We start from the raw sequence: 56,170 nt of genomic DNA, 5'->3' as shown, positions 1-56,170 counted from the left end.
CCGCACGCCCCACCGGGAGCGTATCCGGGCACGTGCCGCGACCTCTCCGAGGAGCAGCGCACCGAGCGGCGGACCGCCCTGGCCGCCGCGGGCCGGAGTCCGGCTCTGCGGCTGCGCTCGGAGAACCGGGAGGTCACCGTGGCCGACGCTCTGCTCGGCACGATCACGGCACCGGTCGACGACGTCGTGCTCCGGCGCGGTGACGGCGTGTTCGCCTACAACCTCACCGTCGTCGTCGACGATGCGGCCAGTGGGATCACCGAGGTGGTCCGCGGGGACGACCTCGCCTCCTCGGCCCCGCGGCAGGCCCGTCTTGCCGAACTCCTCGACCTGCCCGAGCAGGCGTGGCTGCACGTTCCGCTCGTGCTCAACGAGTCGGGGTCCCGGCTGGCCAAGCGCGACGGCGCCGTGACGTACGAGCAGCTGCGGGCCCGCGGCTGGACGGTCGCCGATGTCTACGGATGGATCTGGGAGTCCCTCGGCGGGCCTGAGCCGACGAGTGCCACCGGAGGCAGTGCCCGGTGGCGGTCGATCGAGGACGTCATCGCCGGGCTCGACGTCGCGCGGCTGAGGTCGGAGCCGACGGTGTTCGTCCCGCCGGCCGACGACGCGGCCTGAGGGGCAGACCGTCTCTCGCGGCGTGAGTCGAGGCGCCGCGCTGCAGAAGCTGCGGCCTGAGCGGCGGGCCGTTTCAGGCGGTCGGTCTCAGGCCGCGGTGTCGACGTATCCGGCGATGACGTCGGCGTAGATCGACTCGAACGTGTCGAGCGTGTACTCGATGTCGTGGGTGGCGACGACGTCGAGGGAGGCCCGGGACATCGCCTCGTACTGCGCGGGCGTCTGCGTGCAGATGCGGGTGAAGCGATCGGCGAGGGCCTCGATGTCGCGCGGCGGGAACAGGTAGCCGTTGACGCCGTCGCGGACGAGGTGGGGCAGGGCGACGGCGTCGGCGAGGACGACGGGTTTGCGCGAGGCCAGGGCCTCGAGTGTGGCGATCGACTGGAGTTCGGCCGTCGAGGGCATGCAGAAGAACGTGCACCGGGCGTAGGCGTCCATGAGCGCGGAGTCGCTGATCTTGCCGAGCACGTGGATGCGCTCGGCGATGCCGAGTTCGGCGGCGAGCGCCTTGAGCGGCTCCTCCTGATCGCCGCCCCCGACGATGTCGGCCTCGAGGCCGCGTGCCGGGTCGGTGAGTGCGACGGCGCGGACGATGTCCTCGGCGTGCTTCTCCGCCGAGAGCCGACCGACGAAGAGCACCCGCGGGGCAGCCGCCTCGGTGGCCGACGAGGAGCCCTTCCCACCGGTGGCCGGCTGCTTGAGGTGGGAGAACCGGTCGAGGTCGATGCCGCAGGAGACGGCGCGGATGGGGGAGCTGAAGCCGTTCTGCGTGAGCAGGTCCGCGGCGAGCTGGGTGGGGACGGTGATGAACTCGGCGGACTGGAACTTACGGCGCAGATCCCACCAGGCGAGCGCGGTGCCGCCGTCGACGAGCGGCTTGGGCACCCGGAGGTAGGGGCGGACGTTCTCGGGCATGAAGTGGTTCGTCGCGACGACGGGGATGCCGCGCTTGTGCGATTCGGAGAACGCGTAGCGGCCGATGACGAAGTGCGCCTGCGTGTGGACGACGTCGGGCTTGAGGGTGTCGAGGAGGCGGGCGATCTCCGGCTTCGTCTCCCACGGCATGCAGATCGTCCACGTGGGGTGGAGCATCCAGCGGTGGGAGGTGAGGCGGTGGACGGTGACGCCGTTCTCCACGCTCACCGAGGGGGTGCCGGTCGCCGAGGGGCAGGCGACGTGGACGTCATGTCCGCGGGCGGCGAGTCCCGCTGCCAGGCGTTCGGCGAACTTCGCCGCTCCGTTGACCTCGGGGGCGTAGGTCTCGGTGGGGATGAGGATGCGACGGGTCGATTGTGCGGACAGAGCTCAACTCTCCTCGGTGTCGGTCAACTGATCGTTCTGGCGGGCGTCGCGGCGTTCGTCCTCGCGATCCTTGACATCGGGATGATACCGAGACAATACAACGACCCCGAGACACGCGACCAATCCTGTGATCGTGATGACAACGACGAGCCATGGGGGAGCGGCGTGGGCCTCACCGAGGACGACGGAGCCGAGGATGACCGCGGCGATGGGATCGACGACGGTGAGCCCGGCGATGACCATCTCCGGGGGGCCGGCGGCGTACGAGTTCTGCACGAACCAGGAGCCCAGCGCTGCGGCGACGATGAGGGCTGCGACGTTGAGCCACGTGACGTTCTCGATGCCGGCGCGCAGGAACTGGACGCTGACGAGATGGGCGTTCGTCGCCACGCACGCGAAGAGCAGGCCCGCCGCGGTGATGAGGACGAGCTGCGGGGCGTGGCGGAAGAAGAGCATGACGATGAGCCCGGCGGCGACGATGACGCCGGTGATCCACACGAGCGGCAGGGCGTCGGCGCCGAGGTGGACCGACGTGCGCGCGGTCGTGGCTGACAGGGCGACGAAGACGGTGACGCCGACGGTGCACCACACGACGGCCTGGACGAGGCGGCGGTTGACCTTGAGCCCGCGGTACCTCACGCCGAGGAGGACGGAGACGATGAGAGAGAACGCCCCGATCGGCTGGACGACCATGACGGGGGCGAGGGCGAGGGCGAGGAAGTTCCCCAGGGTGCCGAGGCCGAGGATGAAGAGCCCGAGCAGCCATTTCCGGTTCCCCAGCAGCTCCTTGAAGTGCGCCCAGCTCAGACCGTCGTGGGAGTTGTCCTGATCGGCGACGGCGTCGTGCTGGTAGAGGGCCCCGAACGCGAGGGCCACAGCTGCCAGAACGGCTAAGGCGATGGCCACAATGGTCACGTGTTCTGCTTCCGTCGGGGATGGCTCGCAAGGGTCACCCCCGATGTTACAGTGCAGTACGCGCGAGCGTCGTGCGCGCGGGGCGATTGTCCGGTTCCCCGTCTCCCCGAGGTGGGGGAAACCGGAGGTGCCCATGTCGGGCACCGCTGGCCCAGGGCGAGCGGGGCAGGTGTGACCTAACGCACTGGGCGCCGCTTTGGCGAGGTCGGCTCACCTTTGCTATGCTGATTTCTCGTGCGCAGGTCACTGCCACATTCCTCCGTAGCTCAGTTGGCAGAGCATTCGACTGTTAATCGAAGGGTCGCTGGTTCGAGCCCAGCCGGGGGAGCAGAGCAAGGCCCCGTCGTTCGCGACGGGGCCTTCGTCGTTCCCCGAATGCCCGCACGCACACCCACATGGGTATGCGGGGGCCCGTGCAGCCAGCAGGAAGCAGCGCACCGCCTGCGACGAGCCGGAATAATTGAAACCTCAACCAGGTTGGCATGGATATGAAGGCATTCGGATTCTTGAGTTTCGGCCATTACGGACCCGGCGCGGCCCCAGGGGAGTACGGCGCGAAGGAAGCCCTGAAGCAGGCCGTCGAGATCGGCGTCGGCGCCGACGAGATCGGCGTCAACGGAGCGTACTTCCGCGTCCACCACTTCGCCAGGCAGGCGGCGTCGCCGATTCCCGTCCTCAGCGCGATCGCCGCGAAGACGAAGCACATCGAGGTCGGCACCGGCGTCATCGACATGCGGTAGCGCACGTCTGGGTTGTAACACTGGACCTATCGTTCGCCTCCGCCGCCTCGCCTGCGGCCGCGAAGCGCCTCATCGATCTGTGCCGCAGCCGGGGCTCCGGCATACCCGGTCTCCGTCGCATAGACCCGGCACGCGAGGGAGCGAACCGGTGTCGTCGGGAACAGGTCGACGCCGTCGACGAGGATCGTGGGCGAGCCTCCGAACCTGGTGTTCGCCGCCTCGGCCTCGCTGTGGATCGTGACCAGCTCGACGGGCACGTCCGTGAGCCCCAGCGAGTCCAGAGCGGCGCGTGCGTGCTCCTCGGCGACGGCGGTGTTCGGGCAGTCGACGATGTGCAGCAGTTCGACCTTCATGAAGCGGGATCCGTTCGGTCGGTTTCGGCTGTCGTGCGAGGAGTCGGTAGGAGCAGGTTCACGCAGACCAGCCCGACGCCGGCGACGATGAAGACGTCGGCGACGTTCCCGACGAACAGGTTTCCGTAGGCAAGGAAGTCGGTGACGTGCCCCTGCCCGAACGAGGGCGGATTCACGAGCCGGTCGACGAGGTTGCCGACCGCGCCACCGAGGACCAGGCCCAACGCGACGCCCCACCTCGCCCCGCGCAGCCGCACGGCGAAAACGACCACCATCACGGCAGCGAGGAGCCCGACAATCGTGAAGATCCAGGTGGCTCCGGAGCCGAGCGAGAACGCGGCCCCGGGGTTGTAGACCAGCGACAATCCGAACAGGTCGCCGAGCAGTGGCATCCGCTCGCCCGGCGTCAACTGCGCAACGGCGAGGGCCTTCGACCCTTGGTCCACGGCCAGGGCAAGCACGGCCACGATGAGCGCAAGGCGGAGGGCACGCTTGCCCCCTGCCGTTGGGCCGTGCTCCTGCGTGCTCGTCCCTTCGACGGCGGCGTCCTGCGCGGTCACGCGCCGACCCTCCGCGTCCGGGCGGCTCGCAGGCCGTTGAGGATCACGACGACCTCGGCGATCTCGTGTACGAGCACCACCGCGGCCAGCCCCAGGACGCCGAACAGGGCGAGCGGAAGCAGGGCGGCGATGATCAGCAGCGACAGGATGATGTTCTGGTTGATGATGTGACGTCCGCGGCGGGCGTGGTCGAACGCACGCGGCAGCAGGCGCAGGTCGTGGCCAGTGAAGGCGACGTCGGCGGACTCGATCGCGGCATCGGAGCCGGTCGCACCCATCGCGATGCCGATGTCCGCGGCGGCGAGGGCGGGGGCGTCGTTGATGCCGTCGCCGATCATCGCCACCGACCCGTTCTTGCCGAGTTCGCCGATCGCGGCGGCCTTGTCCTCGGGGCGCAGCTCGGCGCGGACGTCCTCGATCCCTGCCTGCGCGGCCAGGGCACGTGCGGTGCGGGCGTTGTCGCCAGTGAGCATGGTCATGCCCACGCCCTGGGACTCGAGGGTGCGGACGACCTCGGGGACCTCGGGGCGCAGCTCGTCGCGGACGCCGATCGCGGCGACCGGGATCTCGTGGCGGTGGACGATGACGACCGTCATGCCCTGCTCCTCCATGCCTGCCACCTGGTCGCCGAGCGGCCCGGCGTCCAACCAGCGGGGACTGCCGACCGTGACCCGCGCGCCGTCGAGCTTGCCTTCGATGCCGTGCCCGGCCTGCTCGGTCACGCCCTCGGCAGCAGGGGCCCCGGGGGCTGCAGCGGTGATCGCGGCCGCGAGGGGGTGGGTGCTGTGCTGCTCCAGCGCTGCGGCCCAGGCCAGCGCCTGTTCCTCGGTCACACCGTCAGTGGTGAGGACTGCGGTGACGGCGGGCTCGTTGCGGGTCAGGGTGCCGGTCTTGTCGACGGACACGTGGCGGATCACGCCGAAGCGCTCGAACACGGACCCGGACTTGATGATCACGCCGAACTTGCTCGCCGAGCCGATCGCAGCGACCACGGTCAGCGGCACCGAGATCGCCAGCGCGCACGGCGACGCCGCCACGAGCACCACGAGGGCGCGGGTGATCCACAGCTCCGGGTCGCCGAGCAGCGAACCGATGACGGCGACCAGGACTGCGAGGATGAGCACGCCGGGCACGAGTGGTCGGGCGATGCGATCGGCGAGGCGGGCGCGGTCGCCCTTCTCTGCCTGCGCCTTCTCAACCAGGTCGACGATGGTGGTCAGCGAGTTGTCGGTGCCCGCCGCGGTCGTCTCCACTTCCAGCGCTCCCGCGGTGTTGATCGCACCGGCCGACACGGCATCGCCGGGCTCGACCTCGACGGGGATCGACTCCCCGGTGATCGCGGAGGTGTCCAGGCTGGAGCGGCCGGTGCGGACGACGCCGTCGGTCGCGATCCGCTCGCCCGGCCGGACCAGCATCAGCTGACCGACAACGAGGTCTTTCGCGGCGACCTCGACCGATGCGCCGCCCTGGCGGATGGTCGCGGTCTCCGGGACGAGCTTGAGCAGCGCCCGGAGCCCGCCTCGGGCCCGGTCCATCGCCTTGTCTTCCAGCGCCTCGGCGATCGAATAGAGGAACGCCAGCGCGGCGGCCTCCTCGACGTAGCCGAGGATGACCGCGCCGATCGCGCTGATCGTCATCAGCAGGCTGATGCTCAGCTTGCCCTTGAACAGCTTCCGGATCGCGCCCGGGGTGAACGTCGACGCGCCCAGCAGCAGGCCGATCCAGAACAGCACCAGCGCCGGGATCTCCCACTCGGACCACTCCAAGGCCAGGCCGGCGCCGAAGGCGACGCCGGAGAAGACCGGGACCATGATCCCGCGATCCCGCCACCAGGGGCGTTCTTGTTCCTCGTCGACTGCTTCACCGGCCGCGGTCTCGGGCTCGTCGCAGCCGCACGCCGCGCTCACTTGGCCGCTCCTGTCCCGCAGCAGCCCGGCACGGTGCACTGCGAGTCCATGCATGGCGCGTGCTCGTCGACGGCCAGCGTCACGTCCACGAGGGCCGTGAGCGCCGCCGCGATATGCGGGTCGGCGATCACGTAGCGCGTCTGCCGCCCCTCGGGCTCGGCGACCACGATCCCGCAGTCGCGCAGGCAGGTCAGGTGGTTCGACACGTTCGAGCGCGTCAGCTCCAGCTCGCGCGAGAGCACGGCCGGGTAGCTTGGGCCGTCGAGCAGGGTCATCAGGATCCGGGATCGCGTCGGGTCCGCCATGGCCCGGCCGAGCCGGTTCATGACGTCGAGGCGTGAAGCAATGGTCAGCATGCACTGAACTATACAGGGACTGCTGACTTGTTGTCGACTCGTCAGGGCTGCCGACTGGGGGCGACCGATCCAGCGGGGTGCGGCGATCGCGTATGCGTCGATCCCGTCCCTGAACTTCTCCCGCAAGCCCCGTTTCTCGGCCGGGATCTGGGCCTGGTTGGATCAGGGCGACAAACACGGAAGCCCCGGTCAGCGGCCGCGAGAACCCTCCTCGCTGACGGCAGTTGCTGCGGTGTGGAGCAGGCTGGCCATTCCGTCGTATGCCGGGTTGCGCGGGAGGCGGCAGGTCGCCCGACGTGACGAACGAGGCCGATCAGTCGACCACTAGCGGGTCCACGGTCACGCATCGGCGTCGTTAAGGCCGCCATCGATGAAAAAATCAGCCCTGTGAACGAGGCAGCGACCACGCCTGCTGCAGCCCTCGTCCGGACGGGGGTCCGGTCGCTAGCCCTCCTATGGTTGATTTGCCCTGTTCTTGATGATCCGGGGATGTCCCTATGTTGTTCGTCGAGGCCTTGGCGGGGACCCTGTTAAACCTTTTTGGGGGTGCTGGGGTGGGATCAGAGGCCGAATGCACCGCCGCCGACGAGGATGGCGGTGCCCAGGGCGATCAGCACGATCGGGAACAGGATGTGTTCCCAGCGTTCCAGTACCTCGGCGATCGGCCGACGGGTCGCGACGAACTTGGCCACGCCCACTAGCGCCGCTACCAGGGCTAGGAACACGATGCAGTAGGCAACCACGGCAGCCGGGCCTACGCTGAGGAAGACCGGGACGTAGACACCGACATTGTCCCCGCCATTGGCAAAGGTGACCCCGGCCACAATCCACACCGCGACGTTCTTGCTCTCCACCTTGGCTTCGTCGTCGTCATCGTCGTCGCCGGCACGCCAGGCCTGCCAGGCGGCCCACAATCCGAGCCCCAGCGGGATGAGTCCGAAATACGGAATGACCTCTGGAGGCAGGAATGCACTCGCGCCCAGAGACACCAACACGGCCGCCCCCAGGATCCCGGCGAATCCCAGGTACTGTCCGATCAGGATGCGGGTGGTGGTCCCGCGCTGGCCTGCGCCGCGGGCGAAGAAGAGCGAGAGCACGATAATGTCGTCGAGGTTTGTAACGGTAAATAGGCCGATCGCCTGTAGAACTGAGGATAGAATCACTTGGCCGCTCCTGTCCCGCAGCAGCCCGGCACGGTGCACTGAGAGTCCATGCAGGGCGCGTGCTCGTCGACGGCCAGCGTCACGTCCACGAGGGCCGTGAGCGCCGCCGCGAGATGCGGGTCGGCGATCACGTAGCGCGTCTGCCGCCCCTCGGGCTCGGCGACCACGATCCCGCAGTCGCGCAGGCAGGTCAGGTGGTTCGACACGTTCGAGCGCGTCAGCTCCAGCTCGCGCGAGAGCACGGCCGGGTAGCTTGGGCCGTCGAGCAGGGTCATCAGGATCCGGGATCGCGTCGGGTCCGCCATGGCCCGGCCGAGCCGGTTCATGACGTCGAGGCGTGAAGCAATGGTCAGCATGCACTGAACTATACAGGGACTGCTGACTTGTTGTCGACACGTCAGGGCTGCCGCACGCGCTCCGCGCGCTTGCCCTCGGGAACCGGATTCACCTACTTGCGCCAGCGGGGCCACTTCGGCATCCCGCGGCCCCTCCAGGTCTCAACGAGGCACGCGACCCAACGGACGGACGCGAAGAGCCCGTAGCCGGCCCCGGTGAGGCCCACGGCAACCACGAGCCAGCGCCCGATGCCGAGCCAAGGGCTCCCGTCCACGTCGAGGGCCCACTGAGCGCCTGTGATGAGCCCAGCGATGCCCATCCAGAGCCCAGCGACGACCACGACCACCGGCAAGAGGGCGAGGCACATCGCAGCGCCAGCCGACCAGAGCTGTCGGGCCTCCAGCTTCGCCGTCGCGGCGATGATCCGCTCGGCGCGCTCGTTGGACGCGTCGAGGTTCGCCGTCATCGTGGCCGAGGCCTCCCCGGCGACCTGCTCGACGGCCTTCTCGACCCGTTCCTCGGTGCGCTTCTCGATCCGCTGCACGGCCCCGCCGACCTGGCTCACGAGCTTCTGGTTCGCCGCGGCCTGTGCCTTGAGTCCCTCAATCGCCGAGGCCGTAGCCGCGTGGTTCTTCTGCGCCTCGGCGATCAAACTCTGCGAGGCGGCGTTCAGCCGCTTCCCGTCGAGACTCTGCACGAACTCGCCGAGCGTGCTCTCGATCTCGCTCAGCCTGCTCTCGACGCTCTCGATCTGCGGTGACGTGCTGACGGACGGCTGCGAGGTCGACGCCCGGTCGATGCGCTTGCTCATCTCCTCGTCCATGACCTTCAAGAACCCCGCGAGCTTCTTCTGCTGCTCGGCCAGCCGGTCGAGCCGCGCGTTCTGCGCCTCGACGGCGGCGAGGATCGAGGTCAACGCCTCCATCGTCTCCGGAATGCCGAGCTGCTGCCGCTGCTCGTCCTGCGCGTTCTGCTGCTTCAGCCTGTCGAGCGCTGCGCTCATGGCCCTGCTCCTTCTGCTGCTGGTGATAGTCGAAGAACGCCTGCGCGCCCTCCGGGGTGAAGTCCGCCGAGAGGGCGCTGGTGCGCTTGCGGCGCTCGGCGCGCCCGGACTCACCTCGGCGGTCCTCGATGTAGAGCGTCCACGTCGCCTTGCCGACGTTCTTGCCCCGCTTGCTCACGGCTGTGTGCAGGCGCATCCGCGGCACCTGCTTCCCGTCGTCGCCAAGCTGCTGGTTCTGCTCCGCGATCACCGATTCGAGACCGGGCTTGTCCACCGACCAAGGATTGGCCAGAGCGGCGCTCATCCGGTCGCCCATCTCCCGGTCGAGCGACCCCTCGGCGAAGTCCTCGCGGCGCAGCTCCCAGTCCTTCGGCGCGTGCTCCAGCCGCTTCACGACCGAGAGGCCGTGCTCGCGCATCAGCTCGTCGTTTGCCGACTGCACGCCCCGTTGGTTCCCTGCCTTGCGGTCGTGGAACGTGCGGTAGTCCGAGAGCGCCTTCCCGGCGCGGTTGTTGTGGTTGACGACCAAGATGTGGTTGTGCGGCTTGCGGCCACGTCCATCCACATGCGTCACCACAAGGCAGTCCGAGTCCGGGTGCATCTTCTTCGCGAGCTGGTAGCCCAGATCGTTCACCCGCTGCACGTCCTCCGGGCTGTTCGGGTCGAACTCCTCGTCGCTGAACGACTGGCGATAGTGCAGCGCCTCGACGTCGCGCTTCGTGTTCTGCGTGAGCGCGCGGGCGCGGGCCGAGAATGCGCCGGGGCCTCCCGGCACATCGCACGTGATCGCGACCCCGCGTTCGTCCGCCTCGCCTCGGATGTAGCGCTCCGTGTCTCCGGCGCTCGTGCTCGGGCTGTAGTGCGTGGTGCTCATGACGCCGTCCGGTCCCCGAGCAGCGCCCGGACCCCGCGCAGCAACTCGATCAGCTCGGGCACCTCTGCCGACAGCGCCACCGCCTCACCGGCCCGCGCGCGGCGGTCCAGGTCGTTGACGTTGATCGCCAGCGGGCGCACCTGGGCGGCCAGCTCGCGGGCGTCCGCCGAGGCCTGCACGCGCAACTCGGCTCCGAGCAGGTGCGCGGCCACGGCGGCGTCCAGCTCCTCGCTCCGAGAGGCGTGGAGCGCATCCCGCACGACGGTCCGCACCCACGTGCTCGGAGCCAGCCCGAGCCGCTTCGCACGAGTGCGAAGCGCCCCGAGCGTGGCGTCATCGAAGCGGGTATCGAGCCGCCCGCCGCTGCCACGACGACGCTTCGCGCCGCCGTGACTCTGACGCACAGCCTCCGCATCAGCCCGACCGGTGTTCACCTGGGAGTCGGCCTGCTGCTCTACCTGTACGCCAGAGTGGCAAGCAGTAGGCATGTCGGACACATCGCTGACGCTCGTGTCCTCCATGCCTGCTTGCGAGGGGCCTCCGGCCCCCTCGACCCCCTGAAAGAGCGCGTCCAGTTCGGTGCTCATGCGGCACCTCCGATCAGTGCCAGCGGCACGTCCGGACTCCGCACGGCGAGCCCGCTCAGCAGCTCCGCGACCGCGCCGTCCGCGTCGTGGTCCGCCGAGGTCTCCGGACCGTAGGTCAGTTCCCGCGACCCGGCGTTCCGGTGGTACGCGTTCCCGTACATACCGGGCGTGTGCGCGGCGGCCGGAACGCTGCACTGATGCCACTCGTAGGGCTCGATCCTTCCGATGTGCTGCACGAGGTAGCGGTTGATGTCGTCGGCACGGTAGACCTTCACGACCGAGGCCAGGCGGCGGATGAACTGGTCCAGCGCCTCGTCCACGTTGCCCTTCTGACGGGCGTAGTAGAAGAACTCGACAGGCTCGATCGTCGCCGTGATGACGATGAGACGCGGGGCCACCTCGCCCTTGTTCTTGTACCGAGCCTTCGCAGGCGAGGCGTTGTACGGATCGAGCAGCAGCAGCCAGTCGTTCGCGTCCATCGCCGAGGCGCGCAGATCGTCGAGCAGCAGCACTTCCTCCCCGCGCCAGTCATCGAGGGGGTTCCCCGTGGCGGCCCGGTAGACCTGCCACCGCTCGCCGTGGGCGTTCGCCGCGTTGATCGCCTCGGTGATGAAGTCCGTGGCGAACCGGGTCTTGCCGATACCGGCATCCCCGTGGACGAACACCACGTGCGTCGAGAACTCACCGGCGCGGAGCTTCGCCGCCGCCCGGTACGCACGGCGCTGACCATAGGCCGACAGGGCATCGTCGATCTCCCGCTGATGCCGCGAGTAGATGTCGAACAGTTCATCGGTAAGCATGATCTGATCGCGCGTGATCTCGCCCTGGAGCACGCGCTCGCGCATGTCCTCGAAGTTCTCGGCGACGACCTTCTTCTTCACGTGGGCGCGACCCTTGAGCCACGTCTCCCGGCGCTGGGCGTCGATGCCGAGGTAGTCCGGCCCGCGCACCGTGGCGACCTCCGAAGGCGCGTACTGGTGCTTGTCCGCGTACTTCACGTGCGTCAGGTACGAGAGCATGTTGTCGAAGGCGTACCGCCCGCGACCGGGCTTCTCGACGTACTGCGGTTCGACGCCGATGCCAAACGCGAGCCGATCCAGAGGCGCGCTCTTCGCGCGGCTGGCGAACTTGATCACCGCGTGCAGGTGATCCGGCTTCGGCTCGACGACCAGAGCCTTCTCCGTGTCGCTCCAGACCTCGCGCTCGTCCTTGTCGTGCACGATGCCGTAGGCCTCGATGACCTCGCAGCCGATGGCCTCGAGCCGCTGCACCACGTAGGTGAGGATCGCTCCGGCTCCCTGCTGGAGCAGCGCGGCTCCGGTCGGATCGCCGGCGGCCCAGGTCCAGTACGACGGATCGAGGTACTGCGTGAGACCGATGCTCGTCGGGTTGTTCTCCTGCTTAGCCACGACGACCACCGTCCAGGACGTCGGAAGGAGCGTGCGGCGCCTTAAATGACCCCCTATTGACCCCCAAATGAGACCCCAAATGATCCTGCGGGGTCACGCGGTGGAGCGAAGGCGAAACCGGCAGCTGACCAGGCATGTTGTTGCATGGCGCGGCAATCGACAAGCCCTTGCCGCGCCCGTAGGAACGGATGAGGCTCCCGGAACTCTTGGAGTGCGGAGCACGGATGAGGACGGGCATCACGACGACGGGCAGCCCGCCTCCGGCGGATGCCAGGCCAGGCCCATCGGTCGGGTTGGTCAGGTCAGCGGGAGCGGTGGCGCTGGTGCGTTCGGCGGCGTTCATCGGGCACCGCCCTTGCGGTAACGCTTGATGACGGCCTGATGCGTGACGCCGAGGGCGTCGCCGATCTTGGCCCAGGTCACCCCGTCGGCGCGGGCATCGGCGGCGGCCATCTCGACGGCCTCCTCCAGCACGGAGCGGAGCACGCCGAGGTCGTAGAGGTGCGCTTCGCTGTCGGCGAGAGTGGGGTCGCCCACACGCCAGCGGAAGCCGTTCACGTGGTCGAAGGCGGCGGAGTTGGCGCTCATCAGCGATCACCACCCATCACGGCGGCGACCGCGGCCCGCTGGCGCGGAGTCAGCGGCGTGCGGGCCAGGCGCTCACCAGCTCGGCGACCGGCGGCGAGGGCGGCAGCGATGACGGGATCGAGCCCATCAGCCTGCGGAACGGGGGTCGAGTCCTGGTCGAGCCCAGGGCAGTCCAGCGCAGATGCGCGGGGAGCGTCGATAACGACAGACATCGGAAGTCCTCAAACATGAGTGTGCTTCCGGTTCCCCGCCACGGTAATTGGGCTGTTTGACCGGCTACTCATCCGGGAGTAGAACCCCGCGCTTCTAAGTCGCGGCCCCGGTGGGATCTTCTTGTCTGCAACCATTCTCCCACGACTCGACTCACCAGTCCACTGACGAGTCGATTCGCGTGTTAGTCGCGACGCGGCTCTATCCGAATGAGGGCGTGGTCGAACTTCACGTGGCCGGGGGCAATGGGCTCGATGGTCACCGTCACCAGCTCATCCACGAGCATCCGGCGGCGGTCCATGTCCAGTGCCTTCCACTTCGACTCGACCACTTCGCGGCGCTCCATGGTGCCCAGTGGCTCATCCACGTCCGCCAGCAGTTTCGCCGCCACCGACACCGAGCGGTCGAGCAGCTCCGCGTCGATCTCGTCGATGCGGACCTTCCCGCCCCTGATCGCCTCGGTGATCTCCAAGACGGGCTGGCGCACGTCCAGCAGCAGAGGGCTCAGTTCCTTCACGCGCTCGACCAGGGCATTCCGCTCGGTCAGCAGCTCCTCGCGGTCCGGCCCATCGTCCTCCTGCGGCATCACGAGGTCGTGCACGTCCACCGAGGACAGGCGGGTGAGCACCGCCTCGGTGACCATCGCGTCGACGGGTTCGCGTTGGCGGGTGAGGTGGAACTGCTCGCCGCAGCGGTACGTCGGCTGCTTGCGGCTGTTCGTCCCCGATACGAGCGTCGCGCCGCACTTCCCGCACAGCCCGATCGTGGACAGCAGGTACTTAGGCTGGTTGCCCTGCCTCGCCGACCTCCGCACGTTGTCCTCCAGCTTCGCCACCGCGGCCCTCCAGGTCTGCTCGCCGACGATGGGAGGGAACGCCTCGCCCTGCACCGGGTACAGCTCGCCCGAGGCGTAGTGCTTGATGTAGCCAGCGTAGAGAGGATTCGCCAGCAGATACCGCACAGCATCGACGGAGAACTCCGACCCGCGCGCGGTCAGATGACCGGCACTGTTCAGGTCCTCGCGGATGCGACGGATCGACAGGGACGGCTCTCCGAGGAACGCATCGAAGGCCCGCCGAACCGCGTCGGCCTCCTCCTCGATCAGCTCGCCCTCCCTCGTCCAGCCAAACGCCTTCCAGGTGGATGCCGGGATGCCCTCGGCGCGGCGGCGCTCGTTGGAACGGATCTGTCGTTCGGCCTTGCGACGGGCCTCGAACCGCGCGAGAGCGGCGAGCATCGTCGCTCGGAACTCGCCGTCCGCAGTCGAGAGGTCGATCTCGCCGTCCACGGTGACGACGCGCAGGCCCAGGTCGATCAGCGTGTTCAAGTCCTTCGTGCTGCGCAGGAGCCGGTCCATGTCCACGGCGACGACCATCGAGAACCGACCCGCCCGGGCGTCGTCCAGCATCTCGGCCCACCGGGTGCCAGCGCGGCGCTTCTTCGTCGCCGATACCGCGTTGTCGTCGTAGACCTCAACGACCTCCCAGTCCTTGGCCTCGGCCAGCGCCCTGATCTTCCGCAGCTGCGTCTCGACCGTCCACCGGTCGCCCTTGCGATCCATCGAGGCACGGACGTACGCGGCTACCTCGTTCGTCTTCCTCAGCGATACCAGTTCAACCATGCAACCAAGCTTACGTGAACGGGTGTCGCAACCGCGACATGCGCTATGAGAACCCGCTCTACCTCGCCGAGGAGGCCGCAGCGCTCGACATCCTCGCCGACGGCCGGGTGGCCCTCGGCGTCAGCCGGGGATCACCGGAGCCGGCCGAGCGCGGGTGGGAGGCCTTCGGGTATCTCGATGCCGAGGACGCCAAGGGCGCGAACATCGCCCGCGCGAAGTTCGGGAAGTTCATGGCCGCGATCAAGGGCGAGAAGATGGCTCCGGCCGACCCGAAGCAGTTCGGTCCCGGTGCCCGGCTCTCCATCGAACCGCACGCCCCCGGCCTCGACCGCCGCATCTGGTGGGGTGCGGCGACCCGCGCGACAGGGGAGTGGGCGGCCGAACAGGGCGTCAACCTCATGAGTTCGACCCTGCTCACCGAGGCGACCGGTGACTCGTTCGCCGACCTCCAGCGTGAGCAGATCGACAAGTTCCGGGAAGCGTGGAAGGAAGCCGGCCACGACTGGACCCCGCGCGTGTCGGTGAGCCGCAGCATCTTCCCGATCACCACCGATCTCGACGACCTCTACTTCGGACGCCGCTCCCATGAGGACGGCGACCAGATCGGCATCATCGATGACATGCGCTCGACGTTCGGCAAGACCTATGCGGCCGCCCCGGACGTCCTCATCGAGCAGCTCAAGGACGACCCGGCGATCGAGGCTGCCGACACGGTCATGCTGACGATCCCCAGCCAGATCGGCGTCGACTACAACCTCCACGTCCTCCAGTCCTTCGCCGAGCACGTCGCTCCGGCCCTCGGCTGGAAGCCGAACTGGGAGGGTCCGGTCACCGGCTACCCGATCTGAGCCGCTCCCCATCAGGGCCCGGTGTACACCTCGTGTACCGGGCCCTGAGGTGTGTCAGGACATCGTGATGACGATCTTGCCGGTGGTGCGCCCGGTCTCGCCGAGGCGGTGTGCGGCAGCGATCTCCTCGAGCGGGAAGGTCGCGGCGATCTCGGGCCTCAGCCGGCCCGCGTCGACGAGCCCGGCGATCGCGGTGAGGTCGGCATGGGAGGAGTCGACGAGCATCCGCAGCGCCCTGACGCCCAGACGCGTCGCCTCGGCGGTGAAGTCGTCGGGGCCGACCGGCACGGTGGAGACCGCGATCCCTCCGGGGGTGAGGGTGCGCAGCGACCGCATCGCGGTGTCCCCGCCGAGGGTGTCGAGGACGACGTCGATGTCGGTGGCGGTCTCCGTGAAGTCCTCCGTGCGGTAGTCGATCGTCTCATCGGCGCCGAGGCGGCGGAGGAGATCATGCTTCTTCCCACTGGCCGTGCCGATGACGTGGGCGCCGTGGGCCTTGGCGATCTGCACGGCGACGTGGCCGACTCCGCCGGCGGCGGCATGGATGAGGACGCGCTGGCCCGGTGTCAGCTGCGCGTAGTCGATGAGGGTCTGCCACGCCGTGAGGGACACCAGCGGCAGGGCGGCGGCCTCGACGTGGTCGAGTCCCGCCGGCTTCTTCGCGAACACCCGCGCCGGTGCCGCGACGTACTCGGCATGGGAGCCGTGACCGTACGGGTAGGAGAGCATGCCGAACACCTCATCGCCGACCGCGAAGCGCGCGACCCCGACGCCGACGGCCTCGACGACTCCGGAGACGTCCCAGCCGAGGACGAACGGCGGCTGACCGAGGAAGCGCCCGGCCGCGCGGTGCTTCCAATCGGTCGGGTTGAGCCCGGCGGCGCGGACGCGCACGAGCACCTCGTTGGTCCGCGGCTGCGGACGCGGCAGGTCGACGACCTCGAGGACCTCCGGGCCCCCGAGACTGTGCTGGGTCGCGGCTCTCATCGTGTCATTCGTCATGGACACCATTGTCCCCTGGCCGGCTGTGTCCTCTCAGCCCCGATCGGCCGTCGCCGCACGCCGCCGCCGGCGGACCATGACGACGGCGACGACCGTGCCGAGAGCGAGCATGAGCGAGGACACGAGACTGCCCTCGAAGCCGAACGATCCGCCCGAGATCAGGTCGCCGGCACCGGGGGTCGGGCGGAAGGAGAGGACCGAGGTCTCGACGTCCATGTTCGAGACATGGGCGCCCCAGAGATTGCCCTGACCCCAGTTCCACACGGCGTGGAACGCACAGACGCCCCACAGCCCCTCCTCGGCGAGTGACCAGAAGCCGAGGAACACCGCCACGAGGACGAGGTTGAGCACGGGCACGACTGTGATGCCGCCGTTGGCGCCGTGGAGGAGGGTGAACCACACGGTCTGGACGACGAAGGCCGCCAGCAGTCCCCACTTCCACGACACGGCTTGGACGAGGTAGCCGCGGGCGAAGAGCTCCTCGGTGCTGCCCTGGATCGTGAAGCCGGCGAGCAGGATGAGCGCGGGAAGCAGCGCACTCCAGTTCGGCGCGCCGAGGGTGCCCTGCCCGGTGGCGACGGTGATGAGGGCGACCGCGGAGATCATTGCGAGGCCGATGAGCGCGCCGCGGAGGATCTTCGCTCCTGCCCCGGGCGCGGCAAATCCGAGCGAGCGGATCGGCCGGCGCTCCTTGAACCGGACCCAGAGCAGGAGGAGGACCGCCCCGACCCCGAAGCTGCCGGTGAGGACGGCCTGTTGGACGAAGGTGAGCCCGGCTCCCTCGCTCGGCATGCCGGCCGGCAGCGCCGCGAGCTGGGCGACGAAGAAGATCACGGTGACGATGACGATGCCGAGGAGCGGACCCGTCGGCCGCTGTGCCTGACCCATCGCCGCAGGGAAGGTCATGGACGCTGCTGGGTTCGCGTTCCGGTTCATCATGCTCCGATCGTCGCGGCGGGAGGGGAGGTCGCCCTACCGTCACACGCTCATGGGCCGGTGTCAACGGGTGGTCCCACCGCGCCGGCCGGCGGGCAAGGGGATAGGATCACCAGCGGGAGGACGGTCGACGGTGGCGTCGGCTGTCGAGAATGGTCGAAAGGTGTGGAATGGCTGCAGGCGGCGGAATGACTCAGGTGCAGAAGAGGATCCTCCTCGTCGCTCTCGTCCCGCTGTTCATGTCCCTGCTGTCGGTGTCGATCATCAACGTCGTCCTCCCGGCGATCGAGCGCGACCTCGGGGCCTCGACCTCCGCCCTCCAGTGGGTCCTCACCGGGTATGCGCTCTCCTTCGGCGTCGTCCTCGTCGCGGCCGGTCGCGCCGGCGACGTCTTCGGCCGCGCCCAGCTCTTCATCGCCGGGGTCAGCCTCTTCGGCATCTCCTCGCTCGTGTCGGGCCTCGCCCCGGACCCGATCACCCTCAACATCGCCCGCGTCGTCATGGGCTTGGGATCGGGACTGCTCAACCCGCAGGTCGTCGGTCTCCTCCAGCAGTACTTCGAAGGACCGCGCCGAGGTCGTGCCTTCGGCCTCATGGGCACGATCGTCGGTCTGTCGGTGGCGATCGGACCGGTGCTCGGCGGCGTCCTCATCGCGATCTTCGGCAATGCCCTCGGGTGGCGGGCGGCGTTCCTCGTCAACGTCCCGTTCGCCATCCTCGCCGTGATCTTCGCGATCGTCTGGCTGCCGAAGTCCGCGTGGGGCCCGGCTGTCGACCAGACCGACCCCATCGACGAGGCGGCGCCCCCGGACCAGCGTCGGCACCGGCACGACCTCGACCCCGTCGGCGTCGTCCTCCTCGGTCTCGGCGTCCTCCTCGTTCTCCTGCCGTTCGTCGAATCCTCCGTCGGCTGGTTCGTGTGGTTCGCCCTGCCGCTCGGGCTCGTCGTCATCTGGGCGTGGACGAAGTGGGAGCGGCGGTACGAATCCCGTGGCCGGACCCCGATGGTCGAACTCGACCTCTTCGCGATCAAGAGCTTCAGCAACGGCTCGATCATCATCGCCCTCTACTTCATGGGGGTGACGAGTGTGTGGGTGATCGTCGCGATGTTCATGCAGCAGGGCCTCGGCCACACCGCGCTGGCCTCCGGACTCATCGGGCTGCCCGCCGCGCTGCTCTCGGCGCTGTCGGCCGACATCTCCGGCCGCTACGTCTTCCAGGCCGGGCGCCGCCTCGTCGTCTGGGGCATCGTCACGTGCCTCTTCGGTCTGCTCTCCTCGGTCCTCGTCGTCGCCCTCCTCTCCCAGGGCATCGGCAGCGAATGGTGGCTGCTGCTCACCCTCAGTTTCGTCGGCATCGCGCAGGGCATGGTCATCAGCCCGAACCAGACGCTCACGCTCAACGAGGTGCCCCTGAAGTACGCCGGATCGGCCGGGGGAGTGCTGCAGACGGGTCAGCGGATCGGCACCTCGATGGGGCTGGCGATCCTCACCGCGGTCGCCTTCGCCGTCGTCGCGGTCAGCGACTGGGACCTCGGGCTCATCGTCGCATTCCTGGCAATCGCCGTTGTCGTCATCATCGCCGGCATCGTCGGAATCGCCGAGGTCAGGCGCACGCGGCGACCTCAGCTGTGAGCGGAATAATGTTATCGAATCCAAACCGTTGACCGGACACGACTGTGGAAGACTGTGTACGCAGGTTTTCACAGGGAAGGACAGACGGTGGTAGGCACGGCGAACGATCAGGACCTGGCCCTCGAGGAGCTGGTGCGGTCGGGAGGGATCGAGACCTTCTTCGCACCCGTGGTCGACTCCTTCACCTTCGACACCGTGGGCTACCAGATCCTCCAAGCGCCGATCGGCGACCCCGCTCTCGGCCACGCCGAGTCGGAGAACCTGCGCCAGGCGATGCACGCCTCAGCGATGATCGGCGACATCGACGCCTCGATGCGGGCGACCGCCCTGCGCACCGCCGAGGCGGCCGGACTGCCGAACTCCAACCGCCTCTTCCTCCACGCCGAGGAGGAGTCCTTCGCCACGCTCGAGGATCGGACGGCCGAACCCGATCGCTCGTGCATCCTCCAGCTCGACGCCGACCGCGTCTCCTCCTCCCCGGCCTCCGTCCTCCGGTCGGTGCGCCAGGCCCGGTCGATGGGGTGGGGCGTGGGAATGTCCTCGGTCGGACCCGACCTGCGCAGCACGTCGTTCGTGCCGCTCGTCAACCCCTCGGTCGTCGGCCTCCATCCCGACGTCCTCACCATCGAATGCAGTGCGCAGCTGGCCGAGCTCAATCGGCTCCTCCACGCCCACCTCGAGCGGACCGGAGCGGTCATCCTCGCCGAGGGCGTCTCGAGCGAGGACGATCTCGACCGGGTGCAGGCACTCGGCGCCCGCTTCATGTCGGGTCCGTACTTCGGTCGCTCGACCCGTGAGCCCGAGCCGTTCGCCCCGCCGGTCGAAGACGCTCTCGCCGATCACCATTCGCGCAACCTCCCGGCGCTCGGCACCCCGTACTCGATTGCGCAGGGCCTGCGACGGGAGCCTCTCGTGATGAACCGCGAGCTGCTCATCGCCCAGATCGCCGCCCTCGAGGAGCGGGCTCTGGCCTCCGGTGCGGCGACGATCACGCTCGGCGTCTTCGGGGACGAGGAGACGTTCTCCCAGGCGACCTACGACCGGTATGAGCGGATCCGCGACACGGTCGGACTCACGGCGATGTTCTCCGGCGGTTTCACGACTCCGCCGGTGCCCGGGGTGCGCGGGGGAGTCGTCGACGCCTCCGATCCGATGCGCAAGGAGCACGGAGTCGTCGTCGTCGGACCCGACTGGTCGGGCCTCGTCGCCGCCGCCCGCCGCAACGATCCCGGCAGCGACGGGCAGGTCGAGTACGACGTCTACATCACCACCGAGCGCTACACGTGCGTCGACGCCGCCCGCAGCGTGCTCACTCGGATCTCCCCGAGCACCTCGGCGCACTGACCCGTCGGCCGCGCAGTTCGCCCCACCGTCGAGCGTGCTCTGCCGGCTCTGGGTCGACGCTCTCTCACGATCCGCGCGAAATGGGAGCTGCCGGCCTTCTGGTGCTAATCTGGTCACGGCTCGCCCCCGTAGCTCAGCTGGTCAGAGCAGGGAACTCATAATTCTTTGGTCGCCGGTTCAAGTCCGGCCGGGGGCACCCCTGTGCGATCGCCCCGCATCTCTCACCGCGGCGAGAGATGCGGGGCTTCGTCGTCGCCGGACACCGCCAGTCAGGCGAGACCTCAGGCGTGCATGGGCGCACCGGTCTCGATCCAGGTCTTGAGGTTGGAGATGAGGACCAGGCTGCCGTGGTCGACCTGGCGGGCGGTCTCAGTGGACGGGTCGAGGTCGAAGTGATCGATCGTCACCAGCGTGGACTCGCCCCGGGATGCGAGGGACCACACGAGGCGGAAAGGAGCCTCCGGCGCCACGGCGTCGTCCCAGGCAGGCGAGAAGATCATCTCCAGGCGGCGGCCGGGGTCGGCCGCGATGATCGTGCCCTCGGCGGCAGTTCGGCCGTCAGGGTAGGTGTAGGTGAATGCGGTGCCGGGCTCCAGCGACGAGTTCAACGTCGTGGTGAAGTACCACGAGGCGGTCTCTTCGGTCAGTGCGGTCCAGACCCGTTCGGGTGAGGCGTCGATGACGATGGCGTGGCGGTGCAGGGGTGCGGTGCTGCTCATGATCTCCGGTCTCCGTTCGGATGTGCTCTTCAGTCGGTTCAATGCCTGCCCCCACTCGAGCGCGTAGTCGTCGAGCCAGCGGTGGGCCAGCGCGACCAGCGGCGCGGCATTGAGATAGCAGTGGCGGATGCGCCCGGTTTTGTGCGAGGTGACCAATCCTGCGTCCTCGAGCACGCCCACGTGCTTGAGGACGGCATGGCGTCCGAGAGCGGGCAGGACCTGCCCGAGCTCGCTCACGCTCTGCCCGTCCCGGTCATGGAGGGCGTCGAGAAGCGCCCGTCGACTCGGATGGGAGAGCGCCAGGAGAACCGCGTCGTCATCGGAAGTGGCCACGGACGCAACGATAGGTGACTCATGAGTCACCTGTCTAGACCCGGCATGGACTCGATTCGCCGGGCAGCGACGTCGGCCACGACCCCAGCCCGGGGAACCGCGAAGGCAATCGGTCCCCAGGAGAGAGCTCGATCATTAAATCTCTGCCTGATGATCATTCACAATGATTTGCTTTTCATTGAGGGCCCAGAGGTTCATGCTGAAAAGGGAGCGAAAGTCGCTGCACAGGTGGGAGGAGTTGGTGATGATGGTGCTGCTGATTGTGGTCGGGATGATGATCGGTGTTCTCCTCGTCATCGGGCGGGCTGTGTGCCCCGCTGCCGAACGCCTCGCGTGGCAGGACCTCGGCCTCGACGGATGGGTGCTCACAGCCGTGCGCGGCTGGGCCGCCGTCAGCGGCCTCTCGCGGTTGGAGACGATGACCGAGCAGATGCATCGCCGCCGCTCCTGACCGACGAGAAGAACCGCGTGTCATCAGGCATTTCGCTACTTGGCTCACGTCTGTTTGTCGACTATCATGAGCGGAGTACCTCCTTTCGGATCGTAGGGGAAGACGTATCCGAGGTAGGAGGCACACATGGATATGACACAGGGCGTACTCTTCGTCCACTCAGCACCTCGCGCGCTCTGCCCGCACATCGAATGGGCAGCGGGCGGGGCGATCGGCGCACAGGCACGCTTCGACTGGACACCCCAGCCGGCAGCACCGGGCCTCGTGCGCGCCGAAGTCTGCTGGCGCGCGCCGGCGGGCTCGGGCTCTCGCATCGCATCGGCACTCCGCGGATGGGACTCCCTGCGCTACGAAGTCACCGAGGAACCCTCGGCCGGCGTCGACGGCGGACGGTGGAGCCACACTCCTGACCTCGGCATCTACCACGCCGTGACCGACACCGTCGGCAACATCCTCGTGCCCGAGGACCGCATCCGCTCCGTCATGGAGCGCGCCGGCGGAGATCCCGCGAAGCTCGCCCACGAGATGGGCCTCGCCCTCGGTGAAGCGTGGGACGAAGAGCTCGACGCGTTCCGCCACGCCGGTGAGGGCGCCCCCGTGCGCTGGCTGACGAAGGTCGGCTGACTCCGGCACACCTGCGGCGCTTCCTGCGCTGCTCACTCACGCGACGATAAGTGGGCACGTCTCTGCCTCCGACGTGTGCGCCTCCTCTGCGACACGACGAAGGGCCCCAGCCGAAGCTGGGGCCCTTCGTCGTGTGACAGAACGTGTGTCAGTCGATCACACCGACTTGAAGGCGACGACCGCGTTGTGTCCGCCGAACCCGAAGGAGTTCGACAGGGCGGCGATGTCACCATCGGGCAGCTGGGCGGGAGTGTCCCGGACAATGTTGATCTTCACCTTGGGATCGACCTCGGTGATGTTCATCGTCGGGGGAGCAGTCCGCGTCTCGAGCGCCTTGACCGTGAAGATCGCCTCGACCGCCCCGGCACCGCCGAGAAGGTGACCGGTCATCGACTTCGTGCCGCTGACGAGCGTGTCGTCGACGGAGTCGCCGAGGAGCTCGGCGATCGCCACGGACTCGGGGATGTCACCGACCGGCGTCGACGTCGCATGCGCATTGACGTGCTTGATGTCAGCAGGGGTGAGGCCGCCGGCCTCGAGCGCATCCTCCATCGCCTTGAGCGCGTACTTGCCCTCGGGCTCGTTGCCGGTGATGTGGTAGGCGTCGTTCGAGATGCCCCAGCTGGCCACCTCGGCGTAGATCTTCGCCCCGCGGGCCTTCGCATGCTCCTCGGTCTCGAGGATGAGCGCGCCGGCGCCCTCGCCCATGACGAAGCCGTCACGGTCGACGTCGTAGGGGCGGGAAGCGGTCTCGGGGGAATCCGTGCGACGCGAGAGCGCCTGCATCGAATTGAACGCCGCCAGGGTGATCGGGTGGATCGCGGCTTCGGATCCGCCGGCGATGACGATGTCGGCGTCGCCGTTCGCGATGAGGTCGAAGGCGTGACCGAGGCTCTCGGTCGACGACGCGCAGGCCGAGACCATCGTCTGCACACCGGCGCGGGCCTTGAACTCCATGCCGATCGCGGCAGCCGGGCCGTTGGGCATGAGCATCGGCACGGTCAGGGGCATGACGCTGCGCGGACCTTCGTCCTTGAGCGTGTCCCAGGCGTCGAGCAGCGTCCACACGCCGCCGATGCCGGTGGCCCAGGAGACGGCGGTGCGTTCGGGATCGGTCTCCTCGAGACCGGCGTCGGCCATGGCCTCACGGGCGGAGATGAGAGCGAACTGGCTCGAGGGGTCGAGGCGCTTGGCCTGCACCCGCTTGAGCTTCTCGGGCACGACCTCGGGGTCGACCGTCGCAGCGAAGTCGACGGTCAGGCCGTACTTCTCGGCCCAGTCGTTGTCGAGCGTGGACACGCCGGACTGACCGGCCAGCAGGGCCTGCCAGGTCTCATCGGCAGTGGCGCCCAAGGGGGTCACCGCACCAACCCCGGTGACGACAACTTTTGGTGTCATGGTGAAAACCTCGTCGATAGTGTGGGACACGGCCCGTCGGTGGACGGGCCGTGTGCGTCCTCAGATGTTCAGGCTTCTTGGGCCTTGTTGATGTAGTCGACGGCATCCTGGACGGTGACGAGGTCCTTGACGTCGTCGTCCGGGATCTTCACGCCGAACTTCTTCTCGGCGTTGACGACGATCGTCATCATGGAGATCGAGTCGATGTCGAGATCGTCGGTGAACGACTTGGAGGGCTCGACGGCCTCGACGGCCAGGCCGGTCTCTTCGTTGACGATCTCTGCCAGTCCGGAGAGGACTTCAGCTTCGGTGAATGCCATTTCTTTCCTACTTTCTAGTGACAACCGAGATGTCCCCGGTCGGATTGGAACGGTATCGACGAGTGTCCCGCCGAATATCTTAGGTCATTCGCGCGGTGATTTCGCCCGCGCCACGGGCGCTCAGGGCAGGCGAACGACCTGGGCGCCGTAGACGAGTCCGGCGCCGAATCCCATCTGCAGGGCGAGTCCGCCGCTGAGCTCGGGCTGTTCGCGCAGGAGACGTTCGGTGGCCAGCGGGATCGAGGCCGCCGAGGTGTTGCCGTTGTCGGCGATGTCACGGGCGATGACGACGGACTCGGGCAGACCCAGCTGCTTGGCGAGTTCGTCGATGATGCGCATGTTCGCCTGGTGGGGGATGAAGGCGGCGAGGTCGGAGGCCTCGACCCCCGATTCCTCGAGAGCCTTCTTGGCCACCTCGGCGCCGTCCCACACGGCCCAGCGGAAGACGGTGGGCCCGTCCTGGCGCAGGGTGGGGAACGGCAGGTCGCGATCGTCGCGGACGTCCATGAGCGATTCGGTCATCCGGATCGTCGACCAGTTCTCGCCCTTCGACCCCCATACGGTCTTCGAGATGCCCGGCTCATCGGCCGAGGTGACGACGACCGCTCCGGCCCCGTCGCCGAGGATGAAGGAGATCGACCGGTCGGTGGGATCGATGACGTCGGAGAGCTTCTCGGCGCCGATGACGAGGACGTTGTCCATCGTGCCGGCGCGCACGAGCGCATCGGCCTGGGCGATGCCGTAGCAGTAGCCGGCGCACGCGGCGCTGATGTCCCAGGCGGGCACCGGTCCGGTGCCGATGCGGTCGGTGAGTGCAGCGGCAGCCGAGGGCGTGAAGTAGGGGAAGGTCACCGTGGAGATGATGACGCCGCCGATGTCCTCGGGCTTGAGTCCCGCCGAGGCGATCGCCTCGAGGGCTGCCTCTTCGCACATCTCGAGCACGCCGACGTCCTTGCTGGCCCGGCGGCGGGTGACGATGCCGGTGCGCTGCCGGATCCACTCGTCCGAGGAGTTGATCGGACCGGCGATCTCGTCGTTGGTCACGAGGTTCTCGGCGCGGTAGGCGCCGATGCCGGCGATCTTCGAGAACCGGCCGGTCTGTGCGGTGTTGAGTGTGGGCATGGCGGTGGTCATCCTTCTTCTCCGGCGTTGGCCGCGGCGCCTGCATGGGCGGCCGCGAACTCACGCGCACCGTCGAGGTCGGCGGCTGACTTGATCGGGTAGGTCTCGACGCCCTTGAGCGCCCGACGGGCGATGCCGGTGAGCGTGCCGCCGGGGACGAGCTCGATGAGCCCGGTGACGCCGAGGCGCTGCAGCGTCTCCTGGCAGAGGTCCCAGCGCACCGGGTTGGTCACCTGCGAGACGAGGAGGTCGACGTAGGCGGCGCCGCTGTCGACGACGCTGCCGTCGGAGTTCGTGAGGATCGGCAGGCTCGGATCGGTCACGGTGAGCTCGGCCGCGGTTTCCGTGAGCGTCGGCACGGCCGGTGCCATGTACTCGGTGTGGAAGGCCCCGGCGACGGGCAGCGGAATGACCCGGGCGCGCTCGGGCGGGTTCTCCGCGAGGGCCTCAAGGTTCGGCAGTGCACCGGCGGCCACGGTCTGGCCGCCGCCGTTGACGTTGGCCGGTGCGGCACCGGCGGCGTCGATCGCGGCGAGGACGTCCGCGGGCTCCCCGCCGACGACGGCGGACATGCCGGTCGGCGTGGCGGCTGCGGCCTCGGCCATGCCGGCGCCGCGGACTGCGACGAAGCGCATGGCATCGGCGGGGGTGAGGATGCCGGCGATCTGCGCGGCGGCGATCTCACCGACGGAGTGGCCGGCGACGACGTCGGGGGTGACGCCGAGCTCGGCGGCGCAGGCGATGGCCGCGGCGACGAGAAGCGGCTGTGCGAGCGCGGTGTCCTTGATCGTCTCGTCATCGGAGGTCGTGCCGTGCGCGCGCAGGTCGATGCCCGACGCGGCGGCGAGTTCATCGATCTGTGCTGAGAAGGTCTCGAGTTCGAGGAAGGACTCGAGGAAGCCTGACTTCTGGGCGCCCTGACCTGGGCACGTGATGACTAGCACTGAGAATCTCTTTTCGTTCGACGTCGCTGTTCAATCTAACGGATGGTTGTCGGGCGTCATTGCGTTTTGTCGCCTTGCGACAATAGCCCGGCATCTGACAGTCGTCCGTACACCAATGCGATGTGGATGACGAACGCGTCCCGGGAGACTGTGGGATCGAGCCCGATCGCCTCGGTGATCTTCCGCAGCCGGTACCGGACGGTGTTGGGGTGGACGGACAGGGCCTTCGCGGTGGCTTCGAGGGAGGAGCCGAACTCGACGTAGGCGCTCACGGTCTTGAGCAGCTGGCCGGTGCCCGAGGTCAGCGGCTCGTAGTAGCGGGCGATGAGCTCGCCCAGGGCGACGGCATCGCCGGCCAGAGCCCGTTCGGGCAGGAGCTCGTCGGCCTTGACCGGGCGCGGGGAGTCGGGACGGGCGGTGGCGGCCTTGAGCGCCATGATCGCCGCCTTCGCCGAGGTGGCCGCCTCGGCGAGCGTCGGCACGCTGGGACCGACGATGACCTCGGAAGGACCGAAGCAGTCCGAGAGGTCCTCGACCGCGGTGTCGAGGTCGCTGACGCCGCCGAGGACGATGAGGAGACGGTTGTCGTGGATGCCGACGAGCGCGTCCTCGGCCCATTTCCGGGCCTTGCGGCGGATGACCTCGATGCCCTTCTTCGCCGACCGCTGCGGGGCGCGGCCGACGAGGACGGTGACCGGTTCCTCCGACTGCCACCCGAAGGCGGCGGTGCGGCTGGCGAGTTCGTCGACGGAGTCCCCGCGCACGAGGGCGTCGACGACCATCGCCTCGAGCCGGGCGTCCCAGCTGCCGCGGGCCTCGGCCGCCCGGGCGTAGACGTCGGCCGCGGCGAACGCGATCTCGCGGGAGTAGATGAGCACGGCTTCGCGCAGCGCCGGCTGTTCGGCGGTGCGGGCGATGTCGGGCACGCGCTCCTCGACGACTTCGACGACGACCTTGAGCAGCTGGAGGGTCTGCTGGAGGCTGATGGCGCGGATGAGGTCGCGGGGAGCGGACTTGAAGATCTCGCTGACGACCCGCAGATCGGTGTCGGGCTGCCGGTACCAGTCGATGAATGAGCTGATGCCCGACTGGGCGAGGAGCCCGACCCAGGAGCGGTCCGATGGTGACATCGAGCGGTACCAGGGCAGCCGGGTGTCGAGTCGCTGCAGGGTCACGGTGGAGAGGACGCCGACGCCTGCGCGCAGACGTCGACCCGTCTCTGCTCGCCGACGGAGAGTCTCAGTGTCGGAGGTCATGGACTCCAGCTTAAAGCCCGTGGGACAAAACGCTTGTGCGAAACGCACAAAAATCTGTCATCGGGGACAGAAATGGCCGGAGTCCTGTCGACTCCGGCCATTTCCGCCACTCAGCGTGTGCGGCTGCTCACCTGTTCAGGCTCACGCACCGGCGCCCTCGGTCGAACCGGAGGCGCCCGCCCGCGGATCGTCGAGCTGGTACTTCTTCGCCGCCTCGGCAGCCTTGTCGATCGGGATCACCCCGGTGTCGGCAAGCGAGATGAGCGCCTGCGTCGCCATCGAGGGACCGTCGACGAGGTAGTACCGGCGCGCCGCGGGACGGGTGTCCGAGATCGCGTAGCCGTCGGTGCCCAGCGACGTGAAGTGGTTGGGCACGTACTGCCGGATCTGGTCGGGCACGGCCCGCATGAAGTCCGAGGTTGCGATGACCGGACCCGAGGCGTCGAGGAGCTTCTCGGTGACGAACGGGATCCGCGGCTCGGCCTCGGGGTCGAGCAGGCGCGCATCGTCGGCGGCGAGGCCGTCGCGGCGCAGCTCGGTCCACGAGGTCACCGACCACACGTCGGCGGACACGCCCCAGTCCTTCTCGAGGAGCTCCTGGGCCTCCAGCGCCCACGGCACACCGACGCCCGAGGCCATGAGCTGAACCTTCGGACCTCCGTTGTCCGGCCCCTTCTTGAGCAGGTACATGCCCCGCAGCAGGCCGTCGACGTCGAGGTCCTCGGGTTCGGCCGGCTGGACCATCGGCTCGTTGTACATCGTCAGGTAGTAGAGGACGTTGGGATCCCGGCCGTCATCGGGCCCGTACATCCGGTTGAGTCCGTCCTTGACGATGTGGGAGATCTCGTAGACGTAGGCCGGGTCGTAGGAGATCACCGACGGGTACGTCGAGGAGAGCAGGTGCGAGTGACCGTCACCGTGCTGGAGTCCCTCGGCCACGAGCGTCGTGCGTCCGGCGGTGGCGCCGAGGACGAAGCCGCGGGCCATCTGGTCGCCGGCGGCCCAGAAGAAGTCACCGGTGCGCTGGAACCCGAACATCGAGTAGAAGATGTAGAACGGGATCATCGGCTCGCCGTGCGTGGCGTACGAGGTGCCGACCGCGGTCAGCGCCGCCGTCGCGCCGGCCTCGTTGATGCCGACGTGGAGGAGCTGTCCGTCCATCGCCTCCTTGTAGGCGAGGAACAGGTCGCGGTCGACGGAGATGTAGTTCTGCCCGTGCGGGTTGTAGATCTTCGCCGTCGGGAAGAACGAGTCCATGCCGAAGGTGCGGGCCTCATCGGGGATGATCGGCACGATGCGCTTGCCGAACTCCTTGTCGCGCATGAGGTCCTTGAGGACGCGGACGAAGCCCATGGTCGTCGCGATCGTCTGCTTGCCCGAGCCGCGGCGTCCGGCCTCGTAGGCCTTGTCCCCGGGCAGGGCGAGGTCGACGTACGTGCTGCGCCGTTCGGGGGAGTACCCGCCGAGGTCGGCGCGTCGCTGCTGGAGGTACTTGATCTCCGGGGCGTCGGGTCCCGGGTGGTAGTACGGCGGCAGCTTCGGGTTCTCCTCGAGCTCCTTGTCGGAGATCGGGATCTGGAAGTGATCGCGGGCGAGCTTGAGGTCGTCGATCGTCATCTTCTTCATCTGGTGCGTCGCGTTGCGCGCCTCGAAGTGCGGACCGAGCGAGTAGCCCTTGACGGTCTTGACGAGGATGACGGTGGGCTGCCCGGTGTGCTCGAACGCTGCCTTGTAGGCGGCGTAGACCTTGCGGTAGTCGTGGCCGCCGCGCTTGAGCTGCCAGATCTGCTCGTCGGAGTAGTTCTCGACCATTGCCTTCGTCCGCGGATCGCGGCCGAAGAAGTTGTCGCGCACGAATCCGCCGGACTCGCCCTTGTAGGTCTGGTAGTCACCGTCGGGGGTCTCGTTCATGAGGTTGACGAGGGCGCCGTCGCGGTCCTTGGCCAGCAGCGCATCCCACTCGCGGCCCCAGACGACCTTGATGACGTTCCAGCCGGCCCCGCGGAAGTACGCTTCGAGCTCCTGGATGATCTTGCCGTTGCCGCGCACCGGTCCGTCGAGTCGCTGCAGGTTGCAGTTGATGACGAAGTTGAGGTTGTCGAGCTCCTCGTAGGCGGCGACGTGGAGCATGCCGCGGCTCTCGGGCTCGTCGAGCTCGCCGTCGCCGAGGAACGCCCACGTCTGCTGCTGCGAGGTGTCCTTGATCCCCCGGTTGTGGAGGTACTTGTCGAACTGGGCCTGGGCGATCGCGTTCATCGGGCCGAGGCCCATCGAGACCGTCGGGTGCTCCCAGAAGTCCTCGAGCTGCCGCGGGTGGGGGTAGGACGGGAGGCCGGCGGGCTTGCCGTCGATGAGGTGGGACTGCTGCTGACGGAATCCGTCGAGCTCCTCCTCGGTCATCCGGCCTTCGAGGAAGGCGCGGGCGTACATGCCGGGGGAGGCGTGCCCCTGATAGAAGATGTGGTCGCCGCCGCCGGGGTGGTCCTTGCCGCGGAAGAAGTGGTTGAGACCGACTTCGTAGAGAGTCGCCGAGGAGGCGTAGGTGGAGATGTGGCCGCCGACCTCGATGCCGGGGCGCTGGGCGCGGTGGACGAGCATCGCGGCATTCCAGCGGTTCCACCGGCGGTAGCGGCGCTCGACCTCTTCGTCACCGGGGAACCAGGGTTCGTTCTCAGGTCCGATCGTGTTGACGTAGTCGGTGGCGGTGAGGCTGGGCACGCCGATCTGCTTCTGGCGCGAGCGCTCGAGCATCCGCAGCATGACGTAGCGTGCGCGCGAGCGCCCGCCTTCATCGATGAGGGAGTCGAGAGAGGCCAACCACTCCTCTGTCTCCTCTGGATCGATGTCAGGCACCTGGCTTGGCAGCCCGTTGAGTATCGGTCCGCCCTGATTGCGATTGTCCACAGTGTGGTCCTCTCTTCCCTCCGCGACCTGCATTGGTGGCGAAGTCGCGTTCTGCCGATGGAATGCGGTTCGGGTGATGACACAGAGCCCAGGGTCCACCGGATTCGATTCCAGCCTAGTACGCGGCGGCCGTCTTCGCTCTGCCGTCTCCTGTGATCTGGCTGACGACGACGGAATCCGCAGAACGGCCGGGAGAACGGGCGCGCCGACATTTGCCCCCGTCTGCAAATGGCGGAACAATGTGAGTATGAGCAACTCCGCTTCTGAAAGGACCTCTTCCACGTCGACCCTGCCGACCGAACTGGGACACAATCTCGGATTGGCAGCGGGGGACTATGTGCAAGAAATCGGCTACGACGACGACGTCGACCTTGATCTGTGCCAGGCGATCGAGACCATCATCGGAGAGAAGATCGCCGACGGCGACGTCGATGACGTGTTCGACGTCATCCTCATGTGGTGGAGGTCCGATGACGACGACCTCATCGACGGGCTCGTCGACGCTCAGGTCACCCTCAAGGACGGAGGGGTCGTGTGGCTGCTCTCTCCCAAGGCCAACCGACCCGGCCACATCACCCCGGCAGAGATCTCCGAAGCGGCGCCGACCGCCGGCATGCACGTCACCTCGACCGTGTCCGCGGCCGAGGACTGGGCGGGCTTCCGCCTCGTCGGCAAGAAGAACTACTCGTGAGCGCAGGCCGTCCATGATTCCCGGGCCCGGTGACCGGGCTCCCGACTTCTCCGTGACCGATCAGTTCGGCCGGACCATCACCCTCGCCGAGGCGACCGGCAGCTCCGTGGTCATCCTCGCCTTCCTGCCCTATGCGTTCTCCCCGGTGTGCGGCGACGAGATCCGGGCCCTGCAGGACGTCCAGGACGACGCGGATGCGGCCGGCGATGACCTCACCGTCATCGCGATCACCGCGGATGCGAAGTACACGCTGGCGGCGTGGGGCGCCGAACGGGGCGTCAATCTCTCGATCGGCTCGGACTTCTGGCCCCACGGTGCCGTGGCACGCGCCTACGGCGTCTTCGACGAGGACCACGGGGTCGCCGAGCGCGGTGTGTTCGTCATCACGAAAGCCGGTACGATCGAAAGCGGCCGCCAGGTCGCACGCACCGAGACCCGGGACTTCGCGATCGAGGCCCGCATCGCCGCCGGCATCGCCTGACCCACCGGCAGCCCGGCGACCGCATCACATTGGGCCGCGCAGCAGCGGCCCTCGACCGAGGAGGACCGCCATGGCCACGATCTTCACGAAGATCATCAACGGAGAGATCCCCGGAGCATTCGTCTACGAGGACGACCGGTGCGTCGCGTTCCTCGACGTCTCCCCGCTCACCGAGGGACATGCGATGGTCGTCCCGCGCGAGGAGATCTCCGCGTGGACGGACCTCGATGACGACCTCCTCGATCACCTCATGAATGTCGCGAAGCGGATCGGCCGTGCTCAGGAGGCCGCGTTCGAGTGCGAGCGGATCGGGATGATGATCGTCGGCTACGAGGTGCCCCACGTCCACATCCATGTCTGGCCGACGACGTCGATGGCCGATTTCGACATCTCCGACCGGGCCCCGATGCAGGACGCGCAGACGCTGGAAGGGCCCGCCGAGAGGATTCGGCAGGCCCTGTCCCAGCAGTCCTGAGCGTTGCGGGCGCTGAGCTCATTCGGCGCTCAGCGCTCAGCGCACTCAGCGCGCGGTGAGCGTCAGTTCGCGTCGAGGTAGGACACGAGCGCGGCGCGGACGAACTCCGCACCCGATTGTCCGCCGTAGTTCGCGGCGAACCGCGGATCGGCGACGTACATCTCGGCGAGTCCCCGCACGTAGCCGTCGGTGTCGCCGGCGGGATCGGCGGCCGGGGTTCCCGGCACCGAGGTCAGCCACTCGATGTGACGGCGGGACAGATCGCGGGCTTCGGGCGAATCGGGGTCAACCCCCGCCTCGGCGGCGGTCGTCCAGTCCGCGGCCAGTCCGCGGGCATCGTCCTGCCAGGACCGGCGCTCGTCGTCGTTCATCCCGTTCCACCATTTCTCCGAGGTCTCGTAGGCGGCATCGCCCCAGCGCTGCCGCACCTCGTCTTCGTGCTCTCGATGGTCGAAGCCATCGAACATCTCTTCCGCCATGAGCGGTTCACCTGCTTTCAGTCGTGTCATCGTCGCGGTGACGGCGGCGATCTGCCGCTCCAGGCGCGCTCGCTCGCGTCCGAGCTTGCGCACGTGGTCCTCGAGGGCGGTGATCGGATCCGCGGTGGTCTCGAGCACCTCCGCGATCCGACCCAGCGGCAGGCCGAGCTCCCGCAGGAGGAGAATCCTCTGCAGGCGGACGAGGGCGTCCTCGTCGTAGTGTCGGCTGCCACCGGCGGCCCTCGACGACGGAGACAGCAGGCCGATCGCGTCGTAGTGACGCAGAGTCCGGCTCGTCGTGCCCGTCAGTCGCGCTGTTTCCTGTATGGACCAGTCCATGGGAAACAGCGTAGAAGTTGACGTCGCGTCAATGTCAACACCCGCTCATGCGCGGCAGCGGCGTTCGTGGTCACAGAACCGAGGGAGAGGAGCGACTTCGGCTCCATCACCTCAGGTCTGTGGCCACAGACGCGTGTTCACGCGGCGGCGCGGACCGCGTCGAGGGCGGTGAAGAGGTCCTCGGCGAGGTCGTCGACGTGTTCGAGGCCGACGGAGAGGCGCACGAGTCCGTCGCCGGGCTTCGCCTCGGAGGCGACGGGACGGTGGGTCAGCGACGCGGGGTGCTGGATGAGGGTGTCGGCGCCGCCGAGGGAGACGGCGTGGACGACGAGGCGGCAGTTCTCGACGAAGGTGCGGGCCGCCTCGAAGCCGCCGGCGACATCGAGGGCGATCATCGCGCCGGGTCCGGCCATCTGGCGGCCGAGCAGACCGTGGGGATCCTGGCCTTCGAGTCCGGGGTAGTGGACCGCGGCGATCGCCGGATGGGCGCTGAGGCGCTCGGCCAGCTGGGTCGCGGTGGTCTGGGCGGCGCGCATCCGCACCCCGAGCGTGCGCAGTCCGCGATGGAGAAGGTAGGCGCCCATCGGGTGGAGCAGGGCGCCGGTGATCGCACGGACCTGACGCAGTCGGGTCGCCCAGGCGGAGTTCGTCGCGATGATCCCGCCCATCGCATCGCCGTGGCCGCCGATGTACTTCGTCGCACTGTGGAGGACGAGGACGGCGCCGTGCCTGATCGGGCGCTGGAGGACGGGTGTGGAGAAGGTGTTGTCGACGAGGACGGGAACATCGCCCGCCGCCGCGACGACGGCATCGAGGTCGACGAGGTCGAGGCTCGGGTTCGCCGGGGTCTCGACGATGACGAGTCCGGTGTCGTCCCGCACCGCCGCGGCGATCCCCTCGGGCGTCGTCCACGTCACCGTGGTGCCGAGGAGACCGGAGTCGAGCATATGGTCGCTGCCGCCGTAGAGCGGACGGACCGCGACGATGTGCGGGGTGCCGGCGCTGACCGCGGCGAGCAGCGCCGCCGTCAGGGCCGCCATGCCGGTGGCGAAGGCAACGGCCTCCTCGGCGTGTTCGAGGTCGGCGAGAGCGGATTCGAAGCGGGCGACCCCGGGCTGCCACAGGCGCTGGTAGACGGCGGAGTCGCCCTCGCGCAGGGGATGGCCGGTGGCGAGCCATTCGTACGATTCGCCGCCGGTGTCGATGTCGCCGACCGGGTTCGTCGTCGAGAGATCGATCGCGGGAACGTGGACGCCCGCCTCGGTGAGGCCGTCCATGCCGCCGTGGACCATGAGGGTTTCGGGGTGAAGGGGTGATTCGGGGTGGAGAGAGGTCATGGCGGAATTCAATCGGGTTTCTCTCAACGACTGCAAGGAATCATCAATAATCTTCTGCATTCGACCCTGTTCCGGCAGGATCCTTGACGAAGCGAGCGGTGACGTGACGCGCACCGCAGATTCTGCCGCCGGTGCTCCGCGCCGTCGAGCACCGACGCGGTGCGGCTGAGAGGAGCCTCCACAAGGTCGTCGAGTCTTGACCGGGCCGGCTCTTGTCCCTAAGCTCATTGAACATAATCATTATGTTTAATATCACATGATGACCCAACTCAAGGAGGAGTTGCCCCATGGTTGATGTCGATGTCATTCAGGTCGGATTCGGTCCCGTCGGACAGGTGCACGCGGCGCTGTTGGGGGCCAAGGGCCACACGGTCGCCGCCTTCGACAAATGGCCCGGCACCTACCCGCTGCCGCGCGCCGGACATCTCGATCATGAGATCATGCGGATCCTCCAGGGCATCGGGGCCACGGACACGTTCCGCCTGCAGGCCATTCCGATTCCCGACTACGACTGGGTGAATGCGGCGGGGGAGCTGCTCCTGCGGATCGATTGGAATGCTCCGACGCCCTCGGGATGGAAGTCGGACTACCTCTTCTATCAGCCGGAGCTCGAGGCGGCCGTGCTCGACGCGGTCGGCAGGCATCCCAGTGTCACGGTCGAGCTCGGGTGGGAGGCGACCGAGGTGACGAACCACCCCGACCATGTCGAGGTTCGCCTTCGCGAGGTCGAGAAGACCGAGGCGGGCCTCACCCCCACGGGCAGGGAGAAGACGGTGACGGCGCGGTACCTCATCGGGGCCGACGGTGCGAACTCCCTCGTCCGCCGGCAGGTGGGCATCGAATGGGAGGACCTCGGCTTCGAGGAGGACTGGCTCGTCACCGACATCGAGCCCCACGATCGCGACATGGTCATCGACATGCCCGACGCCGGTCAGATCTGCGACCCGGAGCGCCCGGTGTCCCTCTTCCGCTGGCTCGGGCGGCACACAGCGCGGTGGGAGTTCATGCTGCTCGACGGTGAGAGCGCCGAGGAGATGGCGACGGAGGAGACGATCTGGTCGCTGCTGTCGCGGTGGGGGCTGAGTGCGGACAACGCGACGATCGTGCGGAAGAAGGTCTACGGCTTCCGCTCTCTCATCGCCTCGACGTTCCGCCAGGATCGCACGCTGCTCATCGGAGATTCCGCTCACCTCATGCCCCCGTTCATGGGGCAGGGGCTGTCCTCGGGCCTCCGCGACGCCGTCAATCTCGCGTGGAAGCTCGACCTCGTGCTCTCCGGGAGCGCGGCCGAAGAACTCCTCGACGCCTACACCGTCGAACGGCGCCCTCATGCCCGGGCCTACATCGAGGCCTCGATGGCCCTCGGTCGGGTGGTCTGCATGAAGGATCCTGAGGAGGTCGCGGCCCGTGATGCCGCATTCCTCGCCGGGGACGTCCCGCCGCCGGTCCTGCCGTGGCTCTACGAGGGTGTCCTCGACGGCGGTGAGAGCACCGAGGTGGTCGGACGCCTCGGTCTGCAGGCCAGAGTGGAGGCACAGGGCCGGGACGGTCTGGCTGACGACGTCATCGGCACAGGGTGGACGCTGCTGTCCTCCCGCGGTGACTATCTCGACGACCTGACGTCGGAGCAGCGGGCGATCATCGATGCGCTGGGCATGGTCCACGCTCATGTCAGCCGTGCCGAGCTCGATTCGGAGCACAGCGTCGTCGACGTCGACGCCGACTACTCGCGCTGGTTCCGCGACATCGGCTCACCGATCGTCATCGTGCGCCCCGACTACTACGTCTTCGGTCATGCCGCCGACTCCGCGGAGCTCGGCGCGCTCCTCGACCGCCTCGCCGAGCGGGCCTCACTCACGGTGTCCCCGGCGGCGACCGCCGTCCCGGAGACTGCTGCCGCGCAGGCCTGAGCGACGACCGTCTCCGGGCACAGTCTCTGCGGGGAGCATCTGCGAGCTGGGAGCGGGTGCCCCTGAGTGCGTAGACTCTCCGAGACGGATCAGTTGAGGGGAGCGGGCACCGTGTCGCAGAAGATCGAGCTCGATGACATCGACCGGCATCTGCTCTCGGCCCTGAGTGAGAATGCCCGCGCTTCGGGGGCAGCTCTGGCAGCCGCAGTCGGGATCTCGGAGTCGACGGTGTCGCTGCGGCTCAAGCGCCTGCGCTCGAGCGGGGTGATCCGCGGATACAGCGTCGACATCGACACATCGGCGCTCGGGATTCCGCTCCAGGCCCTCATCTCGATCCGACTCGCCCAGCACGACCGGGCGCAGATCGACGCCTTCACCGCTGCGGCGCCGAAGTTCCCCGGCGTCGTGCGGATGTATCACATGGCCGGCGCCGACGACTATCTCCTCCACATCGTCGCTCCCGACACCGAGGCGGTCCAGGCCTTCGTCCTCGACTACCTCACCAGGTACCCGGCGGTCGCCCACACGCGGACGAACCTCATCTATCGGGTCGAGGACGGCACCGATTGGCTGCCGGACGGGTGACTAATAACCGCACCATCCATCCATCTGGACGTATCACGGGTCCCGACTGAACATACCAATCGCAAAGGTCGCCAACAGGCGAGTGCATACTTCGCTGCGTAGTTTCATCTGAAACGGACGGGACGTAAGACGTCGTACGCGTTGCCTACCGGGCGCACTCCTCACGGCTCTATGTGTGCCACGTTCGAGCGAGACAGCCTCACAAAACTGTCCGACGTCGAACCCTTCAGACTACGCGGAGCCCGAAGACTCTCTAGGCGCGCCGCTGCCGCGGTCTTGTTAATGAATTTAGCCAGACATCCGGTAGGCTTCCGTCAGTCTACAGAAAGGACACTACGGGTGAAAAACGCTAGACTATACCATGTGATCGCATCGCTAGTCGCGATTGCAATGTTGCTCAGTTTCATGATACTATCGGAGAGCACAAAAGCTTATGCGGACGAGGCGTCAAATACTGATCAGGGTGCTCGCAGCAACCCCTCTACTTCGAGGGACTCAGCTCACGATAAAATCGTTATAGACGCGACGAAACTTGAAAAAACAAAAGCCTCTCAGATGATTCGCAATTAGGGCAAGTAGAGTCCCGAGTAAAAGCAGAAACAACTTGCACAAAGTCAACTGACGGTTCGCGTATATGTGCATCATTTGGCGAAGAGCAATCGTCGGAACTGCCTGCGCGGGCAGCGGTACCTCTTCCAAAAAACCTATGCAGACCAGGCATACGATCCTCTGATCGAACGAACGGGTGCGTGGGTACTCCCTTCTCAGTTAACCACCATTCCGGTCGCGGTAAAGTGCTGGGTACTGTGGCGGGTATAGTTTACGTGTATCAGTACAGCGCAACAAATCAAACTAAGATGGCTAATCAACTCAGCATCGTGACTACGAAGACGACAGGTACGGGAAATCAATTTTCTATCGTCGGAAACAGTCCTAAGTGTACAGGGAATTGCGCGCGAACGGGTAGTGCGACATCGCTGTCCGGAAAAATTCTCCAGGCTGGAAAGACATTGAATGCCGAAAATTACTACAATTGGACGGGATCTAGCACGCGGAGTAATCAATCCCTCTCGTGGTCGCTCACTATTAAGCATGCGAAAGTCGCGCAAACCGTGCCTTTCAGTTATGCAGGGGCAAGCCCAATCAGATGCGATAGGGAATCAAAGAGCTATTCGGCGGGATGCATTATGTCGAAGGGCGAAGTCGCGATTGGCTACGACAGAGGCGCGTATCCCGGATTCGCTCAACATGTTGCGGCGGCGCAGAACAGCGGATTGCCGGGCCGGTCAAAGCCGCTGACGAAGCTAACAAGCGGTCAAGTAGCCGATAAAAATCGTGCAAAGGCTTGTCCCACGCGTCTGAAAAGACCCACCGGGTACTCGTGCGATGAATACCCGTTCGCATCCACACAGCAGGGCGCGTACTACGGCGGTGGATCCGGACGCAGCTTCAACAATTGCAATATTTCCGATAAGTCTTATCCTATCGGCGTGACCGGGGCGAAAGGCTTTAGTGCTTGGATGATTCCCGCGACCGAGAACTCGACGGCGGGGTCCGACCTTAGCAAATTTTATAGGGAAGCTCGAATTTTAAGCGGAGATTCATTCTATGTGCAAGTACTTTAAGGAGATTGCGCAGTGTTCAAATTCATAGCCCACACTCAAGGCTGGAGACTGATCCTGTTCCCGTTGGAATCGACCGTCTCTAAGCGAGACGTCATAGGGGGATCGGTCACCGTTGAATCCGATGGCGTAATCACCATACATACGGGAACCATGTATGGGCCTGTCGATGTTGCGATCGAGATGTATGAACAACCACCCTCTGGTTCGATTGACGATTGGGATGATGTTGTCGAAGTCAGCGCGCGAGCGACTGATACTGGTCCTGTCGGTTTGGTTGGGATGTTTTCTGAAGGTGAAGATTCTGATGGTGAAGATCCGGACGCCGTGACTGTGAGGTTGGGGGTTTGCTATCGAATACGTGTGCACGTTCGGGGACGGGACGAAACGGGCTCCGATGACTTGATCGAAATGGACCAACCTGCGAAAGATCATGTGTTTCTGCAGTTATGGCCCGCGGACTGGTTGGATCCCAAGGTGTGGCGAGTGACATCTGCTAAGGCTCAGCAAGATGATGAGCAATCACGTGATATCAGAGAGGATCGAGCTGTTACCTTAAACAGGATCCACCGAGAAGTAACAGACCTGAAGGCTTTCGATTTGTGGGAGTCTGATCTATAGTTCGAGGGAGCAAATGGGGACTCTCTGACGGCCGAGCGAACGCCGACTGGAGTCCCCATTTTTCCGATTTCTGGGTTCGTCACCCTGGAGCCCGAGAATTTGTTCGGTCCAGGCCTTCGTCCTCGACTACCTCACCGGGTACCCGGCGGTCGCCCATACGCGGACGAACCTCATCTATCGGGTCGAGGACGGCACCGATTGGCTGCCGGAGAGCTGAGCACGCGACGTGGGCTGACAGGGTCGACCGCCTCGGCGATAATCGATCCATGGCCGAACAGAAGACGAAACCGACCGACGCCGATGTCCACGCCTTCATCGCTGCCGCGACCCCGGCGAAGCGCCGTGTCGACGGTCAGCGGCTCGAGGAGATCTTCACCGAGGTGACCGGGGTCGACCCGGTGATGTGGGGGCCGTCGATGGTCGGCTACGGCGAGTATCACTACCGGTCGCCGGTCAATCCGCGCAATCATGGGGTGTGGCCGAAGACCGCGTTCTCCCCGCGGAAGGCGCAGCTGTCGCTCTACGGCCTCAAGGACCTTCCGGACGGTGCGGCTCTGCTGCCGAAGCTCGGGACGTACACCGAAGGGGCCGGGTGCGTGTACGTGAAGAAGCTCGAGGACATCGACGAGGCGGTCCTCCGGCAGCTCATCGCGATCGCCTTCGCCCGTGAGGACGACCCCGAACCGCAGCTGTGAGGGTTCTGCCCGGCACGCGGCGGCTCTCAGGTCCTCTGCGGTGGCCGTGATCCGATGTTCAGGCCCGGTTTGCGCTGGTGGACGGAGAAGTAGGTGAGGCCGGTAGGGCCGGCGAGGAATCGGCGGGGGAGCCGCTCTGGAACGAAAGAATCTCGGGGCATCGCGCGTGCGATGCCCCGAGATTTCACTTGGTCGGGATAGCGGGATTTGAACCCACGACCTCCTCGTCCCGAACGAGGCGCGCTACCAACCTGCGCCATATCCCGTGACCAGCAACTACTATAGCCAGGGGATCGCGCATTTGAGAAATCGAGCGCGGGGAATGTCGAAAAGTGAAAGGTACGTCTCATTGGCGCTGAGTGCTGAGAGCATCACGATGACCGCACTCGAGGTGCTCTCACGCTACGGATTGGGCGATCTGTCGATGCGTCGTCTCGCCCGTGAGCTCGACGTTCAGCCCTCCGCGCTCTACTGGCATGTGAAGAACAAGCAGGACCTCCTCGTGCTCATCGCGAAGAAGATGGGCGCCGAGGTCGACGGCCGCGCCCCGGCCACCGCGGACCCGCTCGTCACCGTTCTTGCGCTGCGCGATGTGCTGCTGCGGTTCCGTGACGGCGCGGAGATCTTCATGCTCGGCTACTCGCTCGCCCCGGACGACGTCACCCCGGCCGGACTGACCCCGGCACGGCTCGGGGCGACCACCTCGGCGGCGGTGCTGTCGTTCGCCCTCGGTGCGGTCGCCATCGAACAGAACCGCACCCTCTTCGACGTCGCGGACGGGGGTGCAGGGGAGCGCTTCGCCGAGGTGGCCGCCGGGATCCTGCGGCAACAGGACTGACCCGGCTGGGGTGGGGTCAACCCCGGCGTCACTGGTTTCAGCAGCGGGTCGGGGATATGACATACTGAACACGCGCGTTTGGGGCCTATAGCTCAGTTGGCTAGAGCATCTCGTTTACACCGAGAGGGTCGGGGGTTCGAGTCCCTCTGGGCCCACCAGGCAGAACATTCCGTTTCAGGAGGTTGTCCCTCCGTGCCCGTCACCCCGTGCGCACCCCGGCCTCGCCGCGCATCATCGGGTTCCGCCCAGCTTGACCCGCATACAATCAAGGCGTGAACGACCCCTCCTCAGACGGCCGACCCAGCCGACGCCCCACCAGGCAGCAGCTCATGAGCTCCCCAGGCTTGCGCGCACTCAGTCTCATCGTCGGACCCCTGGCCGTCCTCGCGCTCTACTTCACGGTTCCCCTGGCCAGCTCCGAAATGGGTGCGATCGAACGTCTGCTCGCGACCGCGGCGGCGCTGTCGGTCCTCGCCTTCGCCCTGCTGCGCCTGCGCCGCACGGACACCAATCTGCCGCTCCTCGTCCTCTCCTTCGTCCTCGTCGCTGCCACCTTCTCTGCGGTCTTCTTCGTCGTCGCGACGAACAATCCCGCCGAGTTCGACGGCATCGACACCCGCGTCGACGCCCTCTACTTCACGCTGACGACGATGACGACGACCGGCTACGGTGACATCGTCGCCACTGGTCAGCTCTCGCGCATCCTCGTCTCCGCGGTCTTCGTCTTCGACCTCGTCTTCCTCGGACTCTTCGCCAGTGAACTCTCGCGCATCGTCAGCCGACGGCAGGCCGGTCCGACTGCGTCGGGGAATCACCCGTGAGGGCGCGCTTCGCCGGCGTCACCCCACGCCTGACGCTGCTGGCCATCGTCTACGGCGGCATCGCAGGACTCGTCGCGGCGCTGACCTTCAGCGGCATGACCGCCCTCCAGAACCTCGTCTGGGGAGCCGGCGACGAACTCTTCAGTGATACGACGACCCAGATTCTCGTGACCATCCTCGCCGGCGGTGCCCTGCTCATCCTCATCGACCGAGCCGCCCCGACCGAGGATCTCCAGACCCTGCTCAAGCAGTCCGGTGATCCCGACGGACTGCCTCGGCGGGCCGTGCTCACCACGGCCTTCGCCGCGATCGTCGCGGTCGCCTTCGGCGGTGCCATCGGACCCGAAGCCGGCATCGTCGCCGTCGTCGCGCAGCTCTCGACGATCGTCGCCCACCTCATCGGCGAAGACGTCGCCATGCGCCGCACGATCGGCCAGGCCGGCAGCGCCGGCGCCCTCGGCGGCTTCTACGGGTCCCCACCGGGCGCGGCCGCCATCGACGGCGACCAACTCGGTCCGCAGAAGGTCCTCCAATTCGGCGCGGCCTTCGCCGGGTTCTTCGTCTTCCTCGCCGTGATGAGAGTGATGCCCGACGGCAGCGGTGCACGCATCTCACTGCCACCGGTCAACGTCGCCTACTTCAGCCCGTGGCTGCTCGCCGTCGCCGGCATCGCGGCAGCCGCCGGCCTGGCCTTCCGCGCCCTCCACCATCTGCTCGAGGTCGCAGCGCAGCGCATCCGCCGCACCTGGGCGACGATCGCCCTCGGTACAGTCCTCTTCGCCGCCCTCGCCGCCGTCGTCCCCCTCGTCCGCTTCTCCGGCCATCATGAACTGCACGATCTCCAGGTGCTCACCGACTCCGGAGCCTGGCCGACGCTGCTCCTCGTCGCGGCGGCCAAGATCGTCGCGCTGTCGCTCTGCCTCGTCAGCGGCTGGCGGGGCGGGGAGTTCTTCCCGCTGATCTTCATCGGTTCGGCCATCGGCGCCGCCGCTGCCGTCCTCGTCCCGGGTCTTGAGGTCGGAGCGGCCATGGCGACTGGCATGGCGGCGACAACCGCCGTCGGATGGCGTCGCCCTCTGGCCGTTCTCCTCATCCTCGTCCTCCTCGTCGACACCCCGGTGGCATTGCCGCTCGTCGTCGGGGCGGGCATCGCCTACCTCGTCACCCACCTCATCCCCGGCAGCGGTGATGCCCCAGACGACGGCGAATTACCGCCTCCCGAGGCCGCGCGCTAACCACAGTCGCCGGCGATGAGAACGTCCGGTGATGACACGATCCGGCACATCCACCGGCGCTGGCCTTGACGGGTGACCGCGCACCTTCTAGGTTGAGCGAAACTCCATCGGTCACAGGCGCGCCTGTGACCACGAGAAGGTCGGGTGGGCGATGGCAACGGAAATGACAGGGTCCTCGTGGCCGCAGCTGCGCATCGATGACTGGACGGGCACGCGGGAGAACCTGCACCAGTGGCTGCAGATCGTCGGAAAGATCGAACTGGTCTCCACGACGCTCATCAACCACTGGTGGAACGTCACCTATGACGTCAGCGCTCGCGGACTGCGCACACAGATCCTCATGCGCCAACAGGGACGGACCTTCGACGCGGAATTCGACTTCATCGCCGACGAACTCGTGCTGCGAGCGAGCACCGGCGACATCGAGACCGTGCCCCTGAAGCCCCAGTCGGTCGCCGACTTCTACGCCGCCGTCATGGCGGCCCTGACCAGGCTCGGCGCCCCGTGCACGGTGTGGGCATGGCCGAACGAGCTGCCCCAGGCCACCCCGTTCGCCGAAGACACACGGCCGCGGGAATACGATGCCGACGCCGTGCGGCTGTGGTGGCGACAGCTCCAGCACATCGATGACGTCTTCGCCTACTGGCGCGCCGGATTCGCAGGCAAAGCAAGCCCCGTCCAACTGTTCTGGGGGTCGATGGACCTGTCAGCCACCCGCTATTCGGGACGAGTCGCCCCACCGAGCACGGCCTCACCCCCGAACTGCCCGCCCTGGGTGATGGCCGAGGCCGAGGACCGGGAGAACGTCGCCGTCGGGTTCTGGGCCGGCGGCAGCGACGAAGGCTCCTTCTACGCCTACGCGTATCCGGCGCCGAAAGGCTACTACGACGGGAAGCTCACCGCCGGCGGATACGACGCGAGCCTGGGGGAGTACCTCCTGCCCTACGCCGATGTCCGCACCGCCGACGATCCCGAAGGCACGCTGCTGACATTCCTCGACGAGGTCTACGACCGCGCCGCGGACCTCGCGAACTGGGACCGCAGGATCCTCGACGTCGATCAGGATCGGCTCATCAAATACCTGCCGCCGGCCGATCTCAGCTCCCACGAGCACTGAGCGAGGTCTGTCTTCGCCCAGGCGCGATCACTCCTCGCCGAGGTCGGCGAGGATCCGGCCGATGAGGCGTTCGCGCGCTGACGCGCTCATCGGCGCGGTGAGAATGCTCTCATACCCCCAGGAGCCGTCCGCGGCCATGCGGGCGACCAGGCACCGCAGCGAGACGTCATCGAGCTCATCGACGGGGACGCCCTCATCGGGGAACCAGCGTCGATAGACCTCCTCCCAGGGCGCGATCCACTCCGGTTCGTTCGCCGCTTCCATGATGAGACGCAGCTCCACGGTGCTCGGCGTCTTCAGCGCTGCCCGCACGTAGCCGCGGGTGCGTTCGACGAGACTCGCCTCCTCGGGTGCCTTTCCGGTCGCGGCGAGGAGATCCTCCTCGATGCGCGCGGCCAGATGCTCATGGATGCCCGCGAGCAGGGCGTGCTTGCTCGCGAAGTGGTAGAGCAGGCCGCGTTTGGTCACCCCCGCCTCCTCGGCGACGGAGTCAAGCGTGAGGGCGGTGATCCCTCGCTCCTCCACCACGGTCAGTGCCGCCTCGATGAGTTTGCGTCGTGCGCTCGGTCGTGCCATGGGTTCTCCTCTCGATGTCATAAGTATACCTTTCGGTGTAGTACACTCATTGGTGAAGTAACTCGAAAGGAGAAGGAACCTCATGGACACCACACCCCCTCGGGCCACAGCCCGCACCTGGGTCGGTCTGGCCGTGCTCGTGCTGCCGATGCTGCTCATCGCCATCGACAGCATGGTGCTGATCTTCGCCCTCGGCGAGATCACCGCGGAACTCGAACCCTCCGGTGCGCAGCAGCTGTGGATCCTCGACATCTACTCGCTCATGCTCGCCGGCCTGCTCGTCACCATGGCTTCACTCGGTGATCGCTTCGGCAGGCGGAAGGTGCTCCTCATCGGCGCGGTCGGCTTTGCGATCGCCTCGGTGATCGGCGCTCTGTCGACAGAGGCCTGGATGCTCATCGCCGCTCGGGCCCTCCTCGGCATGTCCGGTGCCGCGATCATGCCCGGCACTCTCTCACTCATTCGCAACATGTTCCTCGACCGCAACGAGCGTCGCACCGCGATGGCCGTGTGGGCGGCGGCCGGAGCACTCGGCGCCGCGGCCGGACCCATCGTCGGGGGCGCCCTCATCGAGGCGTTCAGCTGGCATGCCGCGTTCCTCATGAACATCCCGGTGATGATCCTCCTGCTCGTCCTCGCGCCCTTCCTCGTCCCGGAGAGCAGGAACCCCAACCCCGGTCGCGTCGACCTCCTCAGCATCGTCCTCTCCCTGGCCGGGATGATCGCCGTCATCTACGGAGTCAAGACCTTCGCCGAGGGCGATGAGCCCGGCATCGCCGTCGTCACCTTCGTCGCCGGTCTCGTTCTCCTCGTCCTCTTCGTCATCCGGCAGCTGCGGATGCCTCTGCCGATGATCAACGTCCGCCTCTTCAAGGGACGAGCCTTCACCGGTGCCGTGGTGACGAACTTCCTGTCGGTGTTCGCCCTGGTCGGCGCCATGTTCGCGCTCACGCAGTTCCTCCAGCTCGTCGCGGGACTCTCGATCATCGAATCCGCCCTGTGGATGCTGCCGCAGGCGCTCGTCTCGGCCGGTGCGGGCTTCGTCGCCGCGGCACTGGTCAAGCGCATTCCGACGTCGATCATCGTCACCGCGGGCATGCTCGTCACCGCGGGCGGGTTCGCGATCCTGCTGACGCTCACCCCGGAGACCCACCCGTGGGTCATCGCCGTGGCCCTCTCTCTGGTCGGTCTCGGCGCGGGTGTGGGTCTGACGCTGACCAACGACATCATCATGAGCTCGGTCCGCCCCGAGGAATCCGGTCAGGCTGCGGCGATCAGCAACACCGGCTACGAGGTCGGCACCTCGTTCGGCATTGCAGTCCTCGGATCCGTGCTGCTCGGCTTCTACCGCACGAACCTCGAGGACTCGGTGCCGGCAGGACTGCCCGGCGAGGTGCTCGAGGCCGCCAAGGAGACCCTTGCGGCGGCGCTGCTCTACGCGGAGCAGATCTCCGGTGACATCGGCGCAGCCCTGGCATCGGCAGCCATGGAGTCCTTCACGACGGCGCTGTCGCTGACCGGCGGCATCGCCACGGCGATCCTCGTGGCCGTGGCGATCTTCGCAGGCATCATGCTCCGCGGCGTCTCCGCTGAGGCCGATCTCGCCGAGAGCAACCGCGAGAACGTCGATCAGGACGCCTGATCCACACCCATCCGGCAGTGCGCCCCGACCGGCGCACTGCCGGATGAGCAGGCCCCACGGCTGCCGGGCTCCGGGCAGTTGCGGTGATCGCCGAGGCTGGGAAGTGGGCTTGCCCCATTGCCAGGGTGGCGAAATGTTGCCATGATCGTGGGGACATCCGCACGATTCCGAGCACCACCGCTTCAGGAAGAGGAACCATCATGGCCACCGCAGATCTCGCCCAGCAGTTCCACACCGCTCTCGTCGGCGGCGACGCCGACACCCTCAGCTCGCTCGTCACCCCCGATGTCACGTTCACCGGGCCCGTCGCTCAGGCCTCCGGCGCCGAGGAGGTCGTCCGGGGTCTCGCGGAGATGGGCTCGATGACGACCTCCGACGACGTCAAGGTCCAGCTCTCCGACGACGACAACGCCCTCATCTGGTCCGAACTCGCCACCTCCGGCTCCCCGGCGATCCCGGCCGCAACATGGCTGCGCTTCGAGGGCGGGAAGATCGCGGAGATCCAGACGGTCTTCAACGCCGCCCGCTGACTAGGGCCGGACCGCCGAGGCCTCGATGAGGCCCATTCGCGCACCTTCCGGCGTCATTCCGGTCCAGGTCTTGAACGCGCGATAGAACGAGTTCGTGTCGGTGTAGCCGAGGAGGAAGGCGATCTCGGCGGTGCGCAGATCATTGCGCACGAGATAGTGACGTGCGAGGTTCTCGCGCGTCTCGGCGAGCACCGCCTGGAACGACGTGCCCTCGGCTTTGAGCTGTCGTTGCAGGGTGCGCGGACTCGTCGCCAACCGCCGTGTGACGGCGCCGATCGACGGATCGCCCGCCGGCAGCGTCTCGACCAAGGCCGACTGCACGCGGTCGCTCGTGCTCGCCCCCGCGTCGAGATCGGCAAGCCGGCGGCGCAGCTCGGGGGCGAAGACCTGCCACATCCCCTCATTCTCGGTGAGGAACGGCCGTGTGGAATCAGCCTGCGCGAAGGTGACCGACCAGGCGTCTCGTGTCCGCACCCGGGCCCCGAGAAATTCTTCGAGCACGCCGGGATCCTGAGGAAGCTGCGGCATCGACACTCGCACCGGGCGGATCGGCTCCCGCGTCGCGAGGCGGGCGAGTGCCACCCAGAAGAGGACTTCGGCCATGGCGAGGAGGACCGGCGGCTCCTGCGCGCTCGGCCACCGATAGGCGATGGTGAGGTCGGCTGCGCTGTCGACGACGAGGGCAACCGGACCGATGAGCGGTTTGTAGACGGCCAGGCGCTCGGCTGCCGTGCGCAGATCCTGACTCGAGAGCGCCGCGAAGAGCGGTGGGGAGAAGTGCTCGACGGAGATCGCCTCGCCGATCGCGACGGCCGCCTCCGCCGCGGTGCCGAGACGCTCCGCCTCGTCGGCGATCGCCGCCCAGAAGCGGTAGTAGTCCGCGGTGTCGAGCTCGGTCGCTCCACGCGAGAGCAGATCCCCGGGCAGGCTCGCGCGACGGAGGACGAGGGCGGGGGAGATGTCGAGATCGCGCAGGAGCACGGCGATGCTCGGATCGAGATCGAATCGGGTTCCGGCCATGGTCGAAGCCTAGCCGAGAACGCAGCGCGGACCACCGGCACTGCGCGCCAGTCCACCCGCAAAGGACGCCAGGCGATCGTGGCGCGATCGGCAAGCACCTCGGCGTGCTCTGCTGGTCACACGGCGTGCTGTGACATCTACTGTCGATGGTGTCGTCACGAATCCGGTGAGGACCACTCACCGGATTCGCCCCCGAGCACCACCCTGTTGAAAGGTCACCATCATGAAGGCAGCAGTCATTCCCGAACTCAACGGCACCTGGGAGCTGCGGGAGGTTCCCACCCCGACCGCCGCACCCGGTCAGGTCCTCATCAAGGTCCACGCCACCGGCATCTGCTTCACCGACATCTGGACGACGCGCGGTGCCGCCGGCGATCTGTTCCCCAACACCCCGGGACACGAAGTCGTCGGCGAGATCGTCGAGGTCGGCGAGGGCGTGACCGGCCGCAAGGTCGGCGACCGGGTCGGCACCACGTGGGTGCAGTCGACGTGCGGACGGTGCGACTACTGCCGCGAGAACCTGCCGCTGTCCGGCCAGGCCGCGGTCAACTGCCCGAATGCCCGGCTCACCGGGTTCACCACTCAGGGTGGACACGCCGAGTACATCGCGGCCACCGCGACCGGCACCGTGCTCATCCCCGACGGACTGTCGTATGAGGAGGCCGCTCCGATCTTCTGCGCCGGGTACACCGTGTGGAGCGGACTGCGCGCGGCTGATCCTCAGCCGGGCGAGACGATCGCCGTCGTCGGGATCGGCGGTCTCGGTCACCTCGGCGTCCAATACGCGAAGGCAGCCGGCTTCAGGACGATCGCGGTGACCCACTCGCCGGACAAGCATGACCTGGCCCGCGACCTCGGCGCTGATCTCGTCGTCGCCGACGGCGCGGAGCTCCAGGCGGCAGGCGGCGCCGATGTCCTGCTTCTGAGCTCGAATTCCTACGAGTCCGGCAGGGACGCGTTCAAGGGCCTGCGGCACGATGGTCGTGCAGTTCTCGTCGGTCTCGACCCGTTCGACGACTTCAGGATCCCGACCGAGCCGCAGCCGTTCTTCGCGCAGCGTCAGAAGGTCATCGGCGCCACGCACAACGGGCTCAACTACCTCACCGAAGCACTCGAGATCGCGGCATCGGGCAAGGTGAAGCCGATGATCGAGGTCTTCGACAAGGAAGACATCACCGAGGCGGTCGCCAAGGTCACCGCCGGTGACGTCCGCTTCCGCGCCGTCGTCACCTACTGAGTGCTCTTCGGCTCCGAGTGGTCTGCCATCGCGCCGGCCCCCGCCTCGGCGGGGACCGGCGCGGTGCCGCGCCACCGGGCGATGAGCGTCATCAGCTGGTAGATGACGATCGCCGAGGCGGTGCCCAGAGCGATACCGGCGAACTCGAGACCGGCCGGGGTCCACGTGAAGTTCGCGATCGCGACGATGAGGGACACCGCTGCGGTGTTGAGGTTGATCGGATTGGCGAAGTCGACCCGGTTCTCCACCCAGATGCGGACGCCGAGGAGGCCGATCATCCCGTAGAGCACGGTCGCTGCCCCGCCGAGCACACCGGGTGGGATCGTCGCGATGATCTCCCCGAACTTCGGCAGCAGACTGAGGATGAGGGCGATGATCGCGGCACAGAAGTAGGCGGCGGTCGAGTAGATCTTCGTCGCGGCCATCACGCCGATGTTCTCGGCATACGTCGTCGTGCCCGACCCGCCGCCGGCTCCGGCGAGCGTCGTGGCGAGTCCGTCGGCGAAGAGGGCCCGGCCGGTGAGACCGTCGAGGTCGCGGCCGGTCATCGCGGCCACGGACTTCACATGCCCGATGTTCTCGGCGACGAGGACGAGGACGACGGGCAGGAAGAGCCCAAGGTATCCGAGGTCGAAGGCCGGGGCGTGGAAGGTCGGCAGGCCGATCCAGGCGGCGGAGGAGACGGTGGAGAAGTTCACTTCCCCCTGCACGAGTGCCGCACCGTAGCCGACGAGCACGCCGATGAGGATCGACAGCCGCCCGAGCATGCCCTTGAAGAGCACGGAGGAGACGACGATGACGGCGATCGTGATGACCGCGGTCAGCGGCGCCTGCTGCACCCACCCCCAGGCGGCGGGGGCGAGGTTGAGGCCGATGAGAGCGACGATCGCACCGGTGACGACCGGCGGCATCGTCACCTCGATCCACCGCACTCCGGCGAAGTGGACGACGATGCCGACAAGCGCCAGGGTCACCCCGACGGAGATGATCCCGCCCTGGGCGAGCGCCATCGCCTGCGAGTCGAGCCGCTCCCCGGAGGTGGCCGCGAACCCGGTGACCGCCCCGATGGGGGCGAGCAGGCCGAACGACGAGCCGAGGTAGGACGGCATCATCCCCTTCGTGATGAGGAGGAAGAGGAGCGTGCCGATCGCGGTGAAGAAGAGCGTCGTCGACGGCGGGAAGCCGGTGAGCAGAGGGACGAGGAACGTCGCCCCGAACATCGCGACGACGTGCTGGGCGCCGATCCCGATCGTCCGCGGCCAGCTCAGCCGCTCCTCGGGAAGCACGATCTCCCCGGGACGGATCGTCCTGCCGTCACCGTGGAGGCTCCACTGCCATCTGGCGGTCGTGTCCACCTCGTGTTCCCTTCCGTCGACTCCGGACCCTCACCGGGTCCCAGTGCAGTGTATGCGCGCCGAGGCGGCCGTGCACGAGAGGGGTCATGTCGCCCGCAGCGATCGCTTGAGGATCTTGCCGGCGGAGTTCTTCGGCAGCTCGGCGACGAACGTCACCCGCTTGGGCGCCTTGAAGCCGGCGAGACGGTCCCGGACATGGGCGATGACATCCGCCTCGGCGATCTCACCGGCATCGTCGCGGAGGACGACGAAGGCACTGATCGCCTCGATCCACTTCTCGTCAGCGATGCCGACGACGGCGACCTCGGCGACTCCGGGCATCGCGAAGATCGCATCCTCGACCTGCCGGCTGGCCACGAGCACCCCGCCGGTGTTGATGACATCCTTGACGCGGTCGACGACCTCGACGTAGCCGTCGGCATCCATCCGCACGAGGTCACCGGAGTGGAACCACTGGCCGTCGAAGGCGGCGTCGGTCGCCTCGGGCCTGTCCCAGTAGCCCTCGCACAGCTGCGGCGACCGGTAGAGGATCTCCCCGAGTTCACCGGGGCCGACCTCCTCACCGGCGGCATCGACGACCCTGGTCTCGACGAAGAGGACGGCGCGTCCGGCCGAGCCGGGGTGGGCGTCGTGCTCCTCGGGCCGCAGCACCGTGCACAGCGGACCCATCTCGGACTGGCCGAAGCAGTTGTAGAACCCGAGCCCGGGCAGCCGGGTGCGCAGCTTCTCGAGCACCGGGCCGGGCATGATCGACGCCCCGTAATAGGCCTTCTCGAGGCTGTCGAGGTTCCTCGTCTCAAGGTCGGGACTGTTCGCCAGCGCCACCCACACGGTCGGGGCGGCGAAGAAGGAGTTGATCCGCCGCGACTCGAAGAGAGCGAGCAGGTCGTCCGGGACGGGGGCGGTGACGATGATGTTGTGGGCGCCGACGGCCAGCAGCGGGAGGAGGAAGACGTGCATCTGCGCCGAATGGTAGAGCGGCAGCGCATGGACGACCCGGTCGGTGCCGGCGAAGTCGAGGCTCGTCAGGCAGGAGAGGTATTCGTGGACGAGCGCGCGATGCGTCATCACCGCGCCCTTCGGCGCCGAGGTGGTCCCCGAGGTGTAGAGCAGCTGCGCGACATCGGTGTCGACGACGTCGAACTCGCCCTCCTCGGCCGGGGCGATGTCGGGTGCCGAGGCGGGACCGAGGAGATCGTCGAACCCGACGAGACGGGCGCTGCCGCCATGCGCGGTGGCGGCGACCGCCTCGGCGAGGTCGGAGTCGGCGACGACGATCCCGGCCCCGGAGTTGGCGAGGATGTAGTCGAGCTCGTCCCCGGTGAGCTGGAAGTTCACGGGCACGTGGATGAATCCGGCACGGGCGCACGCGAGGTAGAGGAGGGCGTAGAGGTCCGAGTTCCGGCCGTAGGCGGCGATCCGGTCGCCCTTGCCGGCCCCGAGGCGGCGGAGCTCGCGGGCGATCGCGGTGACCGCGGCATCGAACTCGGCATAGGACCATGTGCGGTCGCCGAACTCGACGGCGGTCCGGGAGCCGAAGCGGTCGGCGCTGCGCCGGATGAGATCGGCGACGGTGGAGGAGACGGGCTGGAGGGACGACGTCGTCGTCGACGCGGTAGAGGTCATGGGGCCAATCTAGCGGCGACGCCTCGGCAAGTGAACAGATCGGGCTCTCCGGTGCCAGGGCCCGGCCGACTCCGGCCGATGGCAGTCGGCCGCACCCGGCCGGGGGCGGTGCGTGCGCTCCACCGCCCGAGATGAGTGCCGGTGACGATGCATTAGTGTGGGCGTATGAGATATCCGACGGTCAGCGAATGTGTGGACGTCTTCGACTCCCTGTGGCCGCCGTCCCTGGCCGAGGACTGGGACACCGTCGGTCTCGCGGTCGGGGATCCCGACGCCGAGGTGCGCTCGATCCTCCTCGCCCTCGATCCCACCGACGCCGTCATCGCCGAGGCGGTCGTCCTCGGCGCGGACCTCCTCTTCACCCATCATCCGCTCATGCTGCGCCCGGTCTCCTCGGTGAGCGCGGGCACCCTCAAGGGCGGGGCCGTCCACACGCTCATCACGAACGGCATCGCCCAGTTCAACGCGCACACCAATGCCGACTCCGCCGTCGGGGGAGTCTCGGACGTCCTCATCGACCTCATCGGCGTCACCGACTCCTCACCGCTCGTCCCCGACCCCGCGGATCCGGCACGCGGCATCGGTCGGGTGGGCGACCTCGGCGAGCCGACGACGGTCCGCGACATCGCCCGGACCCTGGCCGGTCGACTGCCGCGGACGACGACCGGTGTGCGCATCGCCGGTGACCCCGCCGCCGAGGTGACCCGGGTCGCCGTGTGCGGGGGAGCGGGGGATTCCCTCTTCGACGCCGTGCGCGCCAGCGGTGCCGACGTCTACGTCACCGCCGATCTTCGCCATCATCCGGCGACCGAGGCGCTTGACACCGGCAATCGCGGCGACGCCCGCCCCCAGCTCATCGACGTCTCGCATTGGGCCTCGGAGGCGGTGTGGCTGGCGGCCGCCGCCGAGGCGCTCGACGCCGAATTCGCCGCCCGCGGACTCTCCGTCGCCCTCCAGGCCTCCGCCGTCAACACCGACCCCTGGGTCGAACGCTACTGACCTCTGCCCTCGATGCCCTAGGACATGACCATGCAGCTCACCGCCGATCAGCGCACCCGTCTCGAGGAGCTCATCGAGCTCACGGCGAGGTCACGGGCCCTGCGCCACGAACACGAGAACCCCACCGAGGGACCGAAGCTGCAGGAGCTCATCGAGCGGCACAAGGCGCTGAGTGCGGAGAAGACGGCCGCCGCCGAGGTGGTCGCCGGGCTCGAGAGCGAGACCGCCGAGCTGACCGCTGCGATCGACAAGCAGACGGCGCAGATTGCGAAGAAGACGACCGAGCTCAACGACGGCACGGGTCTGACGAGCCGCGACCTCGTCCACCTGCAGGAGGAGATCGCCGCCCACGAGGCGAAGGTCGCAGAGTTCGAGGACACGGAGCTCGCGACGATGGAGCGACTCGAAACCGCGCAGGCAGAGCTGGCGGACATCGAATCCCGCATCGCCGAGGTCACGGAGCAGGGACGGACGACCCAGACGGCGATCAAGGAGCGCAAGGCGGCGCTGGCCGAGGACATGGACGAGCTCGGCAGCCAGGAGTCCCAGCTCAAGGCCGACCTGCCGCCGGACCTCGTGCGCCGGTTCGAGGGCAACGTCGCCCAGGGAGGGCCGGGCGCGGCGATCATCGCCGGCCCCAACTGCCAGGCCTGCGGTCAGGAGATCAGCGGCGCCACGTGGCACCAGTGGCTGAGCGAGGACCCGAACGAAGTCCACACCTGCGAGGAGTGCGAAGCGGTCCTGCTCCGCCGCGCGTGAAGCCGAGGGCTCAGTCGCGCAGGACGATCGTCAGTCCCGCCGGTCGGGTGGCGGTCGCCTCGGCGAATTCCACCTCATAGTGCTCTGCGGCGCGGGTGACGAGTGCGTCGATGCTCTCCGGCAGCGGGCGTTCGTCGCGGAGCAGGCGGCCGACGAACTCGCCCCGGTAGAACTTCGCCCAGTGGGAGACGACGCTGCGCTTGTCCCCGGTCGCCTTGATGGCCCCGAGCGTGACGACCTGCCCGTGCGGACCCGGCCACGCCGACCGGTAGTCGCTCGAGCGGCAGTCGAGGATCACCTCGGCGTCATCGACGGTGAAGGACTTCGCGAGGATCGGCTTCCACCACGAGGACAACCGGCCGAGCTGGCCGAGGTCGGTCTTCATCGCCAAGCGGTACGCGGGGATCGGGTCGAGGCCGCCGACCTGACCGAACACCGCGGAGAACACGTGGACGTCGCGGAGGCGGTCAGCGAACGCCGCATCGGTTTCTGCGAGGGCGACGAGATCGGCTGCGCCCATCGCCTCGAAGAGGACTCCGGTGTAGGTGAGCAGGGCTGGAGCGCACGGCTGCTCGTCGATGGTGACGTTACGGGCGACCTCCTCGGCGAGTGACTTGCCGACGCCGAGGGCGGTGAGCGCATCCTTGCGCTTCGAGGCCTTCTTCAGCGCTCCGAGCACCTGCCGTCGCTTGGCGGTGAGATCCGGGGACGACAGAGCGGCCAGGTCGAGCGGTGCGCCGGTCGCCGGCGGGGTCTTGCCTTCGGAGGGAGGGAGGAGGATCTTCACCCCACCATCGTAGGCGGCAGGGCCGACACGCCCCCACCCGGTCCGTGTTGCCTTGGTCACCACCGGGTGGGAGGTCGCCGTCGCCTGCGGCCGATCCGAGTAGACTGGGAGGTGAGGACAGGTCACCAGACGGCCGCGGCCTTCGGGCTGAGGAACGTCCGGGCTCCGCAGAGCAGGGATGGTGGGTAACACCCACCCGGGGCAACCCGCGGGCAAGTGCAACAGAGAGCAGACCGCCCCGTGAGACGATGCACATCGTGTCGCGGGGTAAGGGTGAAACGGTGGTGTAAGAGACCACCAGAGTGCCGGGTGACCGGCGCTGCTGGGTAAACCCCATCCGGAGCAAGATCAGACAGACGGCGTTCGAGGCTGCTCGCCGAGCCGTCGGGTGGATTGCTTGAGGCCGCTGGCAACAGCGGTCCCAGATAGATGGCCGTCAGTCGAGAAGGGCAACCGACTCGATGACAGAACCCGGCGTATCGGTGGCCTGTCCTCCTCAGTCACCTCGTCGTGCCGTGACGTCACCACGTCGAGTTGGGACCGCTCAGCTCTCGCCCTTCTTCACCCGCGCCTTGCCGTCGTTGACGGCGAGGATCGCGGCCCCGACGATGCCGGCGTTGTTGAACATCTTCGCCGGGCACATGAGCGCGCGGGTCTTGATGAGCGGCAGGAACTCATCGTGCTGCTTCGAGATGCCGCCGCCGACGATGATGAGGTCCGGGGCGACGAGCAGCTCGACCTGGGAGTAGTACTGCTGGAGGCGGCCCGCCCACTCGTCGTATTCGAGTCCCTCGCGGACCTTGACCGATTCGGCCGCCTGCGTCTCGGCGTCGCGGCCGTTCATCTCGATGTGCCCGAGCTCGGTGTAGGGGACCAGCCGGCCCTGGGTGAACAGCGCGGTGCCGATGCCGGTGCCGAGCGTCGTCAGCAGCACGGTCTTCTTCCGGTACTTCCGGCCGGCGCCGAAGACCATCTCGGCGAGTCCCGCGGCATCGGCGTCGTTCATGATGAAGAACTTCCGGCCGACGTGCTCGCGGAGGATCGACTGGATGTTCGAGCCGATCCAGCTCTGATCGAGGTTCGCGGCGTAGTGGACCTCGTCGTCACGGACGACACCGGGGAAACCGCAGCCGAGCGGGAGCGCATCGAGGGACGACCGGTCGTCGACGACCTCGAGTTCGAGGGCACGCTCGACGAGGAGCTCGACCACCTCGGCGATGGCATCGGCGACCGCCATCGGCGTGCTCGGCTTCGGGGTGAGGACCCGGACCCGCTTGAACGCGAGCTGACCGGTCGCCGAGTCGACGAGCGCGGCTTTGATGCCCGTGCCGCCGATGTCGATGCCGATCGCGAAACGGGCGGGGGAGTCGTCAGTCATGCGTGTCCTTGGGGCTCGGGCCTCCGGCGATCGCCGTGTCCGGATCGGGGAGGGTGAGGATGTCGGCACCGGTGTCGGTGACGACGATGGTGTGCTCGAACTGGGCGGAGCGCTTCCGGTCCTTCGTCACGACCGTCCACGAGTCGTCCCAGACGTCCCAGGCCTCGGTGCCGAGGTTGAGCATCGGCTCGATCGTGAAGATCATGCCCGGCTCCATCACCTCGGCGTGGGCCGGGGCGGCGTCGTAATGGGGGACGATGAGCCCGGAATGGAACTCCCGTCCGACCCCGTGCCCGCTGTAGTCGCGGACGACGCCGTACCCGAAGCGCTGCGCGTACTTCTCGATGACGCGGCCGATGACGTTGATCTCCCGACCGGGCCGCACCGCCTTGATGCCGCGCATCGTCGCCTCCCACGTCCGCTCGATGAGCAGACGGGACTCCTCGTCGATGTCACCGACGGCGAAGGTGAAGTTCGTGTCTCCGTGCATGCCGCCGATGAACGCGGTGATGTCGACGTTGACGATGTCGCCGTCGACGAGCTCGGTGGAATCGGGGATCCCGTGGCAGATGACCTCGTTGACCGAGGTGCACACCGACTTCGGGAACCCGCGGTAGCCGAGCGTCGACGGGTAGGCG

General features: G+C 67.5%; 56 protein-coding genes, 4 tRNA genes and 1 other RNA gene (2 of these 61 running past the window's edge). 27 read left to right on the top strand and 34 right to left on the bottom strand.

Translation table 11 applies throughout. The features are described from left to right. On the top strand, window positions 1–618 hold the 3' portion of the coding sequence (gene gluQRS / locus J9315_RS09280; RefSeq protein ID WP_211977656.1) for a tRNA glutamyl-Q(34) synthetase GluQRS. 330 nt of this gene lie to the left of the window's left edge; only the last 618 of its 948 coding nucleotides appear in the window; its start codon lies beyond the left edge, outside the window; it ends in the stop codon at window positions 616–618. 87 nt (window positions 619–705) lie between these two features. Here the strand turns inward: gluQRS and J9315_RS09275 are convergent, their stop codons facing one another. Further along, on the bottom strand, window positions 706–1,890 hold the full coding sequence (locus tag J9315_RS09275) for a glycosyltransferase (protein WP_249121078.1): 1,185 nt from the start codon (window positions 1,888–1,890) through the stop codon (window positions 706–708). 33 nt (window positions 1,891–1,923) lie between these two features. Continuing rightward, window positions 1,924–2,835 (bottom strand): DMT family transporter, encoded by a 912-nt coding sequence (locus J9315_RS09270; RefSeq protein WP_249120863.1) that lies wholly within the window; start codon window positions 2,833–2,835, stop codon window positions 1,924–1,926. A 255-nt stretch (window positions 2,836–3,090) separates the two neighbouring features. On the opposite strand from J9315_RS09270, the gene J9315_RS09265 reads away from it, so the two are divergent. Together J9315_RS09265 and J9315_RS09260 are read left to right on the top strand one after the other, a co-directional pair. Next, a tRNA-Asn gene (locus J9315_RS09265) sits at window positions 3,091–3,163 on the top strand. Between the two features lie 178 nt (window positions 3,164–3,341). After that, on the top strand, window positions 3,342–3,575 hold the full coding sequence (locus J9315_RS09260) for an LLM class flavin-dependent oxidoreductase (RefSeq protein WP_349251963.1): 234 nt from the start codon (window positions 3,342–3,344) through the stop codon (window positions 3,573–3,575). A 26-nt stretch (window positions 3,576–3,601) separates the two neighbouring features. Here the strand turns inward: J9315_RS09260 and J9315_RS09255 are convergent, their stop codons facing one another. From J9315_RS09255 to J9315_RS09195, 13 genes are all read right to left on the bottom strand, one after another. Then, window positions 3,602–3,928 (bottom strand): hypothetical protein, encoded by a 327-nt coding sequence (locus tag J9315_RS09255; protein WP_026529998.1) that lies wholly within the window; start codon window positions 3,926–3,928, stop codon window positions 3,602–3,604. Then, window positions 3,925–4,488, bottom strand: coding sequence for a signal peptidase II (gene lspA, locus J9315_RS09250; RefSeq protein ID WP_026529997.1), 564 nt, complete (start codon window positions 4,486–4,488; stop codon window positions 3,925–3,927). Before lspA ends, J9315_RS09255 begins: the two co-directional genes overlap by 4 nt. Next, window positions 4,485–6,395, bottom strand: a complete 1,911-nt coding sequence (locus J9315_RS09245; protein ID WP_211977654.1) for a cation-translocating P-type ATPase — start codon at window positions 6,393–6,395, stop codon at window positions 4,485–4,487. The genes lspA and J9315_RS09245 overlap by 4 nt, the downstream gene beginning before the upstream one ends. Continuing rightward, window positions 6,392–6,751 carry a metalloregulator ArsR/SmtB family transcription factor gene (locus J9315_RS09240; RefSeq protein WP_026529995.1) on the bottom strand — a complete coding sequence of 120 codons (360 nt, stop codon included), beginning with the start codon at window positions 6,749–6,751 and terminating at the stop codon, window positions 6,392–6,394. The genes J9315_RS09245 and J9315_RS09240 overlap by 4 nt, the downstream gene beginning before the upstream one ends. A 560-nt stretch (window positions 6,752–7,311) precedes the next feature. Then, on the bottom strand, window positions 7,312–7,914 hold the full coding sequence (locus J9315_RS09235; RefSeq protein ID WP_063250466.1) for a cadmium resistance transporter: 603 nt from the start codon (window positions 7,912–7,914) through the stop codon (window positions 7,312–7,314). Next, window positions 7,911–8,270 (bottom strand): metalloregulator ArsR/SmtB family transcription factor, encoded by a 360-nt coding sequence (locus J9315_RS09230; RefSeq protein WP_063250467.1) that lies wholly within the window; start codon window positions 8,268–8,270, stop codon window positions 7,911–7,913. The genes J9315_RS09235 and J9315_RS09230 overlap by 4 nt, the downstream gene beginning before the upstream one ends. Before the next feature lie 92 nt (window positions 8,271–8,362). After that, window positions 8,363–8,902 (bottom strand): hypothetical protein, encoded by a 540-nt coding sequence (locus J9315_RS09225; RefSeq protein ID WP_176472455.1) that lies wholly within the window; start codon window positions 8,900–8,902, stop codon window positions 8,363–8,365. Further along, window positions 8,853–10,127 carry a relaxase/mobilization nuclease domain-containing protein gene (locus tag J9315_RS09220; RefSeq protein WP_082834984.1) on the bottom strand — a complete coding sequence of 425 codons (1,275 nt, stop codon included), beginning with the start codon at window positions 10,125–10,127 and terminating at the stop codon, window positions 8,853–8,855. Before J9315_RS09220 ends, J9315_RS09225 begins: the two co-directional genes overlap by 50 nt. After that, window positions 10,124–10,714: a hypothetical protein gene (locus J9315_RS09215; RefSeq protein WP_026529992.1), complete on the bottom strand. Its 591-nt coding sequence runs from the start codon at window positions 10,712–10,714 to the stop codon at window positions 10,124–10,126. The genes J9315_RS09220 and J9315_RS09215 overlap by 4 nt, the downstream gene beginning before the upstream one ends. Continuing rightward, window positions 10,711–12,132, bottom strand: coding sequence for a Rep family protein (locus J9315_RS09210; protein ID WP_063250469.1), 1,422 nt, complete (start codon window positions 12,130–12,132; stop codon window positions 10,711–10,713). The genes J9315_RS09215 and J9315_RS09210 overlap by 4 nt, the downstream gene beginning before the upstream one ends. Window positions 12,133–12,462: 330 nt before the next feature. Continuing rightward, window positions 12,463–12,711, bottom strand: coding sequence for a helix-turn-helix domain-containing protein (locus J9315_RS09205; protein ID WP_063250470.1), 249 nt, complete (start codon window positions 12,709–12,711; stop codon window positions 12,463–12,465). Further along, window positions 12,711–12,923: a hypothetical protein gene (locus J9315_RS09200; protein ID WP_026529988.1), complete on the bottom strand. Its 213-nt coding sequence runs from the start codon at window positions 12,921–12,923 to the stop codon at window positions 12,711–12,713. Before J9315_RS09200 ends, J9315_RS09205 begins: the two co-directional genes overlap by 1 nt. A 182-nt stretch (window positions 12,924–13,105) precedes the next feature. Then, window positions 13,106–14,542 (bottom strand): recombinase family protein, encoded by a 1,437-nt coding sequence (locus J9315_RS09195; RefSeq protein ID WP_063250471.1) that lies wholly within the window; start codon window positions 14,540–14,542, stop codon window positions 13,106–13,108. 38 nt (window positions 14,543–14,580) lie between these two features. On the opposite strand from J9315_RS09195, the gene J9315_RS09190 reads away from it, so the two are divergent. Further along, entirely contained in the window at window positions 14,581–15,390 is an 810-nt protein-coding gene (locus J9315_RS09190) for an LLM class flavin-dependent oxidoreductase (RefSeq protein WP_211977652.1), read from the top strand. Window positions 15,391–15,444: 54 nt separating this feature from the next. Here J9315_RS09190 and J9315_RS09185 read toward each other — a convergent pair whose 3' ends face one another. Continuing rightward, window positions 15,445–16,392 carry an NADP-dependent oxidoreductase gene (locus J9315_RS09185; protein WP_211977650.1) on the bottom strand — a complete coding sequence of 316 codons (948 nt, stop codon included), beginning with the start codon at window positions 16,390–16,392 and terminating at the stop codon, window positions 15,445–15,447. A 33-nt stretch (window positions 16,393–16,425) separates the two neighbouring features. Further along, window positions 16,426–17,298: a CPBP family intramembrane glutamic endopeptidase gene (locus J9315_RS09180; RefSeq protein ID WP_211977648.1), complete on the bottom strand. Its 873-nt coding sequence runs from the start codon at window positions 17,296–17,298 to the stop codon at window positions 16,426–16,428. 218 nt (window positions 17,299–17,516) lie between these two features. Between J9315_RS09180 and J9315_RS09175 the strand changes: the two genes are divergently transcribed. The 3 genes from J9315_RS09175 (at window position 17,517) to J9315_RS09165 (ending at window position 20,502) form a co-directional block, all read left to right on the top strand. Then, entirely contained in the window at window positions 17,517–18,962 is a 1,446-nt protein-coding gene (locus tag J9315_RS09175; protein WP_249120862.1) for an MFS transporter, read from the top strand. 87 nt (window positions 18,963–19,049) lie between these two features. Then, window positions 19,050–20,306, top strand: a complete 1,257-nt coding sequence (locus tag J9315_RS09170; protein WP_198498692.1) for an EAL domain-containing protein — start codon at window positions 19,050–19,052, stop codon at window positions 20,304–20,306. Between the two features lie 122 nt (window positions 20,307–20,428). After that, window positions 20,429–20,502, top strand: a tRNA-Ile gene (locus tag J9315_RS09165). Between the two features lie 85 nt (window positions 20,503–20,587). On the opposite strand, the gene J9315_RS09160 is transcribed toward J9315_RS09165, so the two are convergent. Next, window positions 20,588–21,358, bottom strand: a complete 771-nt coding sequence (locus J9315_RS09160; protein ID WP_198498693.1) for an SRPBCC domain-containing protein — start codon at window positions 21,356–21,358, stop codon at window positions 20,588–20,590. Between the two features lie 244 nt (window positions 21,359–21,602). Between J9315_RS09160 and J9315_RS09155 the strand changes: the two genes are divergently transcribed. After that, window positions 21,603–21,809, top strand: a complete 207-nt coding sequence (locus tag J9315_RS09155) for a hypothetical protein (RefSeq protein ID WP_198498694.1) — start codon at window positions 21,603–21,605, stop codon at window positions 21,807–21,809. Between the two features lie 132 nt (window positions 21,810–21,941). Then, the gene (locus J9315_RS09150) at window positions 21,942–22,433 is read left to right on the top strand and encodes a DUF3145 domain-containing protein (protein ID WP_140955218.1); all 492 of its coding nucleotides are present in this window, start codon (window positions 21,942–21,944) and stop codon (window positions 22,431–22,433) included. A 156-nt stretch (window positions 22,434–22,589) separates the two neighbouring features. Here J9315_RS09150 and J9315_RS09145 read toward each other — a convergent pair whose 3' ends face one another. The 6 genes from J9315_RS09145 to aceE all read right to left on the bottom strand — a co-directional run bounded on the left by J9315_RS09145 (window position 22,590) and on the right by aceE (window position 30,410). Next, window positions 22,590–23,831 carry a beta-ketoacyl-[acyl-carrier-protein] synthase family protein gene (locus J9315_RS09145; RefSeq protein ID WP_198498695.1) on the bottom strand — a complete coding sequence of 414 codons (1,242 nt, stop codon included), beginning with the start codon at window positions 23,829–23,831 and terminating at the stop codon, window positions 22,590–22,592. Between the two features lie 68 nt (window positions 23,832–23,899). Then, window positions 23,900–24,151 (bottom strand): acyl carrier protein, encoded by a 252-nt coding sequence (locus J9315_RS09140; protein WP_137825491.1) that lies wholly within the window; start codon window positions 24,149–24,151, stop codon window positions 23,900–23,902. A gap of 120 nt (window positions 24,152–24,271) precedes the next feature. Next, the gene (locus J9315_RS09135) at window positions 24,272–25,273 is read right to left on the bottom strand and encodes a beta-ketoacyl-ACP synthase III (protein ID WP_137825492.1); all 1,002 of its coding nucleotides are present in this window, start codon (window positions 25,271–25,273) and stop codon (window positions 24,272–24,274) included. 8 nt (window positions 25,274–25,281) lie between these two features. After that, window positions 25,282–26,217, bottom strand: a complete 936-nt coding sequence (locus J9315_RS09130; protein WP_198498696.1) for an ACP S-malonyltransferase — start codon at window positions 26,215–26,217, stop codon at window positions 25,282–25,284. Window positions 26,218–26,273: 56 nt separating this feature from the next. Next, entirely contained in the window at window positions 26,274–27,473 is a 1,200-nt protein-coding gene (locus J9315_RS09125; protein WP_198498697.1) for a helix-turn-helix domain-containing protein, read from the bottom strand. A gap of 141 nt (window positions 27,474–27,614) precedes the next feature. Then, complete coding sequence (gene aceE / locus J9315_RS09120) at window positions 27,615–30,410, bottom strand: pyruvate dehydrogenase (acetyl-transferring), homodimeric type (RefSeq protein WP_232623588.1); 2,796 nt, start codon at window positions 30,408–30,410, stop codon at window positions 27,615–27,617. Between the two features lie 214 nt (window positions 30,411–30,624). On the opposite strand from aceE, the gene J9315_RS09115 reads away from it, so the two are divergent. From J9315_RS09115 to J9315_RS09105, 3 genes are all read left to right on the top strand, one after another. Beyond that, on the top strand, window positions 30,625–31,068 hold the full coding sequence (locus J9315_RS09115; protein WP_249120861.1) for a DUF3052 domain-containing protein: 444 nt from the start codon (window positions 30,625–30,627) through the stop codon (window positions 31,066–31,068). Window positions 31,069–31,081: 13 nt separating this feature from the next. Further along, window positions 31,082–31,549, top strand: coding sequence for a redoxin domain-containing protein (locus tag J9315_RS09110; RefSeq protein WP_211977644.1), 468 nt, complete (start codon window positions 31,082–31,084; stop codon window positions 31,547–31,549). A gap of 70 nt (window positions 31,550–31,619) precedes the next feature. Then, complete coding sequence (locus J9315_RS09105; RefSeq protein WP_140955058.1) at window positions 31,620–32,024, top strand: HIT family protein; 405 nt, start codon at window positions 31,620–31,622, stop codon at window positions 32,022–32,024. Window positions 32,025–32,086: 62 nt separating this feature from the next. On the opposite strand, the gene J9315_RS09100 is transcribed toward J9315_RS09105, so the two are convergent. After that, window positions 32,087–32,842, bottom strand: coding sequence for a MerR family transcriptional regulator (locus tag J9315_RS09100; protein WP_211977642.1), 756 nt, complete (start codon window positions 32,840–32,842; stop codon window positions 32,087–32,089). A 137-nt stretch (window positions 32,843–32,979) separates the two neighbouring features. After that, complete coding sequence (locus J9315_RS09095; protein ID WP_211977640.1) at window positions 32,980–34,179, bottom strand: PLP-dependent transferase; 1,200 nt, start codon at window positions 34,177–34,179, stop codon at window positions 32,980–32,982. Between the two features lie 287 nt (window positions 34,180–34,466). On the opposite strand from J9315_RS09095, the gene J9315_RS09090 reads away from it, so the two are divergent. From J9315_RS09090 to J9315_RS09070, 4 genes are all read left to right on the top strand, one after another. After that, window positions 34,467–36,089 (top strand): bifunctional 3-(3-hydroxy-phenyl)propionate/3-hydroxycinnamic acid hydroxylase, encoded by a 1,623-nt coding sequence (locus J9315_RS09090; protein ID WP_211977639.1) that lies wholly within the window; start codon window positions 34,467–34,469, stop codon window positions 36,087–36,089. Between the two features lie 111 nt (window positions 36,090–36,200). Continuing rightward, window positions 36,201–36,674, top strand: a complete 474-nt coding sequence (locus tag J9315_RS09085) for an Lrp/AsnC family transcriptional regulator (protein WP_211977637.1) — start codon at window positions 36,201–36,203, stop codon at window positions 36,672–36,674. A 1,637-nt stretch (window positions 36,675–38,311) separates the two neighbouring features. Then, entirely contained in the window at window positions 38,312–38,917 is a 606-nt protein-coding gene (locus J9315_RS09075; RefSeq protein ID WP_211977633.1) for a hypothetical protein, read from the top strand. Between the two features lie 266 nt (window positions 38,918–39,183). Next, a complete protein-coding gene (locus J9315_RS09070) occupies window positions 39,184–39,612 on the top strand; it encodes a DUF1801 domain-containing protein (protein ID WP_211977631.1) in 429 nt (142 codons plus the stop codon). Window positions 39,613–39,801: 189 nt separating this feature from the next. On the opposite strand, the gene J9315_RS09065 is transcribed toward J9315_RS09070, so the two are convergent. Beyond that, window positions 39,802–39,878 (bottom strand) — tRNA-Pro (locus J9315_RS09065). Between the two features lie 110 nt (window positions 39,879–39,988). Between J9315_RS09065 and J9315_RS09060 the strand changes: the two genes are divergently transcribed. The 5 genes from J9315_RS09060 to J9315_RS09040 all read left to right on the top strand — a co-directional run bounded on the left by J9315_RS09060 (window position 39,989) and on the right by J9315_RS09040 (window position 43,623). After that, window positions 39,989–40,450: a TetR family transcriptional regulator gene (locus J9315_RS09060; RefSeq protein WP_249120860.1), complete on the top strand. Its 462-nt coding sequence runs from the start codon at window positions 39,989–39,991 to the stop codon at window positions 40,448–40,450. A gap of 81 nt (window positions 40,451–40,531) precedes the next feature. Further along, a tRNA-Val gene (locus tag J9315_RS09055) sits at window positions 40,532–40,608 on the top strand. Window positions 40,609–40,794: 186 nt separating this feature from the next. Then, on the top strand, window positions 40,795–41,271 hold the full coding sequence (locus J9315_RS09050; RefSeq protein ID WP_211977627.1) for an ion channel: 477 nt from the start codon (window positions 40,795–40,797) through the stop codon (window positions 41,269–41,271). Beyond that, window positions 41,268–42,506 (top strand): chloride channel protein, encoded by a 1,239-nt coding sequence (locus J9315_RS09045; RefSeq protein ID WP_211977625.1) that lies wholly within the window; start codon window positions 41,268–41,270, stop codon window positions 42,504–42,506. The genes J9315_RS09050 and J9315_RS09045 overlap by 4 nt, the downstream gene beginning before the upstream one ends. A gap of 151 nt (window positions 42,507–42,657) precedes the next feature. Further along, a complete protein-coding gene (locus J9315_RS09040) occupies window positions 42,658–43,623 on the top strand; it encodes a DUF5996 family protein (RefSeq protein ID WP_249120859.1) in 966 nt (321 codons plus the stop codon). A 27-nt stretch (window positions 43,624–43,650) separates the two neighbouring features. Here the strand turns inward: J9315_RS09040 and J9315_RS17575 are convergent, their stop codons facing one another. Beyond that, a complete protein-coding gene (locus J9315_RS17575) occupies window positions 43,651–44,199 on the bottom strand; it encodes a TetR family transcriptional regulator (RefSeq protein ID WP_211977623.1) in 549 nt (182 codons plus the stop codon). 82 nt (window positions 44,200–44,281) lie between these two features. On the opposite strand from J9315_RS17575, the gene J9315_RS09030 reads away from it, so the two are divergent. Then, entirely contained in the window at window positions 44,282–45,841 is a 1,560-nt protein-coding gene (locus J9315_RS09030) for an MFS transporter (protein WP_211977621.1), read from the top strand. Window positions 45,842–46,041: 200 nt separating this feature from the next. Next, window positions 46,042–46,371, top strand: coding sequence for a nuclear transport factor 2 family protein (locus J9315_RS09025; RefSeq protein ID WP_198498717.1), 330 nt, complete (start codon window positions 46,042–46,044; stop codon window positions 46,369–46,371). On the opposite strand, the gene J9315_RS09020 is transcribed toward J9315_RS09025, so the two are convergent. Next, window positions 46,372–47,391, bottom strand: coding sequence for an AraC family transcriptional regulator (locus J9315_RS09020; RefSeq protein ID WP_211977619.1), 1,020 nt, complete (start codon window positions 47,389–47,391; stop codon window positions 46,372–46,374). It abuts the gene before it with no gap. Window positions 47,392–47,614: 223 nt separating this feature from the next. On the opposite strand from J9315_RS09020, the gene J9315_RS09015 reads away from it, so the two are divergent. Further along, window positions 47,615–48,628, top strand: a complete 1,014-nt coding sequence (locus J9315_RS09015) for an alcohol dehydrogenase catalytic domain-containing protein (RefSeq protein ID WP_211977616.1) — start codon at window positions 47,615–47,617, stop codon at window positions 48,626–48,628. Here J9315_RS09015 and J9315_RS09010 read toward each other — a convergent pair. Both J9315_RS09010 and J9315_RS09005 read right to left on the bottom strand, forming a co-directional pair. After that, window positions 48,622–49,983 carry a solute carrier family 23 protein gene (locus tag J9315_RS09010; RefSeq protein WP_211977614.1) on the bottom strand — a complete coding sequence of 454 codons (1,362 nt, stop codon included), beginning with the start codon at window positions 49,981–49,983 and terminating at the stop codon, window positions 48,622–48,624. The two genes, J9315_RS09015 and J9315_RS09010, sit on opposite strands and share 7 nt — an antisense overlap. Window positions 49,984–50,067: 84 nt before the next feature. Beyond that, entirely contained in the window at window positions 50,068–51,609 is a 1,542-nt protein-coding gene (locus J9315_RS09005) for a fatty acyl-CoA synthetase (RefSeq protein WP_211977612.1), read from the bottom strand. Window positions 51,610–51,774: 165 nt separating this feature from the next. On the opposite strand from J9315_RS09005, the gene J9315_RS09000 reads away from it, so the two are divergent. Further along, a complete protein-coding gene (locus tag J9315_RS09000) occupies window positions 51,775–52,608 on the top strand; it encodes a Nif3-like dinuclear metal center hexameric protein (RefSeq protein WP_211977610.1) in 834 nt (277 codons plus the stop codon). Window positions 52,609–52,632: 24 nt separating this feature from the next. Further along, complete coding sequence (locus tag J9315_RS08995) at window positions 52,633–53,367, top strand: hypothetical protein (RefSeq protein ID WP_249120858.1); 735 nt, start codon at window positions 52,633–52,635, stop codon at window positions 53,365–53,367. A 10-nt stretch (window positions 53,368–53,377) separates the two neighbouring features. Here the strand turns inward: J9315_RS08995 and yaaA are convergent, their stop codons facing one another. After that, window positions 53,378–54,154, bottom strand: a complete 777-nt coding sequence (yaaA, locus tag J9315_RS08990) for a peroxide stress protein YaaA (protein ID WP_211977602.1) — start codon at window positions 54,152–54,154, stop codon at window positions 53,378–53,380. A 117-nt stretch (window positions 54,155–54,271) separates the two neighbouring features. Between yaaA and rnpB the strand changes: the two genes are divergently transcribed. Then, window positions 54,272–54,649, top strand: an RNA gene (gene rnpB, locus J9315_RS08985) — RNase P RNA component class A. A 49-nt stretch (window positions 54,650–54,698) separates the two neighbouring features. Here the strand turns inward: rnpB and ppgK are convergent. Next, window positions 54,699–55,532: a polyphosphate--glucose phosphotransferase gene (gene ppgK / locus J9315_RS08980; protein WP_211977599.1), complete on the bottom strand. Its 834-nt coding sequence runs from the start codon at window positions 55,530–55,532 to the stop codon at window positions 54,699–54,701. Beyond that, window positions 55,525–56,170, bottom strand: the 3' portion of a protein-coding gene (map, locus tag J9315_RS08975; RefSeq protein WP_211977596.1) for a type I methionyl aminopeptidase. Its footprint extends 269 nt past the window's final position; the window shows 646 of its 915 coding nt (coding positions 270–915); its start codon lies beyond the right edge, outside the window; the stop codon is at window positions 55,525–55,527. The genes ppgK and map overlap by 8 nt, the downstream gene beginning before the upstream one ends.

This window comes from Brevibacterium sp. W7.2 (assembly GCF_018137945.1).
Taxonomy (GTDB): Bacteria; Actinomycetota; Actinomycetes; order Actinomycetales; family Brevibacteriaceae; genus Brevibacterium; species Brevibacterium sanguinis.
Note: the sequence above shows the minus strand (reverse complement) of the source record. Positions and strands in the feature narration are given on the sequence as shown.

Excerpts from the sequence above, each read along its gene's own strand:
- J9315_RS09025 (WP_198498717.1), top strand. The coding sequence starts at position 46,042 with ATGGCCACCGCAGATCTCGCCCAGCAGTTCCACACCGCTCTCGTCGGC.
- J9315_RS09240 (WP_026529995.1), bottom strand. The coding sequence starts at position 6,751 with ATGCTGACCATTGCTTCACGCCTCGACGTCATGAACCGGCTCGGCCGG.
- J9315_RS09230 (WP_063250467.1), bottom strand. The coding sequence starts at position 8,270 with ATGCTGACCATTGCTTCACGCCTCGACGTCATGAACCGGCTCGGCCGG.
- J9315_RS09145 (WP_198498695.1), bottom strand. The coding sequence starts at position 23,831 with ATGACACCAAAAGTTGTCGTCACCGGGGTTGGTGCGGTGACCCCCTTG.
- J9315_RS09140 (WP_137825491.1), bottom strand. The coding sequence starts at position 24,151 with ATGGCATTCACCGAAGCTGAAGTCCTCTCCGGACTGGCAGAGATCGTC.
- J9315_RS09255 (WP_026529998.1), bottom strand. The coding sequence starts at position 3,928 with ATGAAGGTCGAACTGCTGCACATCGTCGACTGCCCGAACACCGCCGTC.
- J9315_RS09115 (WP_249120861.1), top strand. The coding sequence starts at position 30,625 with ATGAGCAACTCCGCTTCTGAAAGGACCTCTTCCACGTCGACCCTGCCG.
- J9315_RS09005 (WP_211977612.1), bottom strand. The coding sequence starts at position 51,609 with ATGACCTCTACCGCGTCGACGACGACGTCGTCCCTCCAGCCCGTCTCC.
- J9315_RS09125 (WP_198498697.1), bottom strand. The coding sequence starts at position 27,473 with ATGACCTCCGACACTGAGACTCTCCGTCGGCGAGCAGAGACGGGTCGA.
- J9315_RS09200 (WP_026529988.1), bottom strand. The coding sequence starts at position 12,923 with ATGTCTGTCGTTATCGACGCTCCCCGCGCATCTGCGCTGGACTGCCCT.
- J9315_RS09205 (WP_063250470.1), bottom strand. The coding sequence starts at position 12,711 with ATGAGCGCCAACTCCGCCGCCTTCGACCACGTGAACGGCTTCCGCTGG.
- J9315_RS09105 (WP_140955058.1), top strand. The coding sequence starts at position 31,620 with ATGGCCACGATCTTCACGAAGATCATCAACGGAGAGATCCCCGGAGCA.
- J9315_RS09095 (WP_211977640.1), bottom strand. The coding sequence starts at position 34,179 with ATGACCTCTCTCCACCCCGAATCACCCCTTCACCCCGAAACCCTCATG.
- J9315_RS09070 (WP_211977631.1), top strand. The coding sequence starts at position 39,184 with ATGGCCGAACAGAAGACGAAACCGACCGACGCCGATGTCCACGCCTTC.
- J9315_RS09215 (WP_026529992.1), bottom strand. The coding sequence starts at position 10,714 with ATGAGCACCGAACTGGACGCGCTCTTTCAGGGGGTCGAGGGGGCCGGA.
- J9315_RS09110 (WP_211977644.1), top strand. The coding sequence starts at position 31,082 with ATGATTCCCGGGCCCGGTGACCGGGCTCCCGACTTCTCCGTGACCGAT.
- J9315_RS09195 (WP_063250471.1), bottom strand. The coding sequence starts at position 14,542 with ATGGTTGAACTGGTATCGCTGAGGAAGACGAACGAGGTAGCCGCGTAC.
- aceE (WP_232623588.1), bottom strand. The coding sequence starts at position 30,410 with ATGCAGGTCGCGGAGGGAAGAGAGGACCACACTGTGGACAATCGCAAT.
- J9315_RS09135 (WP_137825492.1), bottom strand. The coding sequence starts at position 25,273 with ATGCCCACACTCAACACCGCACAGACCGGCCGGTTCTCGAAGATCGCC.
- J9315_RS09100 (WP_211977642.1), bottom strand. The coding sequence starts at position 32,842 with ATGGACTGGTCCATACAGGAAACAGCGCGACTGACGGGCACGACGAGC.
- J9315_RS09040 (WP_249120859.1), top strand. The coding sequence starts at position 42,658 with ATGGCAACGGAAATGACAGGGTCCTCGTGGCCGCAGCTGCGCATCGAT.
- J9315_RS09180 (WP_211977648.1), bottom strand. The coding sequence starts at position 17,298 with ATGACCTTCCCTGCGGCGATGGGTCAGGCACAGCGGCCGACGGGTCCG.
- J9315_RS09185 (WP_211977650.1), bottom strand. The coding sequence starts at position 16,392 with ATGACGAATGACACGATGAGAGCCGCGACCCAGCACAGTCTCGGGGGC.
- J9315_RS09015 (WP_211977616.1), top strand. The coding sequence starts at position 47,615 with ATGAAGGCAGCAGTCATTCCCGAACTCAACGGCACCTGGGAGCTGCGG.
- J9315_RS09000 (WP_211977610.1), top strand. The coding sequence starts at position 51,775 with ATGAGATATCCGACGGTCAGCGAATGTGTGGACGTCTTCGACTCCCTG.
- J9315_RS09220 (WP_082834984.1), bottom strand. The coding sequence starts at position 10,127 with ATGAGCACCACGCACTACAGCCCGAGCACGAGCGCCGGAGACACGGAG.
- J9315_RS17575 (WP_211977623.1), bottom strand. The coding sequence starts at position 44,199 with ATGGCACGACCGAGCGCACGACGCAAACTCATCGAGGCGGCACTGACC.
- J9315_RS09030 (WP_211977621.1), top strand. The coding sequence starts at position 44,282 with ATGGACACCACACCCCCTCGGGCCACAGCCCGCACCTGGGTCGGTCTG.
- J9315_RS09060 (WP_249120860.1), top strand. The coding sequence starts at position 39,989 with ATGACCGCACTCGAGGTGCTCTCACGCTACGGATTGGGCGATCTGTCG.
- J9315_RS09090 (WP_211977639.1), top strand. The coding sequence starts at position 34,467 with ATGGTTGATGTCGATGTCATTCAGGTCGGATTCGGTCCCGTCGGACAG.
- J9315_RS09150 (WP_140955218.1), top strand. The coding sequence starts at position 21,942 with ATGACACAGGGCGTACTCTTCGTCCACTCAGCACCTCGCGCGCTCTGC.
- J9315_RS09175 (WP_249120862.1), top strand. The coding sequence starts at position 17,517 with ATGACTCAGGTGCAGAAGAGGATCCTCCTCGTCGCTCTCGTCCCGCTG.
- J9315_RS09020 (WP_211977619.1), bottom strand. The coding sequence starts at position 47,391 with ATGGCCGGAACCCGATTCGATCTCGATCCGAGCATCGCCGTGCTCCTG.
- J9315_RS09190 (WP_211977652.1), top strand. The coding sequence starts at position 14,581 with ATGCGCTATGAGAACCCGCTCTACCTCGCCGAGGAGGCCGCAGCGCTC.
- J9315_RS08995 (WP_249120858.1), top strand. The coding sequence starts at position 52,633 with ATGACCATGCAGCTCACCGCCGATCAGCGCACCCGTCTCGAGGAGCTC.
- J9315_RS09155 (WP_198498694.1), top strand. The coding sequence starts at position 21,603 with ATGATGGTGCTGCTGATTGTGGTCGGGATGATGATCGGTGTTCTCCTC.
- ppgK (WP_211977599.1), bottom strand. The coding sequence starts at position 55,532 with ATGACTGACGACTCCCCCGCCCGTTTCGCGATCGGCATCGACATCGGC.